The sequence below is a fragment of the Paraburkholderia phytofirmans genome (assembly GCF_046028095.1).
GTDB lineage: Bacteria > Pseudomonadota > Gammaproteobacteria > Burkholderiales > Burkholderiaceae > Paraburkholderia > Paraburkholderia phytofirmans_A.
The window spans coordinates 1-57,671 of the sequence record NZ_JAQQDJ010000007.1; the positions used below are offsets into that span (position 1 = coordinate 1).

Sequence of the window (57,671 nt, forward strand, 5' to 3'; positions counted from 1 at the left end):
GACGAACAGCATGTCTTTAATGGGCGCCGTATAGCTCATTTCGGTTCTCCTCCCGCTTCGGATATAAAAAAAGGGCGCTGGACTTGATCGGTCCCGCGCCCTTCCTGTGCTGCCAGACGCCTTTTATTCGGCGCTACGGCGCTTAGCCGAGTTCGCTAACGAGTTCAGGCACGAGCGTGAACAGATCGCCCACCAGACCGTAATCGGCGACGCTGAAGATCGGCGCTTCTTCGTCTTTATTGATCGCGACGATCACCTTGCTGTCTTTCATGCCGGCCAGATGCTGGATCGCGCCCGAGATGCCGACTGCGATGTACAGCTGCGGCGCGACGATCTTGCCGGTTTGGCCGACCTGATAGTCGTTCGGCACGAAGCCCGCGTCGACCGCGGCGCGCGATGCGCCCAGCGCTGCGTTCAGCTTGTCCGCCAGCGGTTCGAGAACCTTGGTGTAGTTCTCGCCGTTGCCCAGACCGCGGCCACCCGAGACGATGACCTTCGCCGACGTCAGTTCCGGACGATCCAGCTTCGTCACTTCACGGCTCACGAATGACGAGATGCCGCTGTCGGCCGCTGCTTCGATTTTCTCAACCGATGCGCTGCCGCCTTCGGCTGCGACGGCATCGAAACCGGTCGTGCGCACCGTGATGACCTTGATTGGATCAGCCGATTGAACGGTAGCGATCGCGTTGCCGGCGTAGATCGGACGCTCAAAAGTATCAGCCGAATCCACCGCCGTGATGTCGCTGATCTGCGCGACATCCAGCTTTGCTGCAATACGCGGCGTGATGTTCTTGCCGTACGCGGTCGCCGGCGCGAGGATGTGCGTGTAGTCCTTCGCGATGTTCAGCACCGTTGCTTCGACGTTTTCCGCAAGACCCGCTTCGAGCTGCGGCGCGTCGGCCAGCAGCACTTTGCTAACGCCTGCAATCTTCGCTGCTGCATCTGCTGCGGCTTGTGCGTTGTGGCCCGCCACCAGCACGTGAATATCGCCACCAATCTTCTGCGCGGCTGCAATCGTGTTCAGCGTCGCGGCCTTGATCGACGCGTTGTCGTGTTCTGCAATTACCAGATTCGTCATTTGCTCTGTCTCCGCGTTCTACTTAAAGCACCTTGGCTTCGGTCTTCAGCTTCTCGACCAGCGTCTTCACATCCGGCACCTTCACACCGGCGGAGCGCTTGGGCGGCTCGACAACTTTCAGCGTCTTCAGGCGCGGCGTGACATCAACGCCCAGATCTTCCGGCTTGAGAACTTCCAGCGGCTTCTTCTTCGCCTTCATGATGTTCGGCAGCGTCACGTAGCGCGGCTCGTTCAGGCGCAGGTCGGTGGTGACGACAGCGGGCAGCTTCAAAGACAGCGTTTCAGCGCCGCCGTCCACTTCACGCGAAACGGTAGCTTTGCCGTCAGCGACGACAACCTTCGAAGCAAACGTCGCTTGCGGCAGACCAGCCAACGCAGCGAGCATCTGACCAGTCTGATTCGAATCGTCGTCGATAGCCTGCTTGCCGAGAATGACCAGCCCAGGCTGTTCTTTGTCGACCAGTGCCTTCAGCAGCTTGGCCACGGCCAGCGGCTGCAGTTCCTGCGAAGACTCGATCAGGATCGCGCGATCCGCGCCGATCGCCAGCGCCGTACGCAACGTTTCCTGCGATTGCGTCACACCCGCCGACACAGCGATCACTTCCGTCGCCACGCCCGCTTCCTTCAGACGCACGGCTTCTTCAACCGCGATTTCGTCGAACGGATTCATCGACATCTTCACGTTCGCGATGTCGACGCCCGTGCCGTCCGACTTGACTCGAACTTTCACGTTGTAATCGACCACTCTTTTGACTGGCACCAGGATTTTCATGCACACGCTCCAAAGTTACGAATACGTCAACCCAACGAACATTATAACGACTGCCCTCACGGCAGCCCGGTCGCGGGTGCTTTAGCAGGAGGATATCGCTCCCCAGCGGCGTGACGGCAATATCGAACGGTCGTTCTATTTTAAACTCGAAAAAACCCGGGAGACAACCCCGGGTTAAGACTTACGACTCTAAACTTTCCATTGCCGTCGTGTCTTGCTTGCTTTGCAGGCCGCCCGCTTACCACGCGGTGATGACCGACCCGCCGAATTTGCTTTCCACGAACTGCTTCACTTCCGGCGAATGATACGCCGCGACCAGCTTCGCGACCCACGGCTTATTTTTATCTGCCTCGCGAATTGCGATGATGTTCACGTACGGACCTTTCGGGTCTTCGATCGCGATGGCGTCCTGCTTCGGCTTCAGACCCGCTTCCATCGCGAAGTTCGTGTTGATCGCAGCCGCGTCCACGTCGTTCAGCGAGCGCGGAATCTGCGCGGCGTCGAGTTCGACGATCTTCAACTTCTTCGGGTTGTCGACGATATCGAGCGGCGTCGCCTTCAGGCCCGCGTCGGCACGCCGCTTGAGCAGACCCTGCTTTTGCAGCAGCAGCAACGCGCGGCCGCCGTTGGTCGGATCGTTCGGCACCGCGATCTTCGCGCCCGGCTGCAGTTCGGCAAGCGTCTTCACTTTCTTCGAATAGACGCCCATCGGGTACGTGACCGTGTCAGCGACACGGATCAGCTTGTAGCCGCGGTCTTTCACCTGCGCTTGCAGATACGGGTCGTGCTGGTAGCTGTTCGCGTCCAGATCGCCGCCGGCGAGCGCGGCGTTCGGCTGCACGTAGTCGGAGAATTCGACGATCTTGATGTTCAGACCGTTCTTCGCCGCGACCGTCTTCACGACTTCCATGATCTGCGCGTGCGGACCGCCGGTGACGCCGACCTTGATCGTGTCTTCAGCGTGAGCCGCGTTGGCGGCGAAGAGCGATGCGGCGCCGAGCGCCGCAGCCAGCTTGAGAATGAAACGACGTTGCATGATGGACCTTTCCAAACCTGTCGACTTTGTTGTTTTACTTATGGCTCAAACGACGCACGAGCCAATCCCCGAACGACTGCACCAACTGCACGAAGACGATCAGAATCACCACGACCGTCAACATCACTTCCGGCAGGAACCGCTGATACCCGTAGCGAATGCCGAGATCGCCGAGGCCGCCGCCGCCGATCGCACCGGCCATCGCCGAATAGCCGACCAGCGAGACGAAGGTGATCGTCAAGCCGGCGACCACGCCCGGCAGCGACTCCGGCAACAACACCTTGAAGACGATCTGGCTGGTGGTCGCGCCCATCGCCTGGGCCGCTTCGATCAGACCGCGATCCACTTCGCGCAGCGCGGTCTCGACCAGACGCGCGATGAACGGCGCGGCGGCGATCGTCAGCGGCACGACGGCGGCCGCCGTGCCGATCGACGAACCGACCACCAGACGCGTGAACGGAATCACGGCCACCAGCAGGATGATGAACGGCGTCGAACGGACCGCATTGACGACCACGCCCATCGCGCGATTCACGGCGATGTTCTGCAGCACGCCCTGGCGATCCGTGAGATACAGCACCACGCCGAGCGGCAAGCCAACCAAAGCGCCGACCAGTCCGGAAATGCCCACCATGACGAGCGTTTCCCAGAACGACTGGACGAACATATCGAACATTTCACTCAACATACGACAACTCCTCCACCACCACGCCCTGTTCGCGCAGATACGTCAGCGCCTGCGCCACCTTGGTCGGTTCGCCGCCCGCGAGCACCGCGAGCGAGCCGAACGCCTGCCCCTGGATCTCGTCGATCTGGCCGTGCAGAATGTTGAAGTCGAGTTCGTAGCGGCGAATCGTTTCCGAGAGAATAGGCTGATCGACGCCTGAGCCGGTGAACGCGAGGCGCAGCAAGTGGCCGCTGCCGGTCTTCAGCCGCTCGGCGACGCGCGCCTTCATGGCGGGCGGCAGTTCCTGCGCGATCACGTCGCCGATCAACGCGCGCGTGACTTCGTGGTGCGGCTGCAGGAACACGTCGATGACCTTGCCTTCTTCGACCACACGGCCCGCGTCCAGCACGGCAACGCGATCGCAGACCTGCTTGATCACGTCCATCTGGTGCGTGATCAGCACGATCGTCAGGTTCAGTTCACGATTGATGCGCTTGAGCAGGTCGAGAATCGCGCGCGTGGTTTCAGGATCGAGCGCGGAGGTCGCTTCGTCGGAGAGCAGCACTTTCGGCTTGCTTGCCAAAGCGCGCGCGATGCCGACGCGCTGTTTTTGCCCGCCGCTGATCTGCGCCGGATACCGATCCTTCTGCGCTGAAAGACCGACCAGTTCGAGCAGCGGCAGCACGTTCGCTTCGATTTCGTCGCGCTTCATGCCGGCGAGTTCGAGCGGCAGCGCGACGTTCTCGTACACCGTGCGCGAGGACAGCAAATTGAAGTGCTGGAAGATCATGCCGATCTCGCGGCGCGCCTCGCGCAATTGCGCGGCGGGCAGCGTCGTCAGATCGCGGCCGTTGACGACGATATTGCCTTCGCTCGGGCGCGTCAGCAGGTTGAGAGTGCGCACGAGCGTACTCTTGCCCGCACCGCTGCGGCCGATGATGCCGAACACCTCGCCCGCCGGAATCGACAGATTGACGTTGTGCAGCGCCTCGACCCAGCCCCGGGGCCCGGCGAACCGCTGGGAGATATTGCGTATTTCGATCATGGAAAAACGAAACGGCGGAGTCTGTCAGCGAGCGTTGTGTGCTCCCGACAAGCGGCCGCCGTTGCTTTTATTGGGATTTGAGCCCGCAATTCTACCGCAGCGTCGTCATTCCCTTTAATAATCAATTACGATCTTTTCATAACCTGAAAGCATTAGAGGCTCACTCCGTGTGGGCCACTCGCGCGCGCATGGTCGCTGCGACTATGATCGGCGGAATTAAAACGGGATAGGCGCGCAGGCATGGAGAGTTCTCAAAGCAGCAATGTTCGGTTGGTGGCGGGCAACAGCGGCGGTAACACCGCCGGTGAGCCGCAACGCGGCTCGGTTACGACCGCCGACGGCATCGCCTTACCGCTGTACCGCTGGCCGGCGACCACGCCAATGCGTGCCACCGTCGCGCTGCTGCACGGCCTCGCTGAGCACGCCGGCCGCTACTCAGCGCTCGCCGGGCGGCTGAACGCGGCGGGCATCGAACTGGTGGCGATCGATCTGCGCGGCCACGGCCACGCGCCCGGCAAGCGCTCCTACGTGAAACGCTTCGACGACTATCTATTGGACGCGCAAGCCCTGCTCGACGCCGCCGCGCAAAGTTGCGCCCCGCTCTTCCTGATGGGCCACAGCATGGGCGGCGCCGTGGCCGCGCTGTATGCGATCGAACGGCTCGAACCGAGCGGCCGGCGCCTGAACGGCCTGATCCTGTCGAGCCCGGCGCTCGCACCCGGCCGCGACGTGCCGCGCTGGATGCTCAAGTTGAGCCAGGTGATCAGCCGTCTCTACCCGAGCTTCCCGGCGATGAAAATCGACGCCGCTTTGCTCTCGCGCCTTCAGCCCGTGGTGAACGCCAATCGCAACGATCCGCTCGTGCATCACGGCGCGATTCCCGCGCGCACTGGCGCGGAACTGCTGCTGGCGATGGCGCGCATCGAACGCGGCCGTGCGGGCTTGCGGTTACCGCTGCTGGTCTATCACGGCACCGCCGACAAGCTCACCGAACCCGAAGGCAGCCGCGAATTCGGCCAGCATGCAGGCTCGCCGGACAAAACGCTCACGCTGCACGAAGGGAGCTATCACGAGACGATGAACGACATCGACCGCGATCGGGTGATCGGGGCTTTGATCGAGTGGATTGAAAAACGGCTGGTGATCCGATAGAGCCCGAGCGACGCGCGGCTAGCGCGCGTCACGATTTCCAGTCGGGCGGTCGTTTGTCGATGAAAGCCTGCACGCCTTCGAGCGCCGACTCGTCCATCATGTTGCAGGCCATGGTCTGGCCAGCGAGTTGGTAAGCCGCCTCGATACCCATCTCCAACTGACGATAGAACAGGCCTTTGCCGGCACTCACGGCTTCGACGGGCTTCGCGCAGATACTGGTGGCGAGCCGCGTGATTTCAACGTCGAGCGCATCCGCGGGAACCTGGCGATTGATGAGCCCTTGCTGCTTCGCCTGAACGGCATCGATGAAATCACCGGTAAGCAGCATTTCAAGCGCGGCCTTGCGCGAGAGGTTGCGCGACAGCGGCACGGATGGCGTCGCGCAGAAGAGCCCGAGATTCACACCCGACACGGCGAACCGCGCCGTGTCGGCGGCGACGGCCAGATCGCACATCGCGACGAGTTGACAACCCGCCGCCGTGGCGATGCCATGCACACGCGCGATCACCGGTTGCGGCAAGCGCTGGATCGTCATCATGAGCTTCGTGCAGCGGGCGAACAGCGCCTGGTAGTAAGCCAGCGACGGCGCCGCGCGCATTTCCTTCAGATCGTGTCCCGCGCAGAATGCTCGGCCCGCGCCGGCGATCACGACCACGCGAGCATCCGAGCGCCCGATTTCGCTTAATGCGGTCTGTAGCTCGTCGAGCAAAGCTTCTGAGAGTGCGTTGAAGGCGTCGGACCGGTTCATCGTCACACGCACGACGCCCGGCACGCCGTATGCGCCGTGTTCGATCTCGACCAGTGAAGCGTTGCCCGCATCGGCACTCATGGCTCGGTCCTAATACGTTTTGAGTGGATAGCGCGCGCGGCGCAGCGGCATAGCGTCTCAGATCCCCGCCAGCGAGCGCACATGCGCGACTACGCTGCGCCCGAGCGCGGACAGGTTGTAACCGCCTTCGAGACAACTGACGATCCGTCCGTGCGCATAACGCTTGGCGATCTCGCGCATCTGATCGGTGATCCAGGCGTAATCGTCTTCGACGAGGCCCATGTTGCCGAGGTCGTCCTCGCGATGCGCGTCGAAGCCGGCCGAGATGAACAGCATCTCCGGCTTGAACTCATGCAGGCGCGGCAACCACAGCATGTCCACCGCTTCGCGCACTGCCATGCCTTTCGAGCGCGCGGGCATCGGCACGTTGCACATGTTGGGCGCCTGATTGTCGGCGCCAGTGAACGGGTAAAACGGATGCTGGAAGATGCTGCACATCAGCACACGCGAGTCGCCCGAGAAAGCCGCCTCGGTGCCGTTGCCGTGATGCACGTCGAAATCGATAATCGCGACGCGTTGCAGCCCGTGCACTTCGAGCGCATGACGCGCGGCGATCGCGACGTTGTTGAAGAAACAGAAGCCCATGGCACGCGCAGGCTCCGCGTGGTGGCCGGGCGGGCGCACGCTGCAGAAGGCGTTGTCGTAACGGCCTTCGATCACCGCATCGGTCGCGGCGACCGCGGCGCCGGCCGCGCGCAACGCGGCTTGCAACGTGTGCGGGCACATCGTCGTATCGGGATCGATTTCGGCGACGCCTTCAGCCGGCGAGCGGCTGCGGATATAGTCGACGTGAGCTTGCGTATGCACGCGCAGCAACGCGGCGTCGTCGGCGAGCGGCGGCGACTCGCGCTCGATCAAGGAGTCGATGCGGCTCGCGATCAACTGATCTTCGATGGCCTGCAGACGCGCGGGGCATTCGGGATGCCATTGCCCCATATCGTGCAGCAGACAGTCGGCGTGGGAATAGAAGCCTGTTGCCATGATTCTCTTTCTGCGGCGTCACGCCTTCGAGGCGCGCGCGGCATGTCTCCATCCAGGGGTGCGCGCCCTCGGCGCGCCAACATGCATCAAGTTACCACACGATGTGGCTGTGACGCCTCAGGCACAGTTTTGCGGGAGGCGTCGGGTATACTGCCCCGATCGGTTTTTCCCCGTCTTTCCCTTGTCTCCTGCGCCACGCGCCTTTAGCTCACTATGACCGTCAAGCTTGCTCTGTCTGCACGAAACCGGCTACGCACCAGAACCATCGCCGCCGCACTGTCCGTCGCATCGTGCATGTTCATGGCAACCAGTCCGGCGAGCGCGCAGAGCGCCGCCAAAAAACCGCCGGTACTGCTCGCGCAAGGCCAGCCGCAACCCGCGGTGCCGCAAGGGCAAACGTTCGAAGAAGAGATCATCCCGCAGCGCTACGCGAACAATGCCGACGTCAACGCGTTCATCAATGACATGGTCGCGCGCTACGACTTCGACGAAGCCACGCTGCACTCGCTCTTTGCAGGCGTGAGTTATTCGGCGACCGCGGTCAAGCTCGTAACGCCGTCGCCCTCGCCGTCGGTCAAGAACTGGCGCGTGTATCAGTCGCGCTTTCTCGACCAGGTCCGCATCAATGCCGGCGTGCGCTTCTGGCGCGCGAACCAGGCCACGCTGCAACGCGCGTATGAAGAGTTCGGCGTGCCGCCGGAAGTGATCGTCGGCATCATCGGCGTGGAGACGATCTATGGGCGCTTCATGGGCAACTTCCGCGTGCTCGATGCGCTGACCACGCTCAGCTTCGACTATCCGAGCACCGCCAATCGCGCGGATCGCCAGGCGACCTTCCGCAAGAACCTCGAAGACTATCTGGTGTGGACGCGCGACTCGCAGATCGATCCGACCACGGTGCTCGGTTCCTATACCGGCGCGATCGGCATTCCGCAGTTCCTGCCGAGCAGCATCGTGCAATACGCGGTGAGCTACGACGGCAACAAGCAGATCGACCTGCGCACGAGCCAGGCGGATGCGATCGGCAGCGTGGCGAATTATCTGCGGCAGAACGGCTGGGAAAGCGGCCGGCCGGTGGTGTGGAAGATCGGCTCGGACGCCGGCAGCCTGGGCGTCGCGCAAGCCGCCGCCGATGGCCAGCCCGAGCCGCACTGGCCGCTCGATCAATTGCTGCGGGCCGGCTTGCTGCTGAACGAACCGGGTGTGGATGTGGCGTCGGAAGCCGGCACGCCGGTGACGGTGGTGGACCTGCCCTCGCCGGGACGTGGCACCGAGTTCAAGCTGGGCTTGAAAAACTTCTATGTGCTGACGCGCTACAACCGCAGCTTCTTTTATGCGCTTGCGGTGTATCAGTTGGGTCAGCGAGTCAAGGCGCAAATGGAAGCCGGCGACGCAACCAACGCCGGCAACAATGCCGCGCCACCGGTTGCGGCCTCGCAGTAACCTGTCGTGCCGGCGCCGGGTGCGCCTCACAAGTCGACGAGATAAGAAAGCGCCGGTCTTGAACCGGCGCTTTTTTATTGGCAAGCGAGACTTTAAGCGACGTCTTACGCGGGAAACACACCCGTCGACAAATAGCGGTCGCCGCGATCGCAGACGATGAACACGATCGTCGCGTTCTCAACCTGCCGTGCGATGCGCAGCGCCACTTCGCACGCGCCGCCCGACGAGATGCCGGCAAAAATCCCTTCCACCGAGGCCATGCGGCGCGCCATCGCTTCCGCGGCGGCCTGACTCACGTTCTCGACGCGGTCCACGCGGCTGCGATCGAAAATCTTCGGCAGATAAGCTTCCGGCCATTTGCGGATGCCCGGAATGCGCGAACCTTCTTCGGGTTGCGCGCCGATGATCTCGATAGCCTGATTCTGTTCTTTCAGATAGCTGGACACGCCCATGATCGTGCCGGTCGTGCCCATAGACGACACAAAGTGGGTGATGCGCCCTTCCGTGTCGCGCCAGATTTCCGGGCCCGTGCCTTCGACGTGCGCGGCCGGATTGTCCGGGTTGGCAAACTGGTCGAGGATGATGCCTTTGCCTTCGCGCTGCATCTGCTCGGCCAGATCGCGTGCGTACTCCATGCCGCCCGTGACCGGCGTGAGCACGATCTGCGCGCCATACGCGGCCATGCTCTGACGGCGTTCCACCGACAGATCTTCCGGCATGATCAAAACCATCTTGTAGCCACGGATCGCGGCCGCCATGGCGAGCGCGATGCCCGTGTTGCCGCTGGTCGATTCGATCAGCGTGTCGCCCGGCTTGATGCGTCCGCGCGCTTCCGCTTTCTTGATCATCGACAACGCCGGGCGATCCTTCACCGAGCCCGCCGGGTTGTTGCCCTCGAGCTTTGCAAGAATCACGTTATTGCGGCTGCGAATCTCGTCGTCGGGAAGCCGGACGAGTTGTACGAGCGGCGTATTGCCGATCGTGTCTTCAATCGTTTTGTAAGCCATATCGGTTCTGGTGCTGTCGATGCGCGGAGTCTTCAATCCATCGATTCTAAACCACCGTGCCCGCGGCTGCCGTGCGGCCCTTCTGCCCGCATGGATGCAGGCGCCCGTGTGCGAGCGCCCGCAACGCAAAAAGCCCGCGGCTGAGTACCGCGGGAGCCAGTCATCTGCATGACAGCTGAAGGAGCGTTATTGCCAACTCCGACCATGAAGGTGAAAACGATGCGGACGGACCGGGCGCGCGAGTCACGAGACCCACGCGCGCGGTCCATGTCAGGCTATTTCTTCACTGCCACCGTGGCGCCGTTCTTCGGCGTGGCGGCCGGAGCGGCCGCGCCTTTGGTCTGTGCAGACGCCGCAGCCTGCGGGTTAGCAGCCGCGCCAGCCGGACCGACAGCGAGACCCTCCGCCTGCAGGCGCTCGACGGTATGCCCGCCCATGCCTTTGACGCGCTTGCCGAGGTCGGCCGGGTCCTTGAACGGACCATGCGCTGCACGCTCTTCGAGAATGGCTTTCGCTTTGGCAGGACCGATGCCCTTGATGCCGCGCAACGCATCCTCATTAGCCGTGTTGACGTCGACCGCCGCATAAGCGTGGCCAAAAGCGGCGAGCATGGCCGCGGTAACCAGAATTTTTCGAAACATATGGAATCTCCCTCGTACAACCGGTTGGCGACCATCACCAACCGGGAGATTCCAGTTTAAAGAGGGATCCGAATTATTTACACCTGGCCGAATAGCCAACGCACGTAACGGTCGACACCTTCCTGCACGCTCAGGAACGGCGCGTCGTAGCCGGCCGCGCGCAGCTTCGATTGGTCCGCCTGCGTGAAGCACTGGTACTTGCCGCGCAACGCGTCGGGGAACGGAATGTATTCGATCAGCCCGCGCTGCACCTGATCAGCGAGCGAGAGTGCCGGTTCGTTGTTCAGCGAGCGCAGCGTGTTGACCACTGTGCTGGCGATGTCGTTGAACGGTTGCGCGCGGCCGCTGCCCAGGTTGAAGATGCCCGACTTGTCCGGATTGTCGAAGAAGAACAGATTGACCTTCACCACGTCTTCCACCGAGACGAAATCGCGCGTCTGCTCGCCCGCGGCGTAGCCGTTGTATTCGCCGAACAGCTTGACTTTGCCCTCGGCGCGGAACTGGTTGAAGTTGTGAAACGCTACCGACGCCATGCGCGCCTTATGCGTCTCGCGCGGCCCGTAGACGTTGAAGTAACGGAAGCCCGCGATCTGGCTCTTCGCGGTAGGCAGCACGCGGCGGATCACCTGATCGAACAGGAACTTCGAGTAGCCGTACACGTTCAGCGGCTGCTCGACCTCGCGCTTTTCGACGAAACGGCTCGACCCGCCATATGTTGCCGCCGACGACGCATACAGGAACTGGATGTTCTGCGCGAGGCAGACATCGAGCACGTCGCGGCTGTAGCGGAAGTTGTTGTCCATCATGTAGCGGCCGTCGGTTTCCATCGTGTCCGAACAGGCGCCTTCGTGGAATATCGCGCGTACCTTGCCGAAGTCGCCACGCTTGAAGCGTTCGACGAACTCGGTCTTGTCGAGGTAGTCGTCGATCTCGCAGTCGACCAGGTTCTTGAACTTGTCCGCGCGCGTGAGATTGTCCACGGCGATGATGCGTTGTTCACCGCGCTCGTTGAGCGCCTTCACGAGATTGCTGCCGATAAAACCGGCCGCGCCGGTGACGATGAGGGTCATGATTGATGATCCTGCGGTAGTGAGCTTGGCATTGGATCGGAGTCAGCGCTTGGCGCTCGCTCCGATCGACAGGTTCAGTCGACGCCGCGCGGATCCCTTTTGCACGCCGTTCATGGAAGCACAGCGAGGGACCCGGCGAGCCGCATCAGTGAAAAAGTTCGTCGTAGTCGACGGTGGCGGTGCCGAGTTTGCCGACCACGATACCGGCCGCGCGATTCGCGAGCCCGACCGCCTCGACCAGCGTGAGACCCGCGCCGAGCATGGCGGCGAGCGTGGCGATCACGGTGTCGCCCGCGCCCGAGACATCATACACTTCGCGCGCAACCGCCGACGCGTGCAGGATGCCGTCGTCCGAGAAGAGCGTCATGCCCTCTTCCGAACGCGTCAGCAGCAGCGCCTTGAACTGCAGATCGGTGCGCAGCTTCGTCACGCGCGCGATCAGATCTTCTTCGGATTTCCACTGGCCGACCACTTCGCGCAACTCGGCGCGGTTCGGCGTGATCAGCGTGGCGCCGCGATAGCGTTCCCAGTCGTCGCCCTTCGGATCGACCAGCACCGGCTTGCCCGCCGCGTGCGCCTTCGCGATCATCTGCGTGACGTGGGTCAGGCCGCCCTTCGCGTAGTCGGACATCAGAATCACGTCGTGCGACGGCAGCAGCTCGTCGAACCGCGCAAGACCCGCGAGCAGCACTTCGTGCGCGGGCGAATTTTCGAAGTCGACGCGCAGCAACTGTTGCTGGCGCGACAGCACACGCAGCTTGATCGTGGTGAGCAGCGCCGGATCGCGTTCGAGATGCGGCTTCACGCCGCTTTCGTCGAGCAGTTGCACGATGCGCTCGCCGGGTTCGTCATGGCCGACCACGCAAAGCAAGCCGGCTTGCGCGCCGAGCGCAACCGCGTTGCGCGCCACGTTCGCCGCGCCGCCGAGGCGGTCTTCCTGACGCTGCACGTGCACGACCGGCACGGGCGCTTCCGGCGAGATGCGGTTCACGTCGCCGAACCAGTAACGATCGAGCATGACGTCGCCCACCACCAGCACGCGCGCGGCCGCAAGCTGTTCGCGCGGCACGACCGTGAGTTGTGGCGCGGGCGTGGTCGGCGTGGCGCCGGGCACGGTCTCAGGCAACGGCCGGAAGTTCAGAGGGTTGGGCATAAGGGCGTCCAATCGAGTGGTAGTCGATGCCGAGCTCGGTCATCGCGTCCGGTTCATACAGGTTGCGGCCGTCGAAAATCAGCGGCGACTTCAGCACCGATTTCAGATGAACGAAATCCGGGCTCTTGAATTCTTTCCATTCGGTCACGATCACGAGGGCGTCGGCGCCGGTGAGCGTTTCGTCCTGCGTGGTCGTGAAGGTCAGACGCGCGAACTGATCCGGTGCGTCGTGCAGGTCGATCGCGAACACGCGGCGCGCCTCGGTCACCGCGACCGGATCGTAGGCGCGCACCTGGGCGCCGCGCGCCAGCAGTTCCGCGATCAGACGACGGCTCGGCGCCTCGCGCATGTCGTCGGTATTCGGCTTGAACGCGAGGCCCCACACGGCGAACGTGCGGCCGCTCAGATCATTGCCGAGCGTGTTCGTGATCTTGTGCACCAGCACGTCTTTCTGTTTGTGGTTCACTTCCTCGACCGCTTCGAGGATGCGAAGATTGTGGCCGCTTTCGCTCGCCGTGCGGATCAGCGCCTGCACGTCCTTCGGGAAGCACGAGCCGCCGTAGCCGCAGCCGGCGTACAGGAAGTGATAGCCGATCCGCGGATCCGAGCCGATGCCGCGGCGCACCGCTTCGATATCCGCGCCGACGCGGTCCGCCAGATTCGACATCTCGTTCATGAACGAGATGCGCGTGGCCAGCATGGCGTTGGCGGCGTATTTCGTGAATTCGGCCGAGCGCACGTCCATATACAGCGTGCGTTCGTGATTGCGGTTGAACGGCGCGTACAGACGCTTCATCAATTCGCGCGCGCGCATACCGGGTTCGTCTTCGTCGATGCCGATCACGATACGGTCGGGGCGCATGAAGTCGTCGACCGCAGCACCTTCCTTCAGGAACTCGGGGTTGGACACCACCGAGAAGCGATGCTGCGCGCTGTCGGCGAGCCCGCGTTTAGCCAGTTCTTCTTCAACCACCGTGCGTACGCGCTGCGCGGTGCCGACCGGCACCGTCGACTTGTCGACGATCACCTTGAAGCCGTTCATCGTGCGGCCGATGTTGCGGGCCGCTTCGAGCACGTATTGCAGATCGGCCGAGCCGTCTTCGTCCGGCGGTGTGCCGACGGCGATGAACTGCACGTCGCCGTGCGCGACGCTGGCTTCGACATCCGTGGAAAACGTGATGCGCCGCGCCGCGCGCGTGCGCGCGATCATTTCCTGCAGGCCCGGCTCGTGAATGGGCACGCCGCCGTTGTTGAGGATTTCGATCTTGCGCGGGTCGACGTCGAGACAGAAAACGTCGTGACCGATCTCGGCAAGACACGCGCCAGTGACGAGACCCACATAGCCCGTGCCGATAATGGTGATTTTCATACGCTTTCCGGTAGAGGGTTCCGGTGAGGATTCCCGGCGATGAAGCCGGTCATGAACATGTTGCGATAGGCGTGCGCACATGGGCGCTTGCCCTGCTGCGCCCGGTGACGGCCAGGCCGCACGGCCGGAGCCGGTGCGGCCGCCATAGCATCAGTTCGATGCGGTAATCGGCTCGACGCGGCGCGGCGCATAGGTTTCCCAACCGCTGCAACCCGGGCACTGCCAGTAGAAAAGCCGCGCCCTGAAACCGCAATTCTGGCACGTATACCGTGGCAGATTTTTGGTGCGCTGGCGGATCAGCGTGCGCATCAGTTCGAGTTCGCTGCGCCGCGGTTCTTCCGCGACGGCTTCCTGCGCTTCGAGCAGCCGCGTCATGCCCGCCAGATTCGGCGACTTCTGCATTTGCGAACGCGCCAGTGCATGGGCGGCGTCAGGTCCGCGCAACGATGCGACGTGCTGATAGGCAACGTCGAGCAGGTCGTTGGTCGGATAGCGGTCCACCCACGTGGTGAGCAGATCGGCGCCATCTTGCGGGCGGCCGAGCGCGTCGTAGGCCTTCATCAGCTTTTCGGCCACCAGCGGCAGATAAGCCGGATTCTGCTCCTCTACCCGACGCCATTGGGCGATCGCCGCTTCCTGCGCGCCGCCGGCCGCGTCGACATCGCCGAACAGGATCGTGGCGCGCACGTTGGTCGGGTTCGCCTTCAGCGCGAAGCCGAGCTGGCGGCGGGCTTCGTCCGGTTTCTTCTGTTGTAGCGCTTCCTGGGCGAGTTCGCAGTGGAACTGCGCAATTTCCTTGTCGAGCGACTCGGCGCCCATCGTTTCCAGATGGCGGGCGGTATCGATCGACTTTACCCAGTCCTTCTCGATTTCGTAGATGGTGAGAAGTGCGCGTTGCGCGCCCAGCGCGTAGTCGCCGGTTTCGAGCGAGCGGAACGTTTCTTCCGCGCGATCGAGCAGACCCGCCTTCAGGAAGTCTTGTCCCAACTCGTAGAGCGCGTGATCACGCTCGCTGACCGGCAGGTCGGCGCGACTCAACAGGTTTTGATGCACGCGAATCGCGCGATCCGTTTCACCGCGGCGCCGGAACAGATTGCCCAGCGCGAAGTGCAACTCGACCGTTTCCGGATCGAGCTTGACCACTTCGATGAACGCGTCGATCGCCTGGTCCGGCTGCTCGTTGAGCAGGAAATTCAGGCCGCGAAAATACGAGCGCGGCAGGTTGGCGCTTTCGGACAGCAGCGTCTTGAGGTCGTAGCGCGCGGCCATCCAGCCGAGCGCGAACGCGACGGGTATGACGAGCAGCCACCAGAAGTCTAGATCCATGCGATTAATGCAAATGTGCGGGAAAGCGAAAACGGAAAGCCGCGCTCAAGGCGCGCGGCGGAAGGTTCAGATCAACGGCGGCATGGGCGGTTGTTCGACCACGACCGGGGTTTCGCGCGCCACCCGCAACTCGCGCTTGAGCCGGCCATTTTCCATGCGCAAGCGCAGCATGGCCGGCATCGACGACACCAGCCCGGCCAGCAGCCCCACCACGAAGAACGCGAGGCCGATCAGGATCAACGGCGCCGACCATGCGTAGCCGGCGAGGAAATTCAGCGTAGCAGGTTGTGTATTGGCGAGCGCCACCACCAGCAGCAGCACGAACACCAGCACACGGATCAGCCAGACGATAAATTTCATGAATAGGTCTCTTGACGGCAGTTGCGGGGTGACGCCGGCTTGATGACGCGTCGCGCCACGGTGTTGCCCGCGCCGAAGTGACCCGTATTGTAATTGAAGCCCTCGCGGCTGGGCAGGAACTGGCGGATTGGGGGGTATGCGAGGTTGTCTTGTGTCGGGCGGGAGGTGGGCAGGGAGGTGGGCAGATGCGCGGTGAGTTAGCCTTCTTTGTTTGCGGTCGTGCTGGCCCTGTCTGCTGTAGGCCGTAACGGCTCACATGCTTACCACGCGTCTTGGCTCACGTGCTTGCGGGCCGCACTGGCTCGCGCGCTTGCAGCCCGCGCTAGTTTGCTTGCAGGGTGAGGCGGCTTGCATGCTTGCGGGAGTGTAGTGGAGTGCCTGCGGGCCATGGTTGCCCGCCCGCTTGTGGGCATGCTCGCCCGCCATGCCCGCGGGCCACGAGTCAACCCGGGGCGAAACGCCGCGGCACCAAACGCCAAACATACAGGCGAAAAAAAAGCGCCCAAAGGCGCTTTTTCTGGTCTTTTGCCGACTGGCTTTGGCCGCTGACGCCACCAATGCCACGCTGCAAACGGCACAGCGAGGCATTTACAGATCGTCATCCGGCTCTTCGGCCTTCAGCGGCTCTCCCGCGCGACGATCTACCCGTTCGCGCAATTCCTTGCCGGGCTTGAAGTGCGGTACGTACTTCTCAGGTACCAGCACCTTCTCGCCCGACTTCGGATTACGTCCGACGCGGGAGGGACGGCGGTTAAGGCCGAAGCTGCCGAAGCCGCGAATTTCGATGCGATGACCGTTGGCAAGTGCCTCCGACATCGCATCAAGCATCGTCTTCACCGCGAAATCCGCATCTTTAAGGACAAGTTGCGGAAATCGCGCAGCCAGCTGGGCGACCAATTCCGATTTGGTCATACTGCAGCAGACCTCTCAGGCTTACTGGTTCTGGCCGTCGAGCTTGGCCTTCAACAGCGCGCCGAGGTTCGTCGTGCCGGTGGCAGCCGAGCTCGAGTCCGACGAAGCCAGGCCGCGGATCGCTTCCTGTTGCTCAGCCGAATCCTTGGCCTTGATCGACAGGTTGATGCCACGCGACTTGCGATCGATGTTGATGATCATCGCGTTGACCTTGTCGCCTTCCTTCAGCACGTTGCGAGCATCTTCCACGCGGTCTTGTGCGATTTCCGAAGCGCGCAGGTAGCCTTCGACTTCCGTCGACAGCTGAACCACTGCACCCTTCGCGTCCACCGTCTTGACCACGCCGTCGACGATCGAACCCTTGTCGTTCATTGCAACGAAGTTGCTGAACGGGTCGCCTTCGAGCTGCTTGATGCCCAGCGAAATGCGTTCCTTCTCGACGTCGATGCCGAGAACGATCGCTTCCACTTCGTCGCCCTTCTTGTACTTGCGAACCGCTTCTTCGCCCGTTTCCGACCACGACAGGTCCGACAGGTGAACCAGACCGTCGATGCCGCCCGGCAGACCGATGAAGACGCCGAAGTCGGTGATCGACTTGATTGCGCCTTGCAGCTTGTCGCCCTTCTTGAAGTTGCGGCTGAAGTCGTCCCACGGGTTCGGCTTGCATTGCTTCATGCCGAGACTGATACGGCGGCGGTCTTCGTCGATTTCGAGAACCATGACTTCGACTTCGTCGCCCAGTTGCACAACCTTCGACGGTGCAACGTTCTTGTTCGTCCAGTCCATTTCCGACACGTGAACCAGGCCTTCGATGCCCGATTCGACTTCGACGAATGCGCCGTAGTCGGTGATGTTGGTGACCTTACCGAACAGGCGCGTGCCCGACGGGTAACGGCGCGAGATGCCTTCCCACGGATCGTCGCCCAGTTGCTTGATGCCCAGCGAAACGCGGTTCTTTTCTTGATCGAACTTGAGGATCTTAGCGGTGACTTCCTGGCCAACCGACAGCACTTCGCTCGGGTGACGCACACGACGCCATGCGATGTCGGTAATGTGCAGCAGGCCGTCGATACCGCCGAGGTCCACGAACGCGCCGTAATCGGTGATGTTCTTCACCACGCCTTCCACGATCGCGCCTTCCTTCAGCGTTTCGAGCAGCTTTGCGCGCTCTTCGCCTTGGGTCGCTTCGATCACGGCACGGCGCGACAGCACGACGTTGTTACGTTTGCGGTCGAGCTTGATGACGCGGAATTCCAGCGTCTTGCCTTCGTACGGGGTCGTGTCCTTGACCGGACGCGTGTCGACCAGCGAACCCGGCAGGAACGCGCGGATGCCGTTGACCATGACGGTCATGCCGCCCTTGACCTTGCCCGTGATCGTGCCGGTCACGAGTTCGTTGTTGTCGAGAGCCTTTTCCAGCGACAGCCACGAAGCCAGACGCTTCGCCTTGTCGCGCGACAGGATCGTGTCGCCATAGCCGTTTTCCAGCGCGTCGATCGCGACGGAAACGAAGTCGCCCGCCTGCACTTCTACCTCGCCCGCGTCGTTCAGGAACTCTTCGAGCGGGATGTAGGCTTCGGACTTGAGACCAGCGTTGACGACCACGAAGTTGTGGTCAACACGCACGACTTCGGCGGAAATCACTTCACCGGCGCGCATGTCTTGCTTGGTCAGCGACTCTTCGAACAGAGCCGCAAAAGATTCGGTATTCGGGGTAGAGGTTTGCAGGTCGGACATAAAAATCAAAATTTGCATGGTTCTCGCGGTGCCCGGCTGGCCGGACGGTCAGCAATTTCGGCTAAAGTGCGAATGCCACGCGGGGTTAAAGGGTTAAACACAACGCTTCACGACGATCGCGAAGCACCTACTAACAACGGATTTCTACTGCTCCCACACCTGAAGCACAACGCGTACTTTCGTCAGGCATGCGGGACTAAAGCTTCATACCACTGCACCACTTGCTCGACCGCCTGGTCGACCGACAATGCGGAGGTATCAAGCAGCTTTGCATCCGCTGCGGGCTTGAGTGGCGCGGCTACGCGCTGACTGTCACGCTCATCGCGCTCACGCAAATCCCGGAGCAAGTCATCTATATTAGCAGAAAATCCTTTTTGGATCAATTGCTTATGCCGGCGCGCCGCGCGGGCCTCGACGCTGGCGGTCATGAACACCTTCAGCACGGCGTCCTGGAAGATCACCGTGCCCATGTCGCGGCCGTCGGCGACCAGTCCGGGTTCCTTGCGGAAAGCCCGCTGGCGCGCCACCAGCGCGGTGCGCACCGGCGCGTGCACGGCGATCGCCGAGGCGCGGGCGCCGACTTCCTCAGCGCGAATCTCGGCCGATACGTCGACGCCGTCGAGCTGCGCCATTCCCTCGCGAAAGGTGATGTGCAGATCGTCGATCAGCTCTACAAGGGCGTCGGCGTCGTCGGCCGGGATGTCGTAGCGCAGGCTGGCGAGCGCGGCGAGACGGTACAGCGCGCCGCTATCCAGCAGGTGGAAGCCGAGGCTCGCGGCCACCAGCGCGGCCACGGTGCCTTTGCCGGAGGCACTCGGGCCGTCGATCGTAATGACGGGCGTCTGGTGAAAGGGACGGGTCGGTTTCATCGAAAAAGTCGCACGTCAGTCGATTCGGGGTCGAATCAGGGTTGAGCGAGCGCGGTGAAGCGCTCGAAATAATCGGGAAACGTCTTGCCGACGCACTTCGGGTCGTTGATCCGCACCGGCACCCCGCCGAGGCTCACCAGCGAAAAGCACATGGCCATACGGTGATCGTCGTAGGTGTCGATAGCGGCGTTCGGGGTCAGCTTTTCAGGCGGTTCGATCACGAGGTAATCCTCGCCTTCCTGCACTTTGGCGCCGACTTTGCGAAGCTCGGTCGCCATCGCGGCGAGCCGGTCGGTTTCCTTCACGCGCCAGCTGGCGATATTGCGCAGCGTGGTCGCGCCGTCCGCGAACAGCGCCGCGACGGCGATCGTCATCGCGGCATCGGGAATCAGGTTGCAGTCCATGTCGATCGGCTCGAGCTTGCCGCTGTCGTGGCCGACGCCGCGCACTTCGATCCAGTCGTCGCCCATTTGAAGGTTCGCGCCCATCTTGATGAGCGCATCGGCAAAGCCGACGTCGCCCTGGATGCTCGCCCGGCCGACGCCTTCCACCCTCAGCGGCCCGCCGCCGAGCGCGCCGGCCGCGAGGAAATACGAAGCGGACGACGCATCGCCCTCCACCATGATCGTGCCCGGCGACTGATACCGCTGCCCCGCCGGCACCACGAACTGATGCCAGCCATGGCGCTCGACCTTGATGCCGAAGCGCTCCATCAGCTTGACGGTGATCTCGATGTAGGGCTTCGAGATGAGCTCGCCGTCCACCTGCACGGTGCTCACACCGCTCTCGGTGCGCACCAGCGGCAGCGTCATGAGCAGCGAGGTCAGGAACTGGCTCGACACGTCGCCGCGCACGGTGATCGGCGCGTCGGCGTTGATTTGGCCCGGGCGGATGCGCAGCGGCGGATAGCCTTCGTTCTCTTCGTAGTCGATCCTGGCGCCAAGTTGGCGCAAGCCGTCGACCAGGTCGCCGATCGGCCGCTCGTGCATGCGCGGCACGCCGTGAATGCGGTAGTCGCCGCCATTGACCGCCAGCGCCGCCGTTAGCGGACGCACCGCCGTGCCCGCATTGCCGAGAAACAGATCGGCCGTGCGCGCGGTGAACGCGCCGCGCGTGCCGGTCACGACGCAAGTGTCGCCGTCGCGCTTCAGACGCACGCCGAGCTTTTCGAGCGCGTCGAGCATCACGCGGGTGTCGTCGGAGTCGAGCAGATTCGTGATCGTCGTTTCGCCTTCGGCGAGCGCGGCCAGCAGCAGCACCCGGTTCGAAATGCTCTTCGAGCCAGGCAGACGAATCGTGCCGGACGCGCGGGAAAACGGTCCGAGATCGAGGAATTCCATGATTGAGTCCAGTTTCCGGTTATTTCGACGCGTCGCTATTCGCGACGCCGGCCGCGCGCTGTTCCTGCCATTCGGTGCGCGCCACGCGCGAGCGCGCGAACACGGCTTCGAGGGCGGCGCCGTCGGCGGCTTCGATGGCGGCGCGCAGGCGCGCCAGCACCGCCGTGTAGGCGTCGAGTTCGTCGAGCAGCGCGACGCGATTGGCGACGCACACGTCGCGCCACATTTCCGGGCTCGACGCGGCGATCCGCGTGAAGTCGCGGAAACCGCCCGCGGCGAACGAGAATTTCAGCGCGGCGTCGGGCGAATTGAGAATCTGCTCGACCAGCGCGAACGAGAGCACATGCGGCAAATGGCTGACCGACGCGAACACGCGGTCGTGCTGCTCGGGCGCCATGTCGCGCACGAGCGCGCCGCTAGCGCGCCACATCGCCGCGACGCGTTCCACGTCTGCCGGCGCATTCTCAGGCAGCGGGCACAACACGACGTTGCGGCCGACATAGAGGTCGGGCAACGCCGCTTCCACGCCGCTGGCCTCGCGGCCGGCAATCGGATGCCCCGGCACGAACTGGCCGATGCGCGCACCGAGCGCCGCGCGGGCTGCGGCGACCACGTCAGACTTGGTGCTGCCGGCGTCGGTGACGATCGTCGCGGTGTCGAGAAACGGCGCGATGCGTTCGAGCAGCGGCTGCGTTTGCGCGACGGGCGCGGCGAGCAGGACGAAGTCGGCGCCACTGAGCACTTCACTGAGCGCGGCGTCATCGTTCAGCGCCGCCGAACCGTCGATCACACCCAGTTCCAGAGCGCGCTCAGTCGATGCGGACGAACGCCCGACACCGATCACCTCGCGCACACCTTCGGCCTCACCGCGCTCGCGCAACGCGCGCGCAAGCGATCCGCCGATCAGGCCGACACCGAAAATTACCAGCTTGTTAAATGAAAACGCGGCCACGTCGGTCACAGATAAAGCGCGCCTTTCATGCCGACGAGGCGCGCGGGTCAAGGGTTCCCGCTTATGCGGCGGCGAGCGTCTTTTCGAGCGCCGCGATAAATGCCTCGTTTTCTTCCGGCAGGCCGATCGTGATGCGCAGCCACTGCGGCAAACCGTAGTTGCCGACCGGACGCACGATCACGCCCTGCTTCAGCAATTCGAGGTTGACGCGGTTGCCGGCAGCGTCGTCGTTGCCGACACGCACCAGCACGAAGTTGCCGTCCGACGGCACATACTCCAGGCCGAGCTTGTCGAACGCTTCAGTCAGTCGGCGATAGCCCTGAGCGTTCAGCGCGGCGCTTTTTTCCAGAAACGCCTTGTCGTTGAGCGCGGCGATCGCCGCGGCTTGCGCAAGCGTGTTCACGTTGAACGGCTGACGCAGACGATTCAGCAGATCGGTCAACTCAGGCTGCGCGATCGCGAAACCCACGCGCAAACCGGCGAGGCCGAACGCCTTCGAGAACGTGCGCGACACCAGCAGATTCGGATAGCGACGCACCCAAGCGATCGAGTCGTAGCGCTTCTCTTCCGGCAGATACTCGGTGTACGCCTCGTCGAGCACGACGGCTACGTGGCGCGGCACCTTGTCGAGAAACGCTTCGAGCTTCGGTCCTTCGATAAACGTCCCGGTCGGGTTATTCGGATTGGCGACGAAAATCAGACGCGTGTCATCAGTGACGGCGGCGAGCATCGCGTCGAGGTCGTGACCATATTTAACGGCCGGCACGACGATCGCGCGCGCACCCAGGCCTTGCGTGGCCAACGCATAAACCGCGAACGAATACTGTGCATAGACGATCGACTGGCCCTTTTCCACAAACGCATGCGCTGCGATTTCGAGGATGTCGTTGCTGCCGTTGCCGAGCGTGATCCAATCGGCCGGAACGCCATAGCGCTCGCTCAGCGCAGCCTTAAGCTCAAACGCGTTCGCATCCGGGTAACGGCCCAGTTCGCTCGCGGCCCGCGCCATGGCGCGTTGCGCCGACTCCGGCATGCCGAGCGGATTTTCGTTCGACGCGAGTTTCACGATGGTCGCTTCGTCCAGACCGAACTCGCGGGCCACTTCCGAAATCGGTTTGCCTGCGATGTAAGGCGCAATCGCGCGCACGTAGGAAGGACCGAAAGACGCTGTCATGAGAATCTCCGAACGACTATGAGTAATTGAATGCGCGGCGGCCGCGGCGTGGTGCTGCGGGCCGCCGCGTGAATATCATTAGCGGGCGCGCGGATACGAACCCAGAATCTTCAGGAACGCGGCCTTCTCGCCGAGTTCGGTGAGCGCGGCGGCGACCGCCGGGTCGTCCCGATGGCCTTCGACGTCGATGTAGAAGTAGTACTCCCACGTGCCGACACGCGCGGGGCGCGATTCGAAGCGCGTCATGGACACGCTGTGACGCGCCAGCGGCTCCAGCAGTTTGACCATCGCGCCCGGTTCGTTCACGACCGACACGATCAGCGACGTCTGGTCATATCCGCTCGGGCCGGCAGGCTGCTTGCCGATCATCACGAAGCGCGTGCGGTTGTGCGGATCGTCCTGGATCAGCGCATACGCGACTTGCAGACCGTAATGGGTCGCGGCGCGATCGCCGGCGATCGCCGCCACGGTCGGATCCTCCGCCGCCATGCGTGCCGCTTCGGCGTTGCTCGACACCGCCTGGCGCTCGAGATGCGGCGCGTTGGTCGACAGCCAGCGCTGGCACTGCGCAAGCGCCTGCGCATGCGCGCACACGCGCGTCACGCCGGTGAGCCCGCCGTTCAGCGTCAACAGATTGTGATGAATCGGCAAAGCCAATTCGCCGCCGATCGTGAGTTGCGTTTGCAACAGCAGATCGAGCGTGCGCGACACCGCGCCTTCGGTCGAATTCTCGACCGGCACGACGCCGAATTCCGCGGCGCCGGCTTCGACCGAACGGAACACTTCGTCGATCGACGGACACGGCAGGCCTTCGATCGACTGACCGAAGTATTCGTGCATCGCCTGTTCGCTATAAGTACCGACCGGCCCGAGATACGCGGCCTTGATGGTCTTCTCGAGCGCGCGGCTCGCGGCCATGATCTCGCGCCAGATCGCGCTGATATGCTCGCTCGCGAGCGGCCCTTCGCTCATGTCCTGCAAGCGCGCGATCACTTGCTGTTCACGCTCGGGCCGAAACACCGGCGCGTTGAAATGCTTCTTGACTTCGCCCACTTCGAGCGCCACCGCGGCGCGCTGATTGAGAAGCGCGATCAATTGCGCGTCGAGCGCGTCGATGCGTTCGCGAAGGGGTTTGAGTCGGGTATTGAGTTCGTCGTCCATGCGTGAAAACGGCCCTGCCGGTAGCTGCTGCACAAATGCGTGCTGGAAAGGATGCGCGCGCCGTAATACTCAGGCGCTGCGCTGTTCGAATTCCTTCATGTATTCGACAAGCGCTTTGACGCCCTCGAGCGGGACGGCGTTATAAATCGACGCCCGCATGCCGCCGACGGACTTGTGGCCCTTTAGCTGCACCATTCCCCGCGCTTTCGCGCCGGCCAGGAAATCTTCGTTGCGCGACTCGTCGGCGAGGAAAAACGGGACGTTCATCCGCGAGCGCGAGCCACGCTCGACCTTGTTCAGATAGAAGCTGCTCGAGTCGATGGCGTCGTACAGCAGTTTCGACTTTTCGACATTGCGCGCTTCCATCGCGGTCAGGCCGCCCTGCTTCTTCAACCACTTGAACACCAGCCCGGCGATGTAGATCGCATAGGTGGGCGGCGTGTTGTACATCGAATTGTTCTCGGCGACGGTCTTCCATTCGAACGCCGACGGGCAGATTGACTGCGCGCGATCCAGCATGTCTTCGCGCACGATCACCACCGTTACGCCGGCCATGCCGATGTTCTTCTGCGCGCCGCCGAACAGCACGCCATATTTGGCGATGTCCATGGGACGCGACAGGATATGCGACGAGGCGTCGGCCACGAGCGGAATATCGCCGAGATCGGGAATTTCGAATGTCTCGACGCCGTGGATCGTCTCGTTCGTGCACAGATGCACGTAAGCCGGGTCGTCCGACAGTTGCCATTCGGAACGGGCGGGTGCGCGCGTGAAACCGTCCGCGGTCTGACCGCTCGCCGCCAGATGCACGGTACCGTACTTCTGAGCTTCCTTCAGCGACTTCTGCGACCACGAACCCGTCACGACGAAATCCGCGCGCGGCTTTGCGCCCATCAGATTCATCGGCACGATTGCGTTCTCACCGAGACCGCCGCCTTGCAGGAACAGAATGCGATGGCTTGCCGGCACTTCCAGCAAGTCGCGCAGATCGACGAGCGCTTCCTCGTGGATCGACATGAACTCTTTCCCGCGATGGCTCATTTCCATCACGCTCATGCCGCTGCCCTGCCAATCGAGCATTTCGTCGGCGGCTTGACGCAGCACTTCTTCGGGCATGGCCGCGGGGCCGGCGGAGAAATTAAAGACGCGCATCGTGAGATCCTGGAAGCAGGCGCAAAAAAAGGAAGAACGCGCAAAGATCGGCGAAGCTGGCAGCCGTGCAAACAACCGCGGTGACGCTAACAACGCAATTTTGCCGGCGCGATTTTCTGACGCGGATTCGGACCATTTCGCGCCGAAAAAAAAATGGCCGTCTGCGCGCGTGCGCAAACGGCCATTATCGCATTGTCATCGCCAAGCCGCCAAACCCGGTGCGCCATTCAGCCTATGAGGCGGACCTGCCGGGCGGCGGCTGGCGCGATGTCAGCGCAGCCTTTCGACCTTAGCTTTACTTAGCCGGCTTGACCGAAGCGACTTCCTTGTCGGCCTGGTCACGCGTTGCCTTGATCGATTGCGGCATGTACTTTTGCATCAAGCCGTTCACGACGTCGCGGCCAACCTGGTCTTGCACCTGGATGAACTTGCGGCCGGTCGGGCTCTTGTAGAACGTGGTCAGATCCTTGATTTCCGACGTGCTGTAGTACTTCGCGTACGCGTCGTACTGAGCTTGCATGGCGTCCTGACGGAAATTGTCCGTGGCGAACACCTGGCCTGCGCCGTCAACCAGCTTCGGCACTGCGTTCTTTTGCAGCGTCGGGACGGAAGCCTGCTTCTGCTTGTCCGTCATCGTCTTGTTTTCGCTCAGCGCGTCCGACAGGATGGCCGGAACCAGCTGCTTGGCTTGCATCTGTGCGCTGTTGCCGATCGCGCCGACGAGCTTCTGCGCGTCGATTGCGTCCAACAGGTCCTTGATTGCAGCCTGCTTGGCCGGATCAACCGGTGCTGCGGCAGCTGCCGGAGCCGCCGGAGCCTGGCTCTGAAGCGCTTGAGCCATAGCAAAGGTCGGCACGAGGGCAGCCAGCAACATCAGTTGTTTGAATCGTTTTTGCATCATTACTCCCTAATAGAAATGAACTTGAGCAGCAAGCCGCGCGGGACACGTATCAGCCCGATACGCCATTATTCCCGGCGCAGCTTTCAACTAATCACTGAGACTGAAAGACGCAGAAGCGAATCAGGCTGCACCGCCCTCTTCACCACCGTTGTCACCTTCTGCGGGACCTTCGGCGTCGCCTTCCGCATCACTTTCTGCCTCCGCCTCAGCAACCTGTTGCAGACCTGAAAGCTTGGTCCCTTCGTCAAGGCTGATGAGTGTAACACCTTGGGTTGCACGTCCCATTTCTCGAATTTCCGAGACGCGCGTACGGATCAGCACGCCAGTATTGGTGATCAGCATGATCTGCGCTTCCTGATCCACCAGCGTGGCGGCCACGACGCGGCCGTTACGCTCCGACGTCTGGATCGCGATCATGCCCTTCGTGCCGCGACCATGACGGGTGTACTCGGTGATCGGCGTGCGCTTGCCGAAACCGTTTTCCGTTGCGGTGAGCACCGACTGCTGCTCGTCGCCGGCCACCAGCAGCGCGATCACGTTCTGACCGTCTTCGAGCTGCATGCCACGCACGCCGCGCGCTTCCCGGCCCATCGGACGCACGTCGTTCTCGTCGAAGCGAACCGCCTTGCCCGAATCCGAGAACAGCATCACGTCGTGCTGGCCGTCAGTAATGGCGGCGCCGATCAGGTAATCGCCGTCATCCAGACCGACCGCAATAATACCCTTGCGCAACACGCGGCCAAAGGCTTCCAGCGGCGTCTTTTTTACGGTTCCTAACGCGGTGCCCATGAAGACGAATTTGTCAGCCGAGAATTCCTTGACCGGCAGAACAACCGTGATCTTTTCGCCTTCCTGCAGCGGGAAGATATTGATGATCGGACGGCCGCGCGAGTTCCGCGAACCTTGCGGCACTTCATAGACCTTCACGCTATAGACTCGGCCGCGATTCGAGAAGCACAGAATGTGATCGTGCGTGTTCGCGATGAACAGCGTGTCGATCCAGTCGTCTTCCTTCATCGCCGTGGCTTGCTTGCCGCGGCCGCCGCGCTTCTGCGCGCTGTATTCGGACAGCGGCTGCGATTTCACGTAGCCGGCGTGCGACATGGTCACGACCATCTCTTGCGGCGTGATCAGATCTTCGGTGTTCAGTTCGGTGGCGTTCAGCTCGATCTTCGAGCGGCGCGCGTCGCCGAATTCGGCTTTGATCGACGTGAGTTCGTCGACGATGATCGCCGTAATGCGTTCCGGGCGAGCCAGAATGTCCAGCAGGTCGGCGATTTGCGCCATCACTTCGCGGTACTCGCCAATGATCTTGTCCTGCTCCAGGCCGGTCAGGCGCTGCAGACGCATCTGCAGAATTTCCTGAGCCTGGGTGTCGGAGAGACGGTAGAGGCCGTCGGACTGCATGCCGAACGACGGATTCAATCCGTCAGGACGATAGGCTTCGCGACCGCCCGCCGTCGCGTTTTCCGTCTCGGCGCGCGACAACATTTCGCGCACCAGCGACGAATCCCACGGACGCGCCATCAATTCCTGCTTGGCGATGGGCGGAGTCGGCGCGGCTTTGATGATCGCGATAAACTCGTCGATGTTGGCGAGCGCAACCGCCAGACCTTCGAGCACGTGGCCGCGTTCGCGCGCCTTGCGCAGTTCGTATACAGTGCGCCGCGTCAGCACTTCCCGGCGATGCGACAGGAAGCACGACAGCATTTCCTTCAGGTTCAGCAGCTTAGGCTGGCCGTCGACCAGCGCGACCATGTTCATGCCGAAGGTGTCCTGAAGCTGGGTCGCCTTGTACAGATTGTTCAGAACGACTTCCGGCACTTCGCCGCGCTTGAGCTCGATCACGACGCGCATGCCGCTCTTGTCGGACTCGTCGCGGATGTCGGAAATGCCTTCGAGCTTCTTCTCGTTGACCAGTTCGGCGATGCGCTCCAGAAGTGAGCGCTTGTTCACCTGGTATGGCAGTTCGTCGACGATGATCGACATGCGCTGACCGCGGTCGATTTCCTCGAAGTGCGTGAGCGCGCGCATCACTACGCGCCCGCGGCCGGTGCGATAGCCGTCGCGCACGCCGGCCACGCCGTAGATGATGCCGGCGGTCGGGAAGTCGGGTGCCGGAATGATTTCGATCAGTTCGTCGATCGTGGCTTCGGGGTTCTTGAGCAGATGCTGGCAGGCGTCGACAACCTCATTGAGGTTGTGCGGCGGGATGTTGGTCGCCATGCCGACCGCGATGCCGGACGAGCCATTGATCAGCAGATTGGGAATGCGCGCCGGCAGGATGGCCGGTTCGTTTTCGCTGCCGTCGTAGTTCGGCGTGAAATCGACCGTTTCCTTGTCGATGTCGGCCAGCAGTTCGTGGCCGATCTTCGCCATGCGGATTTCGGTGTACCGCATCGCCGCGGCGTTGTCGCCGTCGACCGAGCCGAAGTTGCCCTGACCGTCCACCAGCATGTAGCGCAGCGAGAAGTCCTGCGCCATCCGGACGATGGTGTCGTAAACAGCTGTGTCGCCGTGCGGGTGATATTTACCGATGACGTCGCCGACAATACGCGCCGACTTCTTGTACGCCCGGTTCCAGTCGTTATTCAGTTCGTGCATCGCGTACAGCACGCGCCGGTGCACCGGCTTCAGGCCATCGCGAACATCGGGAAGCGCACGCCCCACGATCACGCTCATCGCGTAATCGAGATACGAACGGCGCATTTCCTCCTCTAGGGAGATTGGCAGAGTCTCTTTGGCGAATTGATCCATTATCCGTATCTTTTACGTGCCAAGACGACGGCTTAACTTCAATCCGCCGCGCCTTCGCGTAAGCATTGCAGGCGCAACGCATCACGCGATTCTAACATGCCGCGAATCCGCTCCCGGCTAAGGTACGTATACCTATTAGTGGGACGCGCGCGAAGCTTTCCTCGACGCTCATTTTTGGCGTCGGTCAGGCTCGATTCGTGCGTGGGGCAATTCGCCGCTCAGCCATGACTGGCGGAGCCTCCAAGGAATTGCTTTTGTTGCGCATGCACCACAATTGGAGGGTGATTTGATGGGGGGCAGATTTTTTTATCGTTGGAAGGGAACGATATGGCAAAATGCCAACGCACAAAGAGTTAGACACTGCTCGAAGTCTACACAGCACGTTTTTTGTTCTACACCGATGTTATACTTCGAGCAATGTATGACTTGTCTTCGTCAACAGGCTCGCAGTAAACCTGCGGTAATCTCAATTTCGAGAGGAGAAATATGAATAAACTTTCAAAGCTCGCGTTCATTGCAGCTACCGCGGTTATGGCTGCATCCGCCATGGCACAGTCGGTGCCGGCGTCGCGACAAGCTACGAACGACAACTGGGTGAATGGTACCGGCGAATACGTGTGGATGAACGGCACGAACGAGCTGTGCTGGCGCGATGCATTCTGGACGCCGGCTACGGCCAACGCAAAGTGCGATGGCGCTCTGGTTGCTCAAGCTCCGACTCCGCCGGCTCCGGTCGCACCTGCACCGGCTATTACGAGCCAGAAGATTACGTATCAAGCTGACGCACTGTTCGACTTTGACAAGGCAATCCTGAAGCCGGCTGGCAAGGAAAAGCTGGACGATCTGGCATCGAAGATCGGCGCGCTGAACCTCGAAGTCGTCGTCGCAACGGGTTACACGGACCGTATCGGTTCGGACAAGTACAACGACCGTCTGTCGCTGCGCCGTGCTCAAGCTGTGAAGGCATACCTGGTCAGCAAGGGCATCGAATCCAACCGTATCTATACGGAAGGCAAGGGCAAGCGCAACCCGGTCACGACCGGTTGCAACCAGAAGAACCACAAGCAACTCATCGCCTGCCTCGCACCGGATCGTCGCGTGGAAGTGGAAGTTGTTGGTACTTCGAAGCAGTAAGCTACAAAATACCGCAGTATCAAAGCCCCGCTTCGGCGGGGCTTTTTTTATGTCCGGCCACGTGCGCGGCGCCACATCGGGCACCGCGCCGACCCTCGAGCGGGCGGCATTTTGCCGCTCCGTCTCTCGCCCTATATACTCAGGGTTTATCCTCGAGCGCCCGCTCACCGCTCTCTTCGAGGCAGCTTCCGCCATGACCAACGCCGATCCCCACGAACTGCAGAAATTTAGCGATCTTGCGCATCGTTGGTGGGACCCGAATGCCGAATTCAAGCCGTTGCACGAGCTCAATCCGATTCGCCTGAACTGGATCGACGCGCACGCGCATCTCGCGGGCAAGACCGTGCTGGATATCGGTTGCGGCGGCGGCATTCTGTCCGAGTCGATGGCCGGTTTGGGAGCGCACGTGAAGGGCATCGACCTGTCGACCCAAGCTTTGGGCGTGGCCGATCTTCACAGCCTTGAAAGTGGTGTAACCGTCGATTACGAAGAAGTCGCCGCCGAGGCGCTCGCCGCCCGCGAACCCGCGAAGTACGACGTCGTGACCTGCATGGAAATGCTCGAGCACGTGCCTCAGCCTGCCGCCATCGTCGAGGCGTGCAAGACACTGGTGAAACCCGGCGGCTGGGTGTTCTTTTCGACCCTGAACCGCAACGTGAAGTCGTATCTGTTCGCGGTGATCGGCGCCGAATACATCGCGCGCATGCTGCCCAAGGGCACGCACGACTACGCGCGCTTCATTCGCCCGTCGGAACTGGCGAGCTTCGTGCGCGGCGCAGACCTGCGCACCGCCGATATCAAAGGCATCGTGTATAACCCGCTCAGCAAGCATTTCATGCTGTCCGCCGACACGAGCGTGAACTACATGCTCGCCTGCCGCCGCGACGTTTGATCCGCCCCGACCTGCCGGACCTATCGAACCAATGAGCGATCCCACGCCCCTGCCCCAACGCGAAGACAACGAAGATGCACTCGGTCTTTGCCATGCCGTCCTGTTCGACCTCGACGGCACGCTAGCCGACACGGCGCCCGACCTCGCGGCGGCCGTCAACAAGATGCGCCACGATCGCGGGCTCGAGATGGTGCCGCTCGAAGATCTGCGCCCGCTTGCATCCGCGGGCGCGCGCGGGCTGATTGGCGGGGCGTTCGGGATCGGCCCCGATAGCCACGAGTTCGCGTCGATGCGCGAGGAATTCCTCGCCAACTACGAGGCGGACCTGTGCATCGAGACCACGCTGTTTCAAGGCATTCCCGAGATGCTCGACGAACTGGACGCACGCGGTGTGCGCTGGGGCATCGTCACGAACAAGGTGGCGCGGCTCACCGAGCCGCTGATCGCTCAACTCGGCCTCGAAGAGCGTGCGGGTTGTGTCGTGAGCGGCGACACCACGCCGCATTCGAAACCGCACCCGGCGCCATTGCTACATGCGGCGCGCGAACTGGACGTGGCGCCGGAGCGCATCGTCTACGTCGGCGATGATCTGCGCGACGTGCAGGCCGGTTTCGCAGCCGGCATGAAAACGGTCGCGGCGGCGTACGGCTACTGCGGCAACGACATCCCGCCGACGCAATGGCATGCGCAACACGTCGTCCAATCGCCGGCGGAATTGCAGAGACTGCTGCGCGACATCGGCTGAAACGCAGGCGGCAAAAGCCGGGCCGCCGCGCCGGCCGCGCCAATGAGTCAGGACGTGGCCGTCGATCTATTGTAAAATCTCTGCCTGGCTCAGAAACTTGAGCAACGAACCGCGGGGGCGACCTGGTTTCGACAGGGGTTGCGAAGCGGCTAGGGCATGTCGAGGCCCCGTCACCTCGTAAATCAGCGGGAAAAACGTAACTGCAAACGACGAAACGTTCGCACTGGCAGCCTAAGGGCCGCCGTCCTCTGCCTAGTTCACTGACGGGCTAGAGTCGCAAGACCGGTAGCAATACCGACAGAGGTCATATACGTCAGTTAAGCCTTGGTGGTGTCACGACATCCGGGTCGAAAACCTAGTGAATCGCCGTAGTGCAGCGTGTTCGTCCGCGTCACTATGGTTAAATCAAAAGACAGAACTACACATGTAGAACTAGTCGTAGAGTGCTTCTGGACGCGGGTTCGATTCCCGCCGCCTCCACCAGAACATGTTTCACGCTGCACCATCAAGTCTCATCGGAAACCCGTAAGCAGCCTGCTGCTTGCGGGTTTTTTCTTATCCCCCGCGTCCTTCCCGCTGCGCGCTTTCCCGCACTATCCTTTTCTTATCTCATCCCCGCGCCGTCACGGAACGGACCCTGACACGGTCCTCAGATGACGAAGTGATTGGAATAAACGCATCCGCTCAGTCGTTTGATCCTCACTCGCGCACGCCGTGCCTCGCGTGAGACCAACACCAAAATCAGGAGCCGACATCATGCGCAAGACTCTCTTCTGCCTCGCCCTTCTCGCCCTGCAACAAAGCGCTTTCGCCGAAGCACCGAAGATCGTCGATGGACGTTTCGTCAGTGCAGACGGCATGACGCTCTACACCTTCGACAAGGACACCACACCCGGCGTGAGCGCCTGCACAGGCGGCTGCATGAACTACTGGCCCGCGGCCACGGCGAGCGCGTCAGACAAACCGTCCGGCGACTGGACCGTGATCACTGGCGCAGACGGCAAACCGCAATGGGCGTACAAAGGCCATCCGCTCTATCGCTACGCAGCGGACAAGCAGGCGGGAGACATGAAGGGAGAAGGCTTCAAAGACATGTGGCACACGGCAAAACCTTAAGCGCGCGCCGCGAGCCAACAACTAGCACGCCAGACTGAACCTGAGAGCTAAAAGAAAGACGCCGGCAGAAAGCCGGCGTCGCACCAACAACGGACACGCGCGTCCGCTTATTCGTCTTTAGGACACTGCAGATTGCAGCCATTCGGATCGCCCATATCGCCGCGCTTGCGCATAGCCGATTTTTTGCCGGTCTGGTATTTGTCCGAAGGAGACGACGCCGCAAACGGCATTTGCGGATGTTCGGCTAGACGGAACTGATCTTGCAGAATGCCGCCCGGAACACCCGGCGAATTCTGTGCGAAAGCAACTGATTCAGTCGCGAGGAGCACACCAGCCGTCGCAACGGCAGCACATGCGTGAAGAATGACTTTCATATGGATCGGCGCGACGTAACGCGCGGTTTAGGCGGAAGCGGAAGCTTAGAGAGTATCCCAAACGGACGCCACACGCAGCGCCAAACACAGCCTGATGTTTACGGCCGCTTACGCCACCGCTTCGCCCAAGCCCTCTTCGAGATCGACCACCTTGCCGCAGTCTTGCGGATCATAGCCTTCGAGCTGATCGACGCTACGGCGAAACGCATTGCCGCGCAGCAATCCGAGCACCGTCGCCAGCGGCATACGTTCGAGGCGCGCGCGGTCGCAGGCAAAATAATAGTCTTCGTCGACAATCGGAATGAAGTCCAGACCGAAGTGGTGCGCCGCGGGCTCCACGCCGAAACCCACATCCGCCATGCCGCTCGCGACGAACGCCGCGATCGCCGAATGCGTGAGTTCGGCCGACGCGTAGCCATTGACCCGATCCGGATCGACTCCGACTTTCCGTAGCGCGAGATCGAGCAACATGCGTGTGCCGGAGCCGGGTTGTCGATTCACGAAACGGATATCGTCGCGCGCGAGATCGCCCAGACCGGCAATTCCCTTGGGATTGCCCTTGCCAAGAAAAAGCCCTTGCTTGCGTCGCGTGAGATGCACGAGCACGTGACGCTGCGGATCGAGCCAGCGCCGATATGCATCGGCACACGCCGCGCGAAACTCGCCCAGCGGCAAATGGAAGCCGGCCAGATCGCATTCGCCGCGCGCAAGCGCGCTGACGGCGTCCGCGCTGTCACGATACTTGATGTCGACCGGCAGATCGTTGGCAACCAGCGCCGTCACGAGCGCGGCCACGGCGTAGCCGTGCGACGCGAAGATGCGCACGTCGTCGGCGGGCGGCGCGAGCCAGCGGTTCAGATCGCTCGCCACTTCGCTGGCGAGTGCCTGCATGTTGCCGTCGAGCCGCTCGCCGCACAGACGCTGCGCGCGCAACACCGCTTGCCCGAGTTCGGAGAGAACCGAGCCGCGGCCACGCTCCTTTGCGATCAGCGGACCGCCCAAACGCTCTTCGATGCTGCGCAGTAAACCCCACGCATGACGGTAGGACAAACCCTTAAGCGTCGCCGCCTGCGCGATGCTGCCGGATTCGTCCACCAGCGCGAGCAGCGGCACCACGTCCGACAGGCTTGCCTCCCGGCCGTCCGCGCCCTTCACCACCAGTTGCACCTGACATTCGATTCTGACCATATATGTTGAACTCTTTCCTATTGCATCGGCCGAAATGCCCGCCTATTGTTCGGCTATCCCATATCGAATAAACGAAGCATAAGTGCACGCATTATGAATAACAAGTGCATATATGACTTTGGAGGAGCTCCCACTTGGACGATTCCATCGCCATCGCGCCGGATCAACTCGTTGAGCGTCACGCGCAACCGGGCGTGTCGCTGCTAGCGGTCTTGCACGCGATCCAGAACGAAGTTGGTTACGTGCCACCCGCCGCAGTCGCGCCGCTCGCGCGCGCCATGAATCTGTCGCGCGCGGAAGTGCACGGCGTCATCACCTACTACCACCACTTCCGCACGCAGCCGCCCGCGCCCGTCACGGTGCAACTGTGCCGCGCGGAAGCCTGCCGCAGCATGGGCACCGAAGCGCTCGCGCAACATATCGAGGCGCACACGGGTTGCCGCTTCGATGGCGAACATCAGCACGGCGTAGCGGTGGAACTGGAATCGGTGTATTGCCTTGGCCAATGCGCGCTGTCGCCGGCGCTGATGCTCAACGGCACGCTGCATGCCAGAGTCTCGCCGCAAAAGTTCGACGCGATCTTCGCGGCCGCCAGCAAGTGCGTGGAGGTGACGGCATGACGCGCATCTACGTTCCTCGCGATTCGTCGGCGTTGGCGCTTGGCGCTGACGCGCTAGCACAAGCGATCGAAACCGAAGCGGCACGCCGCGGCCTCACCATCGAACTGGTTCGCAACGGTTCGCGCGGCCTGCTGTGGCTCGAACCGCTCGTCGAAGTTCAGACGCCTGAAGGCCGCATCGGCTACGCGAATATCGAAGCCGGCGATGTCGTCGCGCTGTTCGACGCCGGCTTCCTTGAAGGGGGCGCGCACGCAAACCGCGTCGGCGTGGTCGACGAGATCCCGTATCTGAAGAAGCAGCAACGCCTGACGTTCGCCCGCATCGGCATCACGGACCCGCTTTCCATCGACGACTATGTCGCCCACGGCGGCCTCGAAGGCTTGCGCCAGGCGCTGCAAACCGACGGCGACACCGCCTGCGAAGCGTTGATCGAGTCCGGCCTGCGTGGCCGCGGCGGCGCGGCCTTCCCCGCCGGCATCAAATGGCGCACGGTGCGTGGCGCCAAGGCGGCGCAGAAGTACATCGTCTGCAACGCGGACGAAGGCGATTCCGGCACCTTCTCCGATCGCCTCGTGATGGAAAGCGATCCGTACGTGCTGATCGAAGGGATGATCATCGCGGGTGTCGTGACCGGCGCGACGGTCGGCCATATTTATGTGCGCAGCGAGTATCCGCATTCAATCGCCACGCTCGAAGCCGCCATCGCGAAAGCACGCGCCGCCGGCTGGCTCGGCGACAGCGTGCTTGGCTCAATGCATCGCTTCGAACTGTTCGTCGCGAAAGGCGCCGGCGCCTATGTGTGCGGCGAGGAAACGGCGTTGCTGGAATCGCTCGAAGGCAAGCGCGGCATCGTGCGCGCCAAGCCGCCGGTGCCGGCGCTCGTTGGTCTGTTCGGCCAGCCGACCGTGATCAACAACGTCATCACGCTCGCCACGGTGCCGATCATCTTCGCGCGCGGCGCGGCGTTCTACAAAGACTTCGGCATGGGCCGCTCGCGCGGCACGCTGCCGTTCCAGCTCGCGGGCAATGTGAAGCAGGGCGGCCTGGTCGAACTCGCGTTCGGCGTGACGCTGCGCGAATTGCTGTACGACTACGGCGGCGGCACGGCAAGCGGCCGGCCGGCGCGCGCGGTGCAAGTGGGCGGCCCGCTCGGCACGTATCTGCCGGAAAGCCAGTGGGACATTCCGATGGACTACGAGGCGTACGCGGCAGTCGGCGCGGTGGTGGGGCATGGCGGCCTCGTCGTGCATGACGACACCTCGAATCTCGCCGAACTCGCGCAGTACGCCATGCACTTTTGCGCGCTCGAATCGTGCGGCAAATGCACGCCGTGCCGGATCGGCTCGACGCGCGGCGTCGAAGTGATCGGCCGGATTCGCAACGGCGATACGTCCACACGACAAGTGCAGTTGCTGCGCGATCTGTGCGACACGATGGTGTCCGGTTCGCTGTGCGCGATGGGCGGTATGACGCCGTTCCCGGTGCTGTCCGCGCTCGATCATTTCCCCGAAGACTTCGGTCTCGCCGACGTATCTCATCACGCGCCGAAAGCGGCCTGACCCAGGAGCCCACCATGTCCGACGTGCTCAACTCTCCCACTGGCGGCTGCGGCTCAGGCAACTGCGCGTGTAAATCGCAGGCGCAGCAACAGCGCGCGCCCCGCTCCTTTTTCGACGACACCGATTTCGGCACGCCCGAGCGTCACGCCGATATCGACGTGACGCTGGAAATCGACGGCCAGTCCGTCACCGTTCCCGCCGGCACCTCCGTGATGCGCGCCGCCGTCGAAGCGGGCGTCAACGTACCGAAACTCTGCGCAACCGATTCGCTGGAACCGTTCGGCTCGTGCCGTTTGTGTCTGGTGGAAATCGAAGGCAAGCGCGGCTATCCCGCTTCGTGCACGACGCCGGTCGAAGCCGGCATGAAGGTCCGCACGCAAACCGATCGTCTGCAGTCGCTGCGCCGCAATGTGATGGAACTGTACATCTCCGATCACCCGCTCGACTGCCTCACCTGCCCCGCCAACGGCGACTGCGAACTGCAGGACATGGCGGGCGTTACGGGCCTGCGCGAAGTGCGCTACGGTTTCGACGGCGCGAATCACCTGAAGGACAAAAAGGACGAGTCGAATCCGTACTTCACCTACGACGCGTCCAAGTGCATCGTCTGCAATCGCTGCGTGCGCGCGTGCGAAGAAACGCAGGGCACGTTCGCGCTGACCATCGCCGGACGCGGTTTCGAATCGCGCGTGGCGGCCAGCGAAAACGTGCCGTTCATGGAATCGGAATGCGTGTCGTGCGGCGCGTGCGTGGCCGCTTGCCCGACCGCGACCTTGCAGGAAAAGACCGTCATCATGCTTGGCCAGGCCGAGCATTCGGTGGTGACAACGTGCGCGTATTGCGGCGTCGGCTGCTCGTTCAAGGCGGAGATGAAGGGCAACGAGGTCGTGCGGATGGTGCCGCACAAGAACGGCCAGGCCAACGAAGGCCACGCCTGCGTGAAGGGCCGCTTTGCCTGGGGCTACGCGACCCACAAGGACCGCATCACCAAGCCGATGATCCGCGCGAAGATCACCGATCCGTGGCGCGAAGTCAGCTGGGAAGAAGCGCTCACGTATGCGGCGTCGGAATTCCGCCGCATTCAGGCGAAGCACGGGCGCGATTCGATCGGCGGCATCACGTCGTCGCGTTGCACGAACGAAGAAACGTATCTGGTACAAAAGCTCGTGCGCGCCGCGTTCGGCAACAACAACGTCGACACCTGCGCGCGCGTTTGCCACTCGCCGACCGGCTATGGACTGAAGACCACGCTCGGCGAATCGGCGGGCACGCAGACTTTTGCGTCCGTGGATAAAGCCGACGTGATCATGGTGATCGGCGCGAATCCGACCGACGGCCATCCGGTGTTCGGCTCGCGCCTGAAGCGCCGTGTGCGTGAGGGTGCGAAGCTGATCGTCGTGGATCCGCGCCGCATCGATATCGTCGATACGCCGCACGTGAAGGCATCGCATCATCTGCAATTGCGGCCGGGCACCAACGTGGCCGTCGTGAATGCGCTGGCGCACGTGATCGTCACAGAAGGCCTGGTCAACGAAGCATTCGTCGCCGAGCGCTGCGAAACGCGTGCGTTCGGGCAATGGCGCGATTTCGTCGCGCTGCCCGAGAACGCGCCGGAGGCAACCGAGGCTGTGACCGGCGTGCCGGCTCAATTCGTGCGCGAAGCCGCCCGCATCTATGCGACCGGCGGCAACGCCGCGATCTACTACGGCCTCGGCGTCACCGAACACGCGCAAGGCTCGACGATGGTGATGGGCATCGCCAACCTCGCAATGGCGACGGGCAACATCGGCCGCGAAGGCGTGGGCGTGAATCCGCTGCGCGGCCAGAACAACGTGCAGGGTTCGTGCGACATGGGCTCGTTCCCGCACGAACTGCCGGGCTATCGTCACATCAGCGACACGGTCACGCGCACGCTGTTCGAAGACGCCTGGAACGTCACGCTGCAACCGGAACCGGGCCTGCGCATTCCGAACATGTTCGACGCCGCCGTGCACGGCACCTTCAAGGGTCTGTACTGCCAGGGCGAAGACATTGTGCAGTCGGATCCGAATACGCATCACGTGTCGGCCGCGCTGTCGTCGATGGAATGCATCGTCGTGCAGGACATTTTCCTGAACGAGACCGCCAAGTATGCGCACGTGCTGCTGCCGGGTTCGTCGTTCCTCGAAAAGGACGGCACGTTCACCAACGCGGAGCGCCGCATCTCGCGCGTACGCAAGGTCATGCCGCCGGTGCCGGGTTATGCCGACTGGGAAGTCACGGTCCTGCTCTCTCGCGCGCTCGGCTATGAAATGGACTACACGCACCCGTCGCAGATCATGGACGAGATCGCGCGTCTCACGCCTACCTTCCACGGCGTCTCGTACAAAAAGCTCGACGAGATGGGCAGCATTCAGTGGCCTTGCAACGACGATGCGCCGGACGGCACGCCGACCATGCACATCGACAGTTTCGTGCGCGGCAAGGGCAAGTTCGTGATCACGAAGTTCATCGCGACGCCCGAGAAAGTCACGCGCAAATTTCCGATGCTGCTCACCACGGGCCGTATCCTGTCGCAGTACAACGTGGGCGCGCAGACGCGCCGCACCGAGAACTCGCGCTGGCATGACGAGGATCGGCTGGAAATCCATCCGCATGACGCCGAAGAACGCGGCATCAAGACCGACGACTGGGTCGGCATCGAATCGCGCGCGGGACAAACCGTGTTGCGCGCGAAGGTGACGGAACGCATGCAACCGGGCGTGGTTTATACGACGTTCCACTTCCCTGAGTCGGGCGCGAACGTGATCACCACCGATAGCTCGGACTGGGCGACCAACTGTCCGGAGTACAAGGTGACCGCGGTGCAGGTGATGCCGGTCGAACAGCCGTCGCAATGGCAGAAAGACTATTCGCGGTTCAACACCGAACAGCTCGATCTGCTGAAGCAGCGCGAGCTGGCCAACACGACATCGGGCAAGTGAGGGCAGCCATGGACAATCAGAACCTGATCGACATGGCTAACCGGATCGGCGACTTTTTCGATTCGATGCCGGACCGCGAGGAAGCGCTCGCCGGCATCGCCGATCATATCCGCCGTTTCTGGGAGCCGCGTATGCGGCGCGCGTTGCTGGCTTCGCTCGATGAGCCGGATGCGAGCGGCATCGAGATGTCGGCCATCGTCGAGGAAGCGCTCGTTAAACATCGCGAGCAATTGACGCCGGCGGCGCCGACGACGGTTTAGCCAGGCGCGGCGGCGGCGGCTGTGCAGCTTTGGCCGCATGCTCGCGCGCGCAATCCCGGTCGCACCAATGGGGCATACCGGCCGAGACCGTGACGCACCACCACTGACCTCGCACCACTTACAGCCTGGCTCGGCAGGCGGTCGTCACAACGCCGCCTGCTCCGGCACCTCGCCACTCACCGTGAACCACGCTTCGCAATGCCGCAACAGGCCGTGCAGATCGGAGCCGGTGCGTCCGCGTGCGCTGATGTAGCCATCCGGGCGCACCAGATAGAACGAAGGCCGCGTACGCCCATACGATTCGGAAAGCGCCGGACCGCCATCGCCGTTGGTATCCGTGATGCGCCAGATGCGCACCGCGCCCGGCAGCAATCGCTCGACCTCGGCCGCCACGCGTTCCATTTCCGGGTCCGGCGGCGGCGCATGCTTCGCCGCGGGATCGAGCGGCGTTTCGTCGACGGGCAGCGGCGGCACCAACAGGAACAGCGAGAAGAACGCCGGATCGTGCAGATCGAAAATGCAGCCGACGCCGGGCGCGCGGCCAAGCGGTCCGTCCACCACATGCACCAGCGCGTCGGGCGCGCGCTCGCCGGCACGCGGTCCGCCATCGAGCACGCGCTCGAGCGTCAGCGGACTGCGCCGGTACTGGATCGACAGTTCGCTGATAGTGGCGCGTGCGGCATCGCGCAGCGGACCCAGCGCGGCGAGCACCGGCATCACGCGTTCGCGCAACAGCTTGAGCGGTCCGTGATCGGCCTCGGCCATATGCGTGATGAAGCCGGTCTGCCGCAGCACGTCACGTTCGATCGGATGACGTTCGGTGTGATAGGTGTCGAGCAGCCGGTCCGGCGCCGCGCTCTTCATGACACGCGCCAGCTTCCAGCCGAGATTGAACGCTTCCTGAATGCCGGTGTTCATGCCTTGCGCGCCGGCCGGACTGTGCACATGCGCGGCGTCGCCCGCGAGGAAGATGCGGCCGACGCGCAGCCGGTCCACCATACGGCTGTTCAGATGAAAATACGAGGACCACGCCAGGTCCGACACGTCGACCCGCTCGCGCACGCGCCGCGCGATCAGCGCCTTGCATTCCTCGAGCGACGGCGCCGGCACCTTGTTCAACGGCGGCTCGCCCAACACCGCAGGCGTCGCGGACGGCGCGACCGCGGCAGGCTCGACCGCATGATCCGCTATCAGGCGATGCCGGCCGTGGCCCATCGGAAACAGCGCCACCAGACCTTCGCCAGACGCGAAGATATGAAACTCGTCTTCGGGCCAATCGGTTTCGGCGTGCAGATCGGCAAGCAGGAACGTCTGCTCGAAGGTCTTGCCTTCAAAGCTCAGACCCAGCCGGTGACGGATCGCGCTATGCGCGCCGTCGGCGGCGATCATGTACGACGGGCGCATCGTCTCCGTGTGACCGTCCGCGCGGCGCAGCGTCGCCTGAATGCTGGCGGAGCCTTGCGCGAACATCGTCAGCTCGACGCCGCGCTCGACCGTCACGCCAAACGTCGCGAGATGCTCCGTCAGCAGGCGCTCGGTCACGGACTGATCGAGAAAGAGCAAATACGGATAGCGCGTGTGGAGTGGATCGAAATCGAGTTGCGCGAGACGCATGCCATTCGAAAACAGATTGGCGATGCGCGCGCGATGGCCGAGTTCGAGAAACGGTTCGACCAGCCGATGCTGCTCGAGCAACTCGAGCGTGCGCGCCTGAATGCCGATGGCCCGCGAATACGGGTTCGGCTGCATGGCTTTGTCGATCAGACGCACGGGGATGTGGGCACGCGCCAGACTCATCGCCGCGGCGAGCCCGGTGGGGCCGGCACCGACGATCAGCACCTGCGACGCATCGTTTGCGGCAGCGTCCATGCGGAACTCCGGAAACAACAATGCGTTCTAGTGTACGCCCGGAGGAAGTCGCCCTGGAGCGCCGCCGGCAAGCCGCTGACGGTGCGCTGCATCAATCGTGCGATTGGCTTGCGCTTACCGTGAGCTTGCTATGCGTTCCAGCTTGCCTCAATGCGCGTGAGGCGCATGATCCATTGCGCACCGATGGTCCGTGGTGCCGAGGTCGACTTGCAGCGTCGCGTGCTGCATCGAAAAGCGTTCGCGCAGTATGACGACGATGCCGTCTAACGACTCGTCGCCGGGGTGGCCGGCCGGCATCACCAGATGCGCGCTGAGCGCATTGCCGGTGGTCGACAGGGCCCACACGTGCAGATCGTGCACATCGACGACGCCGGGCTGCCCCGCCAGATAATCGCGGATGCTTTGCAGATCGACGCCGGGCGGCACGGCGTCGAGCGCGAGGCGCACCGAATCGCGTAACAGGCCCCACGTGCCGACCACCACGACCGCCACCACGAGCAGGCTCATGATCGGATCGAGCCACGTCCAGTTGGTGTAGAGAATCACGAGACCGCTTACCGCGACCGCCGCCGAGATGCCGGCATCCGCTGCCATATGCAGGAAGGCGCCGCGAATGTTCAGGTCTTCCTTCTGCCCGCGCATGAAGAGCCACGCGGAAATCCCGTTGACCACCACGCCGACCGTCGCGACGACGAACACCGCGAGCCCCGCCACCGGCGCTGGGTTCATCAGCCGCCCGATCGCTTCGGCGACGATCACGCCGCACGCGAACAGCAGCAGCCCGGCGTTGATGAGCGAGGCGAGGATCGATGAGCTGCCGTAACCGAACGTGTAGCGCGCCGACGGACGACGCGTGGCGAGCCATGACGCGCCCCAGGCGAGCAGCAGCCCGAGGACATCGGAGAGATTGTGGCCGGCGTCGGCGAGCAGCGCGGTGGAATGAGCGAGCACACCGTAGACGGCTTGCGCGATCACGATGGCGATGTTCAACACGACCGCGAGCGCGAACGCACGGCCGTGGCCTGCGACGGGAGCATGGGCGTGGTGGTGGCCGGCGTGGCCGTGGGCGTGACTGTGACCGCTGTGACTGTGGTCGTGGCCGCTGTGGTTGTGGCCGCTTTGGTCCTGCCCGCTGTGGTTGTGCCCACGGTGGCTGTGGCCGCCGTCACCGTGGCTGTGGCCGCCGTGTGCCTGACCAGCGTGGTCAGCGTGGCCCGAAGTGCAATCGTGACGCTCTGCCGCAACTGCGTTCGGAGTTTCCGGTTTCTTCATGACGGTTCCAGTGAATCATCGCCGGCCGGTTCGGCCACGTGTTCGAGCATGCCGGCCAGCATCGTGCTGATGTGGCGGTCGGCGGCGAGATAGAAGACCTGCTTGCCCTGCCGCTCCGCGCGCACGACCCGCGCCGCGCGCAGCAGCCGCAAATGATGGCTCACCAGCGACGACGACAAACCCAGCGCCTCCGCAATCGCCCCAACGGCGCGCCGCTCGTCGAGGCAAGCCAGCACGATGCGCAAGCGCGTGGGGTCGCCGAGCAGGCGAAACAGATCCGCGAGCGGCACGATCGTATCCATCGAGCGATCGTCGAAGCTCGCAAACGACGAGGTAGAAGCAAGGGAAGAAGCCATGGCAGGCGAAGCTGCGGAAGAACATATGAACATGTATTCATATGTTATAGATATTGAGGCAACCGGTCAAATCCGAGCGCGGTCCGGCGAGTGTGGGAAAATGCGGCCTCTGCCTCACCCGAATGCCATCCCCCGTCATGCAACCTGTATTTGACCGCGCTTTCGCGGCGCATCGTGACGGCCGCCTCGACGACGCCGAACGCGGCTACCGCGCGACGCTCGACGGCAATCCCGCGCACGTCGACGCGTTACACCTGTTGGGCGTTCTGCGCCACCAGCAGGGCCAGCACGCCGAAGCCGCCGAGCTCGTGCGGCGCGCGGTGAACCTGCGTCCGGAAGACGCCGCGCTGCAACTGAACCTGGGCAACGCGCTGAAAGCGCTGGGCCAGATCGACGACGCCATCGAACAGTTCCGCAATGCGCTGACGCTCGCCCCGTCTTTCCCGATGGCGCACTACAACCTCGGCAATGCCTACGCCGCCGCGGGCCGTCATGAAGACGCCGCCGATGCATTCGAAAAGTCGTTGCGCCTGCAACCGGACGACGCTTCGTCGCACAACAACCTCGGCAATGCGCTGCACGCGCTCGGACGCCACACGGAAGCCATCGCCGCGTTCCGGCGCACGCTCGAGCTGCGTCCCGGTCACGCCGGCGCGCTCAATAACATGGGCATGTCGCTGAACGCGCTCGGTCGCGCCGAAGAAGCGATCCCGTGTTTCCAGACGGCGTTGGCGGCCGAGCCGCGCTTCGTCGCCGCGCACTTCAATCTCGCCAACACCTTCGACGCCACCGGCCGCCATGCCGAAGCGGTCGCGTCGTTCAAGGCGGCGCTGGGCTTGCAGCCGAACCTGCCGCCGGCGATCTTCGGCATGGGTAACGCGCTCGCGGCATTGGGACGCCACGCCGAGGCGCTGCCGTATCTCGAACGCGCCGTCGGTCTCGATCCGCAATTCGCACTCGCGTGGCTGAGTCTGGGCACCGCGCATCAGGCGCTGGGCGCGCATGGCCCCGCCGTGCGTGCGCTGGATCAGGCGCTGCGTCTGCGTCCCGATCTCGCCTCCGCGCATATGAACCGCGCGCTCGCGTGGCTTGCGCTGCGCGATTTTGCGCGCGGGCTGCCGGAGTACGAGTGGCGCCTGCAAACCATGGCGCAGCCGGTGATCCAGACGCTGCCGCGCTGGCACGGCGAGCCGATCGCCGAACGTACGCTGCTGGTTCACGCCGAGCAGGGTTTCGGCGATACGCTGCAATTCGTGCGCTTCGTCCCGCTGGTCGCGCAGCGTGCGGCGCGCGTCGTACTCGAAGTGCAGCCGCAACTGCTGCCCTTGCTGGCCCCGGCCGCGCAAGCCTGGCGCGTGACGCTGATCGCCCAGGGCACGCCGCGTCCCGCCGCCGATCTGCAATGTCCGCTGCTGAGCCTGCCGCTCGCACTCGGCACGACCTTCGACACCATTCCGGGCCGCACGCCCTACCTCAGCGTGCCGCCCGCCTATGGCCGTAAATGGCGCGGCTCGCTCGGCGGCCAGGCGAAGCGCAAGATCGGCATCGCGTGGTCGGGACGCATCCAGCAAAACGAAACGCGTTCGATGCCGCTCGCCGCGCTCGATCCGCTGTTCGCACTCGAAGGCATCGACTGGATCGTGCTGCAGCCCGAGTTGAACGCCGACGAACGCGTGGCGCTCGACACGCATCCACGCGCGGCGTCGATTCATCGCTTCGACAAGCGGATCGGCGACTTCGCCGACACGGCGGCGATCATCGACCGGCTCGACGCGGTGGTGTCGATCGATACGTCTATCGCGCACGTTGCCGGCGCGCTGCGCAAGCCACTGTGGTTGATGCTGCCGTTCGCGGCGGATTGGCGCTGGTTTGCCGGCGAAACACGCAGCCCCTGGTATCCGGGCGCAACGCTGGTGCGTCAGCCGCAACCCGGCGCATGGGGCGATGTCGTCGAGGCCGTGGCGAACGAGTTGCGCAAGGGCTAGCGCACACGCCGCCCGGCGATGTCAGCCGTCGTCGCCGAGCACAAAACAAAAACCCCGCGTTCGTTAGAACGCGGGGTTTTTTACTTGCCCGAATGAACCGTGAACGGTGAAGCTCAGGCCGTCCGATATTGATTGCGCGATTCCGGCGTGCGATACAGCACCAGCGTCGCGATCAACCCGCAAATCGCCGCCACACCCAGGAACAGGCCCGGTGCCGCCTTGTTGCCGGTAGAGTGAATCAACAACGTCGAGATTGCCGGCGTGAAGCCGCCGATCGTCGTGGCGAGGCTATAGGCAAGCGAGAAACCAGCGGTCCGCACTTCGACCGGCATGACTTCGGTCAGCGCCACGACCATCCCGCCGTTATAGCTGCCGTACAGGAACGACAGCCACAGTTCGACCTCCAGCAGACGCGCGAACGACGGGTCCGCCACCAGCCACTGCAGCGCCGGATACGCGGTGATGATGGTCAGGATCGTGAACGCCAGCAACACCGGACGCCGGCCGATACGGTCGGACAACGCCCCCGCGAGCGGCAGCCAGATCAGATTCGACAGACCGATACAGACCGTGACGACCAACGTATCGATCGACGACAGCTTCAGCACTTCCTTGCCGAAGGTCGGCGTGTACGCCGTGATCATGTAGAACGACACCGTGGTCATGATCACCATGCCCATGCCGCCGAGCACGATGCCCCAGTTCGCGGCCATCGTCTTCATGATCTCGCCCATCTTCGGATGGTGCTTGCGTGCCTTGAATTCTTCAGTCTCCTGCAACGAACGACGGATGATGAACAGGAACGGCACGATCAGGCAGCCGATCAGGAACGGCACGCGCCAGCCCCAGGCGTTCATCTGGTCAGCCGGCAACAGCTTGTTCAGGAAGACGCCGATCAGCGCGGCGAACACCACGGCGACCTGCTGGCTGCCCGACTGCCACGCGCAATAGAAACCCTTGTTGCCCTTGGTGGCGATCTCCGACAGATACACCGACACGCCGCCCAGTTCGACCCCGGCGGAGAAACCCTGCAGCAGCCGGCCGCCCAGAACGAGCACCGGCGCCAGCAAGCCGATCGTCGCGTAACCTGGAATCGATGCGACCGTGAGCGTGCCGAGCGCCATCAAGCCGAGCGTGAGGATCAGGCCTTTGCGCCGGCCGTGATGATCAATGTAAGCGCCGAGGACGATCGCGCCGAGCGGCCGCATCAGGAAGCCCGCGCCGAACACCGACAGCGACAGCATCAACGAGGCGAATTCGTTGCCGCTTGGAAAGTAGGTCTTGGCGATCGCCGAAGCGTAATAGCCATAAACCATGAAGTCGTACATCTCAAGGAAGTTGCCGCTGACGACGCGGAAGACTGTCTTGACTTTGGATTCTTGCGATGTGGAAGTAGCGTGTGTCGCAGTAGACATGACATTCTCTGATGAGCCTGTCGCCACGCGGCAATCGGCGACGGCAGGCAGTTGAAACGATCCACCGCGTTCGGCAAGCGGATGCCTCGGACGGCTGCAAGAGAACGCGCCCGGGGGGCGCAGCATTTTCATGCTGAACGCATTCTCGCGGTATCAGGGTAAACGTTGGGACTCATGCGATGGCCGCTCCACGTAATGTTACCGGTGAAGTCGCTGTCGCGAAATGCATACATTTTCCTTACATAGATGGCCGGTCGTCGCGATAACATTTGCAGTCTAGGCATTCCGTTGATCACTACCCCGATGCGAACCACCCCCGCTCTTTCGCTGCGCCCCGCGACTCTCGCGGATGCCGCGCTCATTGCTTCGATCCACAGCACCAGTTGGCAGGCCACCTATCGCAGCCTGTTGCCCGACGCATTTCTCGACGGCGAAGTCACGCGCGAACGCGCGGCCTATTGGGAAGCGCGGCTGAGCGCGCCCGGCGGCGAACGCCGCATCGTACTGATCGCAGAATTGGCGGGCGAGCCGACGGGTTTTGTCTGCGTCGAACGTCAGCCGGAGTCCGCGTGGGGCGTGCTGCTCGATAACCTGCACACGCTGCCGGCCTATCAGGGCATCGGCGTCGGCAAGCTGCTCATGCATGCCGCCAAAGACTGGGCTCGCGCGCAGGGCGAAGCGCAACTCTATTTGTATGTGCTCGAAGGGAATGCACCGGCGATCGGCTTCTATGAGCGGCAAGGCTGGCGGTTCGTCGGCGCCGAACCGGATCATATGGGCGGCGTGGATATTACAGCGTTGCGCTACGTCTACAGGCTCGATCGATAGAACGAGCGTCGCCTGTCTGATAGTCGTCCAGGGTTGACCGATCCTGGACGGATCGACATATGTTTTCGGAACCGTCCGATCCCGAGGTCGGCTGCTTCCCGGCATCATCCTCGGCACCCTGCTGGCTTCACAGTGACCCGCCCATGCGCCCATGCGCCCGTGTGCTTGTCGAGAGCACAACGCGGGTGTTCGGCGGCGACGTACGGCGTGCATGTCTGGCGTTTCATGCGCATCGCACCGAGGCCTGAGACCCCGCAGATCCCGGGACCGCCGAGCGGCGGCCCCTTTAAGAGGCGCTGGAAACGACCGATGTCCACCATTCCCTTCACCCCGATCCAGGGCGACCTGGCCATGCCGCGCCTGCGTCCGCTGGGTCATGTGCCGGCGTCCTTCGGCCGGGACTGGGCACTGCTCCCGCCGGGTTACAGTTTGCGGGCGGAACTCAAGGCACTCTACGCAGCCATGCTGCGCACGTTCTGCATGAGCGATCAGGCCATTCGCTCGCTTTGCCGATGGTCGCCGTCGGAAGAACGGCGCGCGACTGAGGCGCCGGCTCCGCTGTTTGAAAAGCCATTCGACGCGGCCGCGCAAATGGCTGCTGCCGCTGCGGCCGTCCCGCCGGTTCTGCCGCGTGCGTACGCAACGGCGGTACGCGAGTCCGGCCATCATTGGAGTGCATTGGCAGGCGGCGCCTGCGTGCTCGGCGGCACTGCGATGCTTGGATGGATGGGGTTCGATCATCTGATGCATCGTGACACCGCCAGTCATATGGATTTCGCGGGCAAGGTTTCGCACGAACGCGACTCGCGGTCAGTGAAACCTCAGCCACCGGCCGTAGTCACCGCTCGCACTGTGGATAACGCAGCAGCAAGCACGTCTGCGGCAGTCGCGGCATCAACACCCGCGTTCTCGAGTGCGGCGCCTGGGTTCGCGCCCGCGTCCCGTTCCGCGTCGGCGTCGGCGTCGGCGTGGGCGCCGGCGCCGATCTCGATGCCGGTGCCTGCTTCGAACGCAGCCTCCACATCGCGCTTCACTTCAGCGCATGTCTTCGCGGATAAAACCGTCTCACATCGCCGTCAGCCCCTCCGCGAGGAAAAGCGCAAGCAAGTCGAACAAATTCACTCGCGCACGGCGCGTTTAGCCGTCGCAAACCCATCGCCGCACGCAACGGCTATTGCCGCTGAGGTGACACACACCGCGATCCCAAAGGTCGCAGTAAATGCGTCGCCAAAGCTGTCGGCTGCCGGAGCCTATTCCCCGGCCGCTCCGGCTCGACTCGGCGTCGACGAATACGCCGGCGTATCCATGTCCGCTGCAACACACGTCCGCGACATTGCGCCAACGGCGAGCACCGGGTCGTCAAACAATTCGTCCAGCACCAATGGAACCGAATGGATGAACCATCTTTCACAACGACGCGTGACCGACGTTCCGGATCAATTCGCGAAGTAAGCACGACGCAACGACATAGACGTGGCGTAGTACAAAAAAAGCGCGGCCATTCACACACGAATGGCCGCGCTTTTTTACGTTCATGCATTTACTTCTGAACCGGCAATCCCATTTCGGTTTGCCGCTGCAGTTGCATCACTTCGCCCTGCACCTGGCGCAACTGCGCTTGCGCCCTTTCCTTCTCAGCATGCAGCGCGACCGCTTCGCCTTGCGTTTGACGCTGATAGTCGTTGACCTTGGCCTGCTGTGTGCGGGCCACGTCGAGATCGGCTTGCAGGCGTTTCGCGCGATCTTCGGACATTGCAATCACGTCTTCGATATACGCCTTCTGCGCCTGCAACTGCGTGCGGCGAATCTCGACATCCGCGAGTTGCGCTGTCTGCTGGGCGAAGCCAGCATAGATCGCTTCTGCGCGCGCCATGTCCTCGGACTTGATCACACGCCAGAAATGCTTGTCCTGAAATAACGCGATGTAGTACGTCATTTCCCGCGGATGGAAAAACAGACTGGCGCCGTAACTGCCGTTATACGTGGTGCGCAGTTCGCTCAGCTTCGCGTCGTGAATCATCTGCATGAGTTCGGCGACATTGCCTTGCGCATCGCCGGCCGTGGGTGAAGTGGGCGACGCGGCCGACGTGGCTGATGCAGCGTTGCGCAGCGCGTCGGCGACGGGCTGCGGCGTCAGGGTATTGATGGCCGGCCGTGTGCCGACCAGCGGCGCGGCCCCGTCGCCTTGCGCGGCCAGCACGGACCCGCCCTGCTGCAATAGCGCACACGAGGTCGCGAGCAGCATGGCGCGCCGTATTGATAAGGGATACTTCATACGCGCATGCTCCATGCGAATCCAAAACAGCCGCAGATTATCGCGCGGATTCGCCTTTAAGCGAAGCATTCAAATGTCACGCTGACAGACTTTAAATCGAGATAAATAGTTGACGAGTGAGTTGACCAGGTCGGCGCGTCATCGCGAAATAAACAAGTTCGGATGAGACGAAAACGCGACGCTCCGCCTCGTGCGGATGGCGTTGAATTTACGTGACGGTTATGCGGACTCAGCCGTAGGCGGATTCGCAATATAGAGATAGAGCGTCTGGCAGTGAGAGACGCGAAGTTGGCTCAAGAAAAAACTCGCATTCCTGATTATCCATCTCGATAACGAGATGTCTCTGACTTCAAGAAACTGATGCTCCCGCATGCATCGGCAAGCCGATGCGAAAGTCGAGCGAGAAACGAATCGGAAAAACAATAAGAGAAAAATGCAAGAGGCGCACCGTTGCAAACCGCAGCGGTGCGCCCCCAACAAACTGCCAGCCCGGCCATCCAACCCGCCTCGCCAGCCGGCGCGTTTTAAAACCGCGTCTCGCGCGCCACACGCAGGAACGTATCCAGCAACGGCGTGCAGTCGAGCAACTCCGGCCCGCCCGCGCGATGAAACTCCGGGTGCCATTGCACGCCCATCACGAACGGCGCGCGCCGGTAGCGCACGGCTTCGATGATGCCATCCGACGCCGACACCGCTTCGATATTGAGATCGCGGCCGAGCGTCTTGACCGCCTGGTGGTGAATCGAGTTGACGATCGCATCACGCCGGCCCGGGAACATGTTGGCGAGCGTCGAACCGTCCGGGAAATGAATACCGTGCCGATGCTGATCGTAGTTCTCGTTGACGTGCGTGGCCGCGGTCGGCACATCGGTGGCGATGTCCTGATACAAGGTGCCGCCGAACGCCACGTTGATCAGTTGACAGCCGCGGCACACGCCGAGCACCGGCTTGCCCGACTCGACGAACTCATGCAGCAGTTCGAGTTCGTACATGTCGCGCACGCGGTCGCCCGGCCATTCGTGACTGGTAGCCTGTTCCGCGTAGGACTGCGGCGAGACGTCGGCGCCGCCTTGCAGCAGCAGGCCGTCGAGATGCTTCGCGTAATCGCGCAAACGGATATTGCTCGGATGCAGCATGCCCTGATGACCGACCGTCGGAATCATGAACACCAGCACGTCGCGCGACATCACCCAGTGCGCGATCGATTCCTCGAGGTACTGCAAGGTCTTGCCGCGCAGTCCCTTCGCGCCCGGCTCGGGATGGAAGATCCGCGCCGACACGCCGATGCGCAGCGTGCGTTGCGTGATCCGCTGGCCCGCGCGATCGAAAATCTGGCGCGCGCGCGCCGCGACGATGCGGCCGAACACGGTCCACGCCGAATCGTTGTGCTTCAGATAGCGCGGCGGCGACGGCGGCAACGCGTTGGGCGGCGGCGGGTTCGAGGCCGTGAAGTCAGGCGCCGCGCCGAACCCGGGCGGCGGCGAGCCCGCGCGACGCTCGGTGGAAGCCGGGATCTCTTCGTTCACTGTCACGTCTTCGACGGAGCTGACCAGTTCGCCGTCCACGGGTTCGCTGCCGCCGACAGTCGGCGACGGTCTCATTGCATGGACGCCGGCACGCCGCGCGTCCCGTTCATGAACCTCCGCTTCCTGCTTCGCGGTGGATGCCGCAGCCGAGCTGCGTGCTTCGGCGGCATCGCGTTGCCGCGCCTTTTGCGGATCGGTGGGCGTGACCGCCGACGCGCTGTCGGGATCGTCCGTCGACGATCGCACGGCGGCTTGTTCGGCAGCCGGCGTCACGGTGGACGCAGCGGACCTTGGGGTGGACGAAACATCCGGCGGCGTCACATCCTTGATCGGCGACTGGATGGCATCTTCGTGCGAGAGGGGTAGCGACGCCGCCGGATCGGGCGGCACGGAGCCGGCTGTCGACGCGCCGGGCGTAATGCCGGACGGCGCGGGCGAGGCCGAAGGCGGCGTGGGGTTGCCGGGCTTGCCGGCATTTTCAGGTTTGTTTTCGCTCATGACAGTCAGACAGGCGCCTTCCACGCGAACGAATGAATATGCCCTGATTATCCGCTAGCGAGCCAAGCGCCGCAAACCCGCACACAATTGCTCACATTGTTGCGGGCGCCACGCGGGAACTCGTTTTGGAGTATCGCGCGGCAAGTCCGACTCAAGGATCCGGCTGCTCTTCGAAAGTCTCACGCAAGGCGATCTGCATGGCCGCGTGAATTTTCACGCACCAGCGCCACACCAGCGCCAGCAGCAACGCGGCGCAAACCAGCACCGCGGCGAGCAGACCGGTCGGCGGCAGAATGCCGCCGGAAAGCGCCGCGACCAGCAGAAACACGCCGACCATCGAGACTACCGGCACCAGATCGGAAATCGCGTAGCGGATCGCGCTCGTGAAGCGCCCCGCCGTCGCCGGTTGCACGCTGACTTCGGCGAGCAGCAAGGCAAGCGACTTGAGCTTGCGATAGACGGCGACGAGAAACGGCAGCGACACGACCAGCGCGACGCTCCATAACACCACGCGCTGCATGGGCTCGGAACTCAGCCAGTGCGCGAGCCACGCGCTGGTATAGGGCGCGCTATACGACACGATCAGAAAAATCGCGGCGACCAGCGCCAGATTGACGGCGATCTGCAGAACGATCCGCCGCGTCATGCTGAACAGCGTGGGTTCGCCGCTGCCCGTGCTCAAGCTGCGCAACCATTGCCCGTACATGCCGAATACGTTCGCGAGCGTGCGCGGCATGGCGTGACCGAGGCGCTGCGTCAGCGGATCGGCCGCGCGAATCAGATACGGCGTGAACAGCGTGGTCAAGGCGGACACCGCCACCGCGATCGGATACAGAAACGCGCTCGTTACCTTCAACGTCAAGCCAAGCGACGCGATGATGAACGAGAACTCGCCGATCTGCGAAACGGTCATGCCGACGCGCATCGCCGTGCGCCCGTCCTTGCCGGCGAGGAAGGTGCCGAGCCCGCACGACACGATCTTGCCGACGATCACCGCCACCGTGATCACCGCGATCGGCCACGCGTAGTCGACCAGCACGGCCGGGTTCAGCATCAAACCGATCGTCACGAAGAAGATCGCGGAAAAAGCGTCGCGCAGCGGTGCGATCAGATGCTCGATCCGATGCAGATGACGCGATTCGGCCATGATCGCGCCGATCAGAAACGCGCCGAGCGCGATGCTGTAGTCGAGCTTCACGACCAGCAGACAGAAGCCGAAGCAGAAGCCGAGCACGGAGACGAGCAGCATCTCGTCGCTCTTCGCCCGCGCCACGTAGTTCAACGCGCGCGGCACGACCAGAATGCCGACCACCAGCGACACCGTCATGAACAGCAGCAGCTTGCCGAGCGTGACCACGGCGACACCCGCGCTCAGCTGCCCCGTCTGCGCGATGCCCGACAGCAGCACCAGCATCGCGATGGCGAGAATGTCCTCGACGATCAGAATGCCGAACACCAGTTGCGCGAAGCTCTCGCGCTTCAGGCCCAGTTCGGAGAGCGCCTTGACGATGATGGTGGTCGACGAAATCGCGAGGATCGCGCCGAGGAACAGCGAATCCATCGAGCTCCAGCCGAACGCGCTGCCGATCTCGTAGCCGATCCACAGCATCAGCACGATCTCGGAGAGCGCCGCGACGATCGCCGTCGCGCCGACCTTGAAGAGTTTGCGCAAGCTGAATTCGAGGCCGAGCGAAAACATCAGGAACACCACGCCGAGCTCGCCTAGTGTCTGGATGGTCTGCTCGTCGTGGATCAACTGAAACGGCGGCGTGTACGGCCCGATGATCACACCCGCCGCGATGTAGCCGAGCACCACCGGCTGTTTCAGGCGATGGAACAGCACGGTGACGACGCCGGCGAGCGCCATCACGACCGCCAGGTCCTGAATGAAGCCGATGCCATGGTGCATGAATACGTCCCTTACAAAAAGTAATATTGGAGAGCGCAGTTTAACAAACGAATGCGACCGGCTGCCGCGCGCCAGCGTCCTTCCGGCGTTGGACGCTTCCCCGGGCGCACGACTCATCCAACCCTCAAAAGAATGTTTTTGACACGCTGGACTCCTGTGAAATATCACAATAATATTTGCTGCATATTTTCTTTGGAGTCGAGCAATGCAGCAGGTGTCCTTCAACGTTGTAGACCGTTCCGGCGGCAGCCGCGCCGAGATCGCCGAGGTGAATCGCCTGACCATTGCCGGCTGGGCCGGCCGCGATCAGGCCGCGATCGAGCATCACATCGCCGAACTGGCCGAACTCGGCGTGAAACGGCCGTCCACCACGCCGTGCTTCTACCGCCTCGGCGCGGAACTGCTGACGCAGGCCGAGCAGATCGACGTGGTCGGCGTGAAATCGAGCGGTGAAGCCGAATGCGTGCTGGTGCAGACAAAGGCGGGCTTGCTCGTCACCGTCGGTTCGGATCACACCGACCGCGAAGTCGAGGCCTACGGCGTGACCGTTTCCAAACAGGTCTGCCCGAAACCCTTGGCCCGCGACGCCTGGCGTTTCGACGATGTGGCCGGCCACTGGGATCAGCTCGAACTACGCGCCTTCGCAGTCGCCAGCAACGGCGAGCGGCGCGTCTATCAGCAAGGCAGCGTGGCATCGCTGCTGCCGGCCGCGGATCTGCTCACGCGCGCGCCGCTCGCGCAAGGCGCGGCGATGTTCTGCGGCACGCTGGCGGTACAGGGCGGCATCGTCGGCATGGCCGACGGCGACGCGCTCGAACTCGAATTGCACGATCCCGTCCTGAACCGCACGCTGCGCCACGCCTATCGCGTGTGCGCGCTACCTATCGTCGAATGAGGCACCCATGAACTCCCCTTCGCTATCCGCCGCCGACGCGTCTTCCGACGCGTGGCTCGAAGCCGTCGCCCTGCGCAAGATCACGTGGCGCATCATGCCGTTCCTGTTTCTCGTCTACGTGCTGTCGTATCTGGACCGCGTCAACATCGGTTACGCGAAGCTGCAGTTCACCGGCGACCTCGGCCTGTCGAACGCGGCGTACGGACTCGGCGCGGGGATCTTTTTCTTCGGCTACTTCGTGTTCGAAGTGCCGAGCAATTTGCTGCTGAAGAAGTTCGGCGCGCGCGCCACGATCGCCCGCATCACGATGCTGTGGGGCGCGCTGTCGTGTCTGATGATGTTCGTGCGCACGGAAACGATGTTCTACGTGTTGCGCTTTTTCCTCGGCGTCGCCGAAGCCGGGTTGGTGCCGGGCGTGGTGCTCTATCTGACCTTCTGGTTTCCGTCGGACCGCCGCGCGCGCATGGTCGCCGTGTTCATGGCGGCGATTCCGGTGGCCGGCATCATCGGCGCGCCGTTGTCGGGTTTTCTGATGTCGGCGCTGCATGAAGCGCACGGCTTGCGCGGCTGGCAGTGGATGTTCCTGATCGAAGGCATTCCGTCGATTCTCGCCGGCTTCTGGGCGCTCGCCGTGTTGCGCAACACGCCCGCCGAAGCTGCCTGGCTCACCGACGACGAAAAGCGCGTGATTCTTGGCCGGCTCGCGCGGGAAAACAGCGCGGCCGCGGCGGCCGGCGCGGAACATAGCCTCGCCGTGGCGTTGCGCTCGGGCCGCTTCTGGCTGCTCACGCTGATCTATTTCTGCCTCGTCACCGGCAATGCGGGCTTCTCGTTCTGGCTGCCGCAGATCGTCAAGGATCTGGGCGTGACGAACCTCGTCACCAATGGTTTCGTCACGGCGATTCCGTATCTGGCGGCGGGCATCGGCATGATCCTGATCGGGCGTTCGTCGGACATCACCGGCGAACGGCGCTGGCACTATGCCGTGTGCTGCTTCATCGGCGCGGCGGGTTTGCTCGGCAGCGCCTCGGTCACCAACTCGATTCCGCTCGCCGTCACCGGTTTGTCGATCGCGTATATCGGTATTCTCGCGGGCTTCGGCATCTTCTGGTCGATGTCGACGACCTTCCTGCAAGGCACGGCCGCCGTCGCCGGAATCGCCGTGATCAACTCGATCGCGAACCTGGCGGGTTATGTGAGCCCGTATGTGCTCGGCATCGTCAAGGACGCGACGCATAGCGTGACGTTCGGGCTCGTGCTGATCGCGGGGGCGCTGATCGTTGGCGGGCTGGTCACGCTGATGATGCCGCGCGTGAAGGTGCAGCATGCGGCGGCGGTTGCGCCGAGCCGCGCCTGACGGACGGCTACGGTGATGGTGACCGCGACGCCACGCGCCGCACCGTGCGCGAGCCGAGGCCGGCGCGGGTCGATCACCCGCTGCACGCCCGACCCGCGCCGCTGTGTGCGCAAAACCTTGCTCTACAATGCGGACGACATCGTCCGCTGCCACTTCACATGACGCTTTTGCAGACCGCCCGCCCTTCCCCGCCCGCCCGCGCGACCGCCGCCGCGAGTCTCGCCGAGCAGGCGTATGCGTTCGTCAAGCGCGAGATCATCACCATGCGCCTGCGGCCAAGCGAGGTGCTCAACGAAGCGGAACTGATGGCGCTGACCGGCATCGGCAGGACGCCGGTTCATCAGGCGCTGCATCGGCTGGTGCACGAAGGCATGCTGACCATCATGCCGCGCAAGGGCATCATGGTCCGCCCGGTTTCGCTCGACGACGTGCTGGCGATCATCGACGTGCGTCTCGTCAACGAAAGCTACTGTGTGGAACTGGCCGCGCGCCACGCGCAGCAGCATGACTACGACGCGATGCAGGCGCTGCTGGACCGCTCGGCCGTGTGCGTCGCCGCGCACGATATCGAAGGCATGATGGATATCGACCGCGAGTTTCATCTGGCGATCTCAGCCGCGTCGCGCAACCCGGTGCTGGCGGACATTCTGCGCGGGCTGCACGAGCGCTCGCTGCGCTTCTGGTTCATTTCGCTGTCCGAGCCGCATCATCTGGAAGACGTGCACGAGGAACATCTCGAACTGTTCGGCCTGCTGCGCGAACGCGATGCCGAAGGCGCGCGCCAGTCGGTGCAAAAGCATATCGAAGCGTTCCGCGCGACAGTCTTCAATCGCATTTAGCCGAACGCATTTAAGCCATCATATTTAGCCCAATGACCGGCTTTGCCGGGTTCAACCGGATTCCTACCGACATCATGGCCACTGAATTCACGCCCTTTCCGCCGCTAGCCCAACTTGCCGCCGACCTCGCCGCCGGACGCACCACGAGCCGCGCGCTCGTCGAGACCGCGCTCGAACGGATCGCCGATCCGGCCGGCCAGGGCGCCGCCGTCTTCATGAATGTCGACGCCGACAGCGCCCGCGCCGCCGCCGATGCGCACGACCGTCTGCGCGCCGCCGGCACCGTGCTCTCGCCGCTCGCCGGGATTCCGGTGTCGGTGAAAGACCTGTTCGATATCGAAGGCCAGCCGACCCGCGCCGGTTCCGCAGTGCTCGCCGACGCCCCCGCCGCCAAGGCGGACGCCGTCGCGGTCGCACGCTTGAAGCGCGCGGGCGCGGTAATCGTCGGCCGGACCAATATGAGCGAGTTCGCGTTTTCCGGACTGGGCTTAAACCCGCACTACGGCAATCCGCTGTCGCCGTACCAGCGCGGCGTGAAAGGCGATGAGCGGATTTCGGGCGGCTCGTCGTCGGGCGCGGCGGCTTCCGTCGCGGACGGCATGGCGGCCATCGCGCTCGGCACCGACACCGGCGGCTCGATCCGCATTCCGGCTGCCCTGTGCGGCCTGACCGGCTTCAAACCGACCGCCGACCGGATTCCCAAACAGGGCGGCGTGCCGCTTTCGTCGACGCTCGATTCGTTCGGGCCGATCGGCGTTTCCGTGGCCTGCTGCGCGCTGGTCGACCGCATGTTGGCCGGTCTCGAGCCGCGTATTCCGGCCGCCCGTCCGCTGGAAGGCGTGCGCCTCGGCGTGCTGACCAATTTCGTCACGGACGGCGTCGAGCCGGCGGTCGCCGCGGCAATCGACACGG

51 protein-coding genes and 1 other RNA gene (1 of these 52 running past the window's edge) are annotated in these 57,671 nt (G+C 63.1%); 19 read left to right on the forward strand and 33 right to left on the reverse strand.

From position 1 onward, the window contains the following. Positions 1–142 precede the first annotated feature (142 nt). The 5 genes from PQR54_RS20050 to PQR54_RS20070 all read right to left on the reverse strand — a co-directional run bounded on the left by PQR54_RS20050 (position 143) and on the right by PQR54_RS20070 (position 4,598). A complete protein-coding gene (locus tag PQR54_RS20050) occupies positions 143–1,078 on the reverse strand; it encodes an electron transfer flavoprotein subunit alpha/FixB family protein (protein WP_408248698.1) in 936 nt (311 codons plus the stop codon). Positions 1,079–1,100: 22 nt separating this feature from the next. Next, positions 1,101–1,850, reverse strand: coding sequence for an electron transfer flavoprotein subunit beta/FixA family protein (locus tag PQR54_RS20055; RefSeq protein WP_408248700.1), 750 nt, complete (start codon positions 1,848–1,850; stop codon positions 1,101–1,103). A 238-nt stretch (positions 1,851–2,088) separates the two neighbouring features. Continuing rightward, positions 2,089–2,886, reverse strand: a complete 798-nt coding sequence (locus PQR54_RS20060) for a MetQ/NlpA family ABC transporter substrate-binding protein (RefSeq protein ID WP_408248702.1) — start codon at positions 2,884–2,886, stop codon at positions 2,089–2,091. A 34-nt stretch (positions 2,887–2,920) separates the two neighbouring features. After that, entirely contained in the window at positions 2,921–3,574 is a 654-nt protein-coding gene (locus PQR54_RS20065) for a methionine ABC transporter permease (RefSeq protein ID WP_408248704.1), read from the reverse strand. Then, entirely contained in the window at positions 3,564–4,598 is a 1,035-nt protein-coding gene (locus PQR54_RS20070; protein WP_132373516.1) for a methionine ABC transporter ATP-binding protein, read from the reverse strand. The genes PQR54_RS20065 and PQR54_RS20070 overlap by 11 nt, the downstream gene beginning before the upstream one ends. 240 nt (positions 4,599–4,838) lie before the next feature. Between PQR54_RS20070 and PQR54_RS20075 the strand changes: the two genes are divergently transcribed. Then, positions 4,839–5,750 (forward strand): alpha/beta hydrolase, encoded by a 912-nt coding sequence (locus tag PQR54_RS20075; protein ID WP_408248706.1) that lies wholly within the window; start codon positions 4,839–4,841, stop codon positions 5,748–5,750. 28 nt (positions 5,751–5,778) lie between these two features. Here the strand turns inward: PQR54_RS20075 and PQR54_RS20080 are convergent, their stop codons facing one another. Together PQR54_RS20080 and PQR54_RS20085 are read right to left on the reverse strand one after the other, a co-directional pair. Beyond that, a complete protein-coding gene (locus PQR54_RS20080) occupies positions 5,779–6,579 on the reverse strand; it encodes an enoyl-CoA hydratase (RefSeq protein ID WP_408248708.1) in 801 nt (266 codons plus the stop codon). A 57-nt stretch (positions 6,580–6,636) separates the two neighbouring features. Further along, on the reverse strand, positions 6,637–7,560 hold the full coding sequence (locus tag PQR54_RS20085) for a histone deacetylase family protein (RefSeq protein ID WP_408248710.1): 924 nt from the start codon (positions 7,558–7,560) through the stop codon (positions 6,637–6,639). Between the two features lie 294 nt (positions 7,561–7,854). Here PQR54_RS20085 and mltB point away from each other — a divergent pair, with 294 nt between their 5' ends. Further along, a complete protein-coding gene (gene mltB, locus PQR54_RS20090; RefSeq protein ID WP_408248712.1) occupies positions 7,855–9,003 on the forward strand; it encodes a lytic murein transglycosylase B in 1,149 nt (382 codons plus the stop codon). Between the two features lie 104 nt (positions 9,004–9,107). On the opposite strand, the gene cysM is transcribed toward mltB, so the two are convergent. The 15 genes from cysM to serC form a co-directional block, all read right to left on the reverse strand. Beyond that, entirely contained in the window at positions 9,108–10,010 is a 903-nt protein-coding gene (cysM, locus tag PQR54_RS20095; RefSeq protein ID WP_012433966.1) for a cysteine synthase CysM, read from the reverse strand. 275 nt (positions 10,011–10,285) lie between these two features. Further along, positions 10,286–10,651, reverse strand: coding sequence for a ComEA family DNA-binding protein (locus PQR54_RS20100; RefSeq protein WP_408248714.1), 366 nt, complete (start codon positions 10,649–10,651; stop codon positions 10,286–10,288). Positions 10,652–10,728: 77 nt separating this feature from the next. Beyond that, positions 10,729–11,721: an ADP-glyceromanno-heptose 6-epimerase gene (gene rfaD, locus PQR54_RS20105; RefSeq protein WP_408248716.1), complete on the reverse strand. Its 993-nt coding sequence runs from the start codon at positions 11,719–11,721 to the stop codon at positions 10,729–10,731. A gap of 145 nt (positions 11,722–11,866) precedes the next feature. Continuing rightward, positions 11,867–12,874 (reverse strand): D-glycero-beta-D-manno-heptose-7-phosphate kinase, encoded by a 1,008-nt coding sequence (gene rfaE1 / locus PQR54_RS20110; RefSeq protein ID WP_408248718.1) that lies wholly within the window; start codon positions 12,872–12,874, stop codon positions 11,867–11,869. Further along, positions 12,840–14,243, reverse strand: coding sequence for a UDP-glucose dehydrogenase family protein (locus PQR54_RS20115; RefSeq protein ID WP_408248719.1), 1,404 nt, complete (start codon positions 14,241–14,243; stop codon positions 12,840–12,842). Before PQR54_RS20115 ends, rfaE1 begins: the two co-directional genes overlap by 35 nt. Before the next feature lie 150 nt (positions 14,244–14,393). After that, entirely contained in the window at positions 14,394–15,569 is a 1,176-nt protein-coding gene (gene lapB, locus PQR54_RS20120; protein WP_408248721.1) for a lipopolysaccharide assembly protein LapB, read from the reverse strand. Positions 15,570–15,635: 66 nt separating this feature from the next. Further along, positions 15,636–15,929, reverse strand: a complete 294-nt coding sequence (locus tag PQR54_RS20125; protein WP_408248723.1) for a LapA family protein — start codon at positions 15,927–15,929, stop codon at positions 15,636–15,638. 588 nt (positions 15,930–16,517) lie between these two features. Further along, on the reverse strand, positions 16,518–16,841 hold the full coding sequence (locus tag PQR54_RS20130) for an integration host factor subunit beta (RefSeq protein ID WP_012433973.1): 324 nt from the start codon (positions 16,839–16,841) through the stop codon (positions 16,518–16,520). A 21-nt stretch (positions 16,842–16,862) separates the two neighbouring features. Next, the gene (rpsA, locus tag PQR54_RS20135) at positions 16,863–18,596 is read right to left on the reverse strand and encodes a 30S ribosomal protein S1 (RefSeq protein WP_106283263.1); all 1,734 of its coding nucleotides are present in this window, start codon (positions 18,594–18,596) and stop codon (positions 16,863–16,865) included. Between the two features lie 164 nt (positions 18,597–18,760). Further along, the gene (gene cmk, locus PQR54_RS20140) at positions 18,761–19,447 is read right to left on the reverse strand and encodes a (d)CMP kinase (RefSeq protein WP_408248726.1); all 687 of its coding nucleotides are present in this window, start codon (positions 19,445–19,447) and stop codon (positions 18,761–18,763) included. A gap of 35 nt (positions 19,448–19,482) precedes the next feature. Further along, entirely contained in the window at positions 19,483–20,787 is a 1,305-nt protein-coding gene (gene aroA / locus PQR54_RS20145) for a 3-phosphoshikimate 1-carboxyvinyltransferase (RefSeq protein WP_408248728.1), read from the reverse strand. A gap of 19 nt (positions 20,788–20,806) precedes the next feature. Next, on the reverse strand, positions 20,807–21,748 hold the full coding sequence (locus PQR54_RS20150) for a prephenate dehydrogenase (protein ID WP_408248730.1): 942 nt from the start codon (positions 21,746–21,748) through the stop codon (positions 20,807–20,809). 52 nt (positions 21,749–21,800) lie between these two features. Further along, positions 21,801–22,913, reverse strand: a complete 1,113-nt coding sequence (gene hisC, locus PQR54_RS20155) for a histidinol-phosphate transaminase (protein ID WP_408248732.1) — start codon at positions 22,911–22,913, stop codon at positions 21,801–21,803. 78 nt (positions 22,914–22,991) lie between these two features. Beyond that, the gene (gene pheA, locus PQR54_RS20160; protein WP_012433979.1) at positions 22,992–24,074 is read right to left on the reverse strand and encodes a prephenate dehydratase; all 1,083 of its coding nucleotides are present in this window, start codon (positions 24,072–24,074) and stop codon (positions 22,992–22,994) included. 69 nt (positions 24,075–24,143) lie between these two features. After that, the gene (gene serC / locus PQR54_RS20165; protein WP_408248734.1) at positions 24,144–25,226 is read right to left on the reverse strand and encodes a 3-phosphoserine/phosphohydroxythreonine transaminase; all 1,083 of its coding nucleotides are present in this window, start codon (positions 25,224–25,226) and stop codon (positions 24,144–24,146) included. A 65-nt stretch (positions 25,227–25,291) separates the two neighbouring features. On the opposite strand from serC, the gene PQR54_RS20170 reads away from it, so the two are divergent. Beyond that, positions 25,292–25,519, forward strand: coding sequence for a hypothetical protein (locus tag PQR54_RS20170; RefSeq protein WP_408248736.1), 228 nt, complete (start codon positions 25,292–25,294; stop codon positions 25,517–25,519). A 2-nt stretch (positions 25,520–25,521) separates the two neighbouring features. Here PQR54_RS20170 and PQR54_RS20175 read toward each other — a convergent pair whose 3' ends face one another. After that, the gene (locus PQR54_RS20175) at positions 25,522–26,124 is read right to left on the reverse strand and encodes a DUF2059 domain-containing protein (RefSeq protein WP_408249255.1); all 603 of its coding nucleotides are present in this window, start codon (positions 26,122–26,124) and stop codon (positions 25,522–25,524) included. A 123-nt stretch (positions 26,125–26,247) separates the two neighbouring features. After that, positions 26,248–28,884, reverse strand: coding sequence for a DNA gyrase subunit A (gyrA, locus tag PQR54_RS20180; protein WP_408248738.1), 2,637 nt, complete (start codon positions 28,882–28,884; stop codon positions 26,248–26,250). A 486-nt stretch (positions 28,885–29,370) separates the two neighbouring features. Between gyrA and ompA the strand changes: the two genes are divergently transcribed. The 5 genes from ompA to PQR54_RS20205 all read left to right on the forward strand — a co-directional run bounded on the left by ompA (position 29,371) and on the right by PQR54_RS20205 (position 32,771). Then, positions 29,371–30,018 (forward strand): outer membrane protein OmpA, encoded by a 648-nt coding sequence (gene ompA, locus PQR54_RS20185; protein WP_028200089.1) that lies wholly within the window; start codon positions 29,371–29,373, stop codon positions 30,016–30,018. A gap of 193 nt (positions 30,019–30,211) precedes the next feature. Then, the gene (gene ubiG, locus PQR54_RS20190; RefSeq protein ID WP_408248740.1) at positions 30,212–30,910 is read left to right on the forward strand and encodes a bifunctional 2-polyprenyl-6-hydroxyphenol methylase/3-demethylubiquinol 3-O-methyltransferase UbiG; all 699 of its coding nucleotides are present in this window, start codon (positions 30,212–30,214) and stop codon (positions 30,908–30,910) included. Between the two features lie 31 nt (positions 30,911–30,941). Further along, entirely contained in the window at positions 30,942–31,655 is a 714-nt protein-coding gene (gene gph / locus PQR54_RS20195) for a phosphoglycolate phosphatase (RefSeq protein WP_116139588.1), read from the forward strand. Positions 31,656–31,768: 113 nt separating this feature from the next. Beyond that, positions 31,769–32,138, forward strand: a transfer-messenger RNA (tmRNA) gene (ssrA, locus tag PQR54_RS20200). A gap of 273 nt (positions 32,139–32,411) precedes the next feature. Beyond that, the gene (locus PQR54_RS20205) at positions 32,412–32,771 is read left to right on the forward strand and encodes a COG4315 family predicted lipoprotein (protein ID WP_012433989.1); all 360 of its coding nucleotides are present in this window, start codon (positions 32,412–32,414) and stop codon (positions 32,769–32,771) included. A gap of 107 nt (positions 32,772–32,878) precedes the next feature. On the opposite strand, the gene PQR54_RS20210 is transcribed toward PQR54_RS20205, so the two are convergent. Both PQR54_RS20210 and PQR54_RS20215 read right to left on the reverse strand, forming a co-directional pair. Continuing rightward, positions 32,879–33,145, reverse strand: coding sequence for a hypothetical protein (locus PQR54_RS20210; protein WP_408248743.1), 267 nt, complete (start codon positions 33,143–33,145; stop codon positions 32,879–32,881). Positions 33,146–33,253: 108 nt separating this feature from the next. Further along, positions 33,254–34,333, reverse strand: a complete 1,080-nt coding sequence (locus PQR54_RS20215) for a substrate-binding domain-containing protein (protein ID WP_408248745.1) — start codon at positions 34,331–34,333, stop codon at positions 33,254–33,256. A gap of 134 nt (positions 34,334–34,467) precedes the next feature. On the opposite strand from PQR54_RS20215, the gene PQR54_RS20220 reads away from it, so the two are divergent. Genes PQR54_RS20220 through PQR54_RS20235 form a run of 4 tightly spaced genes read left to right on the forward strand, consistent with a single transcriptional unit; the run spans position 34,468 to position 39,735 of the window. Further along, positions 34,468–34,953: an NAD(P)H-dependent oxidoreductase subunit E gene (locus PQR54_RS20220; RefSeq protein ID WP_408248746.1), complete on the forward strand. Its 486-nt coding sequence runs from the start codon at positions 34,468–34,470 to the stop codon at positions 34,951–34,953. Further along, on the forward strand, positions 34,950–36,512 hold the full coding sequence (locus tag PQR54_RS20225) for a formate dehydrogenase beta subunit (protein ID WP_408248748.1): 1,563 nt from the start codon (positions 34,950–34,952) through the stop codon (positions 36,510–36,512). The genes PQR54_RS20220 and PQR54_RS20225 overlap by 4 nt, the downstream gene beginning before the upstream one ends. Positions 36,513–36,526: 14 nt before the next feature. Continuing rightward, entirely contained in the window at positions 36,527–39,475 is a 2,949-nt protein-coding gene (fdhF, locus tag PQR54_RS20230; protein ID WP_408248750.1) for a formate dehydrogenase subunit alpha, read from the forward strand. Positions 39,476–39,483: 8 nt separating this feature from the next. Further along, a complete protein-coding gene (locus PQR54_RS20235; RefSeq protein WP_106283278.1) occupies positions 39,484–39,735 on the forward strand; it encodes a formate dehydrogenase subunit delta in 252 nt (83 codons plus the stop codon). 144 nt (positions 39,736–39,879) lie between these two features. Here PQR54_RS20235 and PQR54_RS20240 read toward each other — a convergent pair whose 3' ends face one another. From PQR54_RS20240 to PQR54_RS20250, 3 genes are all read right to left on the reverse strand, one after another. Next, positions 39,880–41,604, reverse strand: coding sequence for an FAD-dependent monooxygenase (locus PQR54_RS20240; RefSeq protein WP_408248752.1), 1,725 nt, complete (start codon positions 41,602–41,604; stop codon positions 39,880–39,882). A 147-nt stretch (positions 41,605–41,751) separates the two neighbouring features. Beyond that, a complete protein-coding gene (locus PQR54_RS20245; protein ID WP_408248754.1) occupies positions 41,752–42,876 on the reverse strand; it encodes a cation diffusion facilitator family transporter in 1,125 nt (374 codons plus the stop codon). Further along, complete coding sequence (locus PQR54_RS20250) at positions 42,873–43,232, reverse strand: ArsR/SmtB family transcription factor (RefSeq protein ID WP_408248756.1); 360 nt, start codon at positions 43,230–43,232, stop codon at positions 42,873–42,875. Before PQR54_RS20250 ends, PQR54_RS20245 begins: the two co-directional genes overlap by 4 nt. Positions 43,233–43,369: 137 nt before the next feature. Between PQR54_RS20250 and PQR54_RS20255 the strand changes: the two genes are divergently transcribed. Then, positions 43,370–45,217 carry a tetratricopeptide repeat protein gene (locus PQR54_RS20255; RefSeq protein ID WP_408248758.1) on the forward strand — a complete coding sequence of 616 codons (1,848 nt, stop codon included), beginning with the start codon at positions 43,370–43,372 and terminating at the stop codon, positions 45,215–45,217. A gap of 113 nt (positions 45,218–45,330) precedes the next feature. Here the strand turns inward: PQR54_RS20255 and PQR54_RS20260 are convergent, their stop codons facing one another. After that, complete coding sequence (locus PQR54_RS20260) at positions 45,331–46,632, reverse strand: MFS transporter (RefSeq protein WP_408248759.1); 1,302 nt, start codon at positions 46,630–46,632, stop codon at positions 45,331–45,333. A gap of 303 nt (positions 46,633–46,935) precedes the next feature. Between PQR54_RS20260 and PQR54_RS20265 the strand changes: the two genes are divergently transcribed. Further along, positions 46,936–47,460, forward strand: a complete 525-nt coding sequence (locus PQR54_RS20265) for a GNAT family N-acetyltransferase (RefSeq protein ID WP_408248761.1) — start codon at positions 46,936–46,938, stop codon at positions 47,458–47,460. 309 nt (positions 47,461–47,769) lie between these two features. After that, on the forward strand, positions 47,770–48,912 hold the full coding sequence (locus PQR54_RS20270; protein WP_408248763.1) for a hypothetical protein: 1,143 nt from the start codon (positions 47,770–47,772) through the stop codon (positions 48,910–48,912). A gap of 88 nt (positions 48,913–49,000) precedes the next feature. Here the strand turns inward: PQR54_RS20270 and PQR54_RS20275 are convergent, their stop codons facing one another. From PQR54_RS20275 to PQR54_RS20285, 3 genes are all read right to left on the reverse strand, one after another. Further along, positions 49,001–49,735, reverse strand: a complete 735-nt coding sequence (locus tag PQR54_RS20275; protein ID WP_408248765.1) for a DUF2968 domain-containing protein — start codon at positions 49,733–49,735, stop codon at positions 49,001–49,003. A 524-nt stretch (positions 49,736–50,259) separates the two neighbouring features. Continuing rightward, positions 50,260–51,759 carry a gamma-glutamyl-gamma-aminobutyrate hydrolase family protein gene (locus PQR54_RS20280; protein ID WP_408248767.1) on the reverse strand — a complete coding sequence of 500 codons (1,500 nt, stop codon included), beginning with the start codon at positions 51,757–51,759 and terminating at the stop codon, positions 50,260–50,262. 151 nt (positions 51,760–51,910) lie between these two features. Beyond that, entirely contained in the window at positions 51,911–53,668 is a 1,758-nt protein-coding gene (locus PQR54_RS20285) for a cation:proton antiporter (RefSeq protein ID WP_408248769.1), read from the reverse strand. A gap of 205 nt (positions 53,669–53,873) precedes the next feature. Here PQR54_RS20285 and PQR54_RS20290 point away from each other — a divergent pair, with 205 nt between their 5' ends. The 4 genes from PQR54_RS20290 to PQR54_RS20305 all read left to right on the forward strand — a co-directional run. After that, complete coding sequence (locus PQR54_RS20290; protein WP_408248771.1) at positions 53,874–54,563, forward strand: DUF2848 domain-containing protein; 690 nt, start codon at positions 53,874–53,876, stop codon at positions 54,561–54,563. A gap of 7 nt (positions 54,564–54,570) precedes the next feature. Continuing rightward, entirely contained in the window at positions 54,571–55,920 is a 1,350-nt protein-coding gene (locus PQR54_RS20295) for an MFS transporter (RefSeq protein ID WP_408248773.1), read from the forward strand. A gap of 158 nt (positions 55,921–56,078) precedes the next feature. Further along, positions 56,079–56,759, forward strand: a complete 681-nt coding sequence (locus PQR54_RS20300; RefSeq protein WP_408248774.1) for a GntR family transcriptional regulator — start codon at positions 56,079–56,081, stop codon at positions 56,757–56,759. Between the two features lie 74 nt (positions 56,760–56,833). Then, positions 56,834–57,671, forward strand: partial view of an amidase gene (locus tag PQR54_RS20305; RefSeq protein ID WP_408249257.1) — the 5' portion only. The gene runs 542 nt beyond the window's last position; the window shows 838 of its 1,380 coding nt (coding positions 1–838); its start codon is at positions 56,834–56,836; its stop codon lies beyond the right edge, outside the window.

Bases quoted from the DNA above. Each gene is read 5' to 3' on its own strand.
- PQR54_RS20270 (WP_408248763.1), top strand. From the start codon at position 47,770: ATGTCCACCATTCCCTTCACCCCGATCCAGGGCGACCTGGCCATGCCG.
- PQR54_RS20175 (WP_408249255.1), bottom strand. From the start codon at position 26,124: ATGCAAAAACGATTCAAACAACTGATGTTGCTGGCTGCCCTCGTGCCG.
- PQR54_RS20210 (WP_408248743.1), bottom strand. From the start codon at position 33,145: ATGAAAGTCATTCTTCACGCATGTGCTGCCGTTGCGACGGCTGGTGTG.
- PQR54_RS20300 (WP_408248774.1), top strand. From the start codon at position 56,079: ATGACGCTTTTGCAGACCGCCCGCCCTTCCCCGCCCGCCCGCGCGACC.
- cmk (WP_408248726.1), bottom strand. From the start codon at position 19,447: ATGAAACCGACCCGTCCCTTTCACCAGACGCCCGTCATTACGATCGAC.
- PQR54_RS20225 (WP_408248748.1), top strand. From the start codon at position 34,950: ATGACGCGCATCTACGTTCCTCGCGATTCGTCGGCGTTGGCGCTTGGC.
- PQR54_RS20080 (WP_408248708.1), bottom strand. From the start codon at position 6,579: ATGAGTGCCGATGCGGGCAACGCTTCACTGGTCGAGATCGAACACGGC.
- PQR54_RS20215 (WP_408248745.1), bottom strand. From the start codon at position 34,333: ATGGTCAGAATCGAATGTCAGGTGCAACTGGTGGTGAAGGGCGCGGAC.
- gyrA (WP_408248738.1), bottom strand. From the start codon at position 28,884: ATGGATCAATTCGCCAAAGAGACTCTGCCAATCTCCCTAGAGGAGGAA.
- PQR54_RS20275 (WP_408248765.1), bottom strand. From the start codon at position 49,735: ATGAAGTATCCCTTATCAATACGGCGCGCCATGCTGCTCGCGACCTCG.
- PQR54_RS20050 (WP_408248698.1), bottom strand. From the start codon at position 1,078: ATGACGAATCTGGTAATTGCAGAACACGACAACGCGTCGATCAAGGCC.
- PQR54_RS20250 (WP_408248756.1), bottom strand. From the start codon at position 43,232: ATGGCTTCTTCCCTTGCTTCTACCTCGTCGTTTGCGAGCTTCGACGAT.
- lapB (WP_408248721.1), bottom strand. From the start codon at position 15,569: ATGGATCTAGACTTCTGGTGGCTGCTCGTCATACCCGTCGCGTTCGCG.
- mltB (WP_408248712.1), top strand. From the start codon at position 7,855: ATGTTCATGGCAACCAGTCCGGCGAGCGCGCAGAGCGCCGCCAAAAAA.
- PQR54_RS20100 (WP_408248714.1), bottom strand. From the start codon at position 10,651: ATGTTTCGAAAAATTCTGGTTACCGCGGCCATGCTCGCCGCTTTTGGC.
- PQR54_RS20260 (WP_408248759.1), bottom strand. From the start codon at position 46,632: ATGTCTACTGCGACACACGCTACTTCCACATCGCAAGAATCCAAAGTC.
- PQR54_RS20235 (WP_106283278.1), top strand. From the start codon at position 39,484: ATGGACAATCAGAACCTGATCGACATGGCTAACCGGATCGGCGACTTT.
- PQR54_RS20055 (WP_408248700.1), bottom strand. From the start codon at position 1,850: ATGAAAATCCTGGTGCCAGTCAAAAGAGTGGTCGATTACAACGTGAAA.
- PQR54_RS20265 (WP_408248761.1), top strand. From the start codon at position 46,936: ATGCGAACCACCCCCGCTCTTTCGCTGCGCCCCGCGACTCTCGCGGAT.
- PQR54_RS20065 (WP_408248704.1), bottom strand. From the start codon at position 3,574: ATGTTGAGTGAAATGTTCGATATGTTCGTCCAGTCGTTCTGGGAAACG.
- rpsA (WP_106283263.1), bottom strand. From the start codon at position 18,596: ATGCAAATTTTGATTTTTATGTCCGACCTGCAAACCTCTACCCCGAAT.
- aroA (WP_408248728.1), bottom strand. From the start codon at position 20,787: ATGGAATTCCTCGATCTCGGACCGTTTTCCCGCGCGTCCGGCACGATT.
- cysM (WP_012433966.1), bottom strand. From the start codon at position 10,010: ATGGCTTACAAAACGATTGAAGACACGATCGGCAATACGCCGCTCGTA.
- PQR54_RS20295 (WP_408248773.1), top strand. From the start codon at position 54,571: ATGAACTCCCCTTCGCTATCCGCCGCCGACGCGTCTTCCGACGCGTGG.
- fdhF (WP_408248750.1), top strand. From the start codon at position 36,527: ATGTCCGACGTGCTCAACTCTCCCACTGGCGGCTGCGGCTCAGGCAAC.
- pheA (WP_012433979.1), bottom strand. From the start codon at position 24,074: ATGGACGACGAACTCAATACCCGACTCAAACCCCTTCGCGAACGCATC.
- PQR54_RS20130 (WP_012433973.1), bottom strand. From the start codon at position 16,841: ATGACCAAATCGGAATTGGTCGCCCAGCTGGCTGCGCGATTTCCGCAA.
- rfaD (WP_408248716.1), bottom strand. From the start codon at position 11,721: ATGACCCTCATCGTCACCGGCGCGGCCGGTTTTATCGGCAGCAATCTC.
- gph (WP_116139588.1), top strand. From the start codon at position 30,942: ATGAGCGATCCCACGCCCCTGCCCCAACGCGAAGACAACGAAGATGCA.
- PQR54_RS20255 (WP_408248758.1), top strand. From the start codon at position 43,370: ATGCAACCTGTATTTGACCGCGCTTTCGCGGCGCATCGTGACGGCCGC.
- ubiG (WP_408248740.1), top strand. From the start codon at position 30,212: ATGACCAACGCCGATCCCCACGAACTGCAGAAATTTAGCGATCTTGCG.
- PQR54_RS20240 (WP_408248752.1), bottom strand. From the start codon at position 41,604: ATGGACGCTGCCGCAAACGATGCGTCGCAGGTGCTGATCGTCGGTGCC.
- PQR54_RS20070 (WP_132373516.1), bottom strand. From the start codon at position 4,598: ATGATCGAAATACGCAATATCTCCCAGCGGTTCGCCGGGCCCCGGGGC.
- PQR54_RS20280 (WP_408248767.1), bottom strand. From the start codon at position 51,759: ATGAGCGAAAACAAACCTGAAAATGCCGGCAAGCCCGGCAACCCCACG.
- PQR54_RS20075 (WP_408248706.1), top strand. From the start codon at position 4,839: ATGGAGAGTTCTCAAAGCAGCAATGTTCGGTTGGTGGCGGGCAACAGC.
- PQR54_RS20115 (WP_408248719.1), bottom strand. From the start codon at position 14,243: ATGAAAATCACCATTATCGGCACGGGCTATGTGGGTCTCGTCACTGGC.
- rfaE1 (WP_408248718.1), bottom strand. From the start codon at position 12,874: ATGCCCAACCCTCTGAACTTCCGGCCGTTGCCTGAGACCGTGCCCGGC.
- PQR54_RS20285 (WP_408248769.1), bottom strand. From the start codon at position 53,668: ATGCACCATGGCATCGGCTTCATTCAGGACCTGGCGGTCGTGATGGCG.
- PQR54_RS20125 (WP_408248723.1), bottom strand. From the start codon at position 15,929: ATGAAATTTATCGTCTGGCTGATCCGTGTGCTGGTGTTCGTGCTGCTG.
- PQR54_RS20085 (WP_408248710.1), bottom strand. From the start codon at position 7,560: ATGGCAACAGGCTTCTATTCCCACGCCGACTGTCTGCTGCACGATATG.
- ompA (WP_028200089.1), top strand. From the start codon at position 29,371: ATGAATAAACTTTCAAAGCTCGCGTTCATTGCAGCTACCGCGGTTATG.
- PQR54_RS20245 (WP_408248754.1), bottom strand. From the start codon at position 42,876: ATGAAGAAACCGGAAACTCCGAACGCAGTTGCGGCAGAGCGTCACGAT.
- PQR54_RS20060 (WP_408248702.1), bottom strand. From the start codon at position 2,886: ATGCAACGTCGTTTCATTCTCAAGCTGGCTGCGGCGCTCGGCGCCGCA.
- PQR54_RS20290 (WP_408248771.1), top strand. From the start codon at position 53,874: ATGCAGCAGGTGTCCTTCAACGTTGTAGACCGTTCCGGCGGCAGCCGC.
- serC (WP_408248734.1), bottom strand. From the start codon at position 25,226: ATGCGCGTCTTTAATTTCTCCGCCGGCCCCGCGGCCATGCCCGAAGAA.
- PQR54_RS20205 (WP_012433989.1), top strand. From the start codon at position 32,412: ATGCGCAAGACTCTCTTCTGCCTCGCCCTTCTCGCCCTGCAACAAAGC.
- hisC (WP_408248732.1), bottom strand. From the start codon at position 22,913: ATGACAGCGTCTTTCGGTCCTTCCTACGTGCGCGCGATTGCGCCTTAC.